General features: G+C 44.7%; 59 protein-coding genes and 1 pseudogene. 17 read left to right on the top strand and 43 right to left on the bottom strand.

Going from position 1 to position 57,671, the window contains the following annotated elements; all coding sequences use genetic code 11:
• Positions 1-75: 75 nt before the first annotated feature.
• The 4 genes from FC07_RS04125 to FC07_RS04110 all read right to left on the bottom strand — a co-directional run bounded on the left by FC07_RS04125 (position 76) and on the right by FC07_RS04110 (position 4,237).
• A complete protein-coding gene (locus tag FC07_RS04125; RefSeq protein ID WP_057903862.1) occupies positions 76-1,056 on the bottom strand; it encodes a ribose-phosphate diphosphokinase in 981 nt (326 codons plus the stop codon).
• A 74-nt stretch (positions 1,057-1,130) separates the two neighbouring features.
• Complete coding sequence (locus FC07_RS04120; protein WP_057903861.1) at positions 1,131-2,096, bottom strand: Gfo/Idh/MocA family protein; 966 nt, start codon at positions 2,094-2,096, stop codon at positions 1,131-1,133.
• A gap of 65 nt (positions 2,097-2,161) precedes the next feature.
• Positions 2,162-2,791, bottom strand: coding sequence for an LVIS_2131 family protein (locus tag FC07_RS04115; RefSeq protein WP_057903860.1), 630 nt, complete (start codon positions 2,789-2,791; stop codon positions 2,162-2,164).
• 66 nt (positions 2,792-2,857) lie between these two features.
• Positions 2,858-4,237 carry an FAD-dependent oxidoreductase gene (locus tag FC07_RS04110; RefSeq protein ID WP_057903859.1) on the bottom strand — a complete coding sequence of 460 codons (1,380 nt, stop codon included), beginning with the start codon at positions 4,235-4,237 and terminating at the stop codon, positions 2,858-2,860.
• Between the two features lie 211 nt (positions 4,238-4,448).
• Here FC07_RS04110 and FC07_RS04105 point away from each other — a divergent pair, with 211 nt between their 5' ends.
• The gene (locus FC07_RS04105; RefSeq protein WP_057903858.1) at positions 4,449-5,120 is read left to right on the top strand and encodes an EAL domain-containing protein; all 672 of its coding nucleotides are present in this window, start codon (positions 4,449-4,451) and stop codon (positions 5,118-5,120) included.
• 79 nt (positions 5,121-5,199) lie between these two features.
• Here FC07_RS04105 and FC07_RS04100 read toward each other — a convergent pair whose 3' ends face one another.
• From FC07_RS04100 to FC07_RS04065, 8 genes are all read right to left on the bottom strand, one after another.
• Positions 5,200-5,952, bottom strand: coding sequence for an ElyC/SanA/YdcF family protein (locus FC07_RS04100; RefSeq protein ID WP_162255863.1), 753 nt, complete (start codon positions 5,950-5,952; stop codon positions 5,200-5,202).
• A gap of 12 nt (positions 5,953-5,964) precedes the next feature.
• A complete protein-coding gene (gene gloA2 / locus FC07_RS04095) occupies positions 5,965-6,339 on the bottom strand; it encodes an SMU1112c/YaeR family gloxylase I-like metalloprotein (protein ID WP_057903856.1) in 375 nt (124 codons plus the stop codon).
• A gap of 40 nt (positions 6,340-6,379) precedes the next feature.
• The gene (locus FC07_RS04090) at positions 6,380-7,684 is read right to left on the bottom strand and encodes an ammonium transporter (protein WP_057903855.1); all 1,305 of its coding nucleotides are present in this window, start codon (positions 7,682-7,684) and stop codon (positions 6,380-6,382) included.
• A 191-nt stretch (positions 7,685-7,875) separates the two neighbouring features.
• Positions 7,876-9,084, bottom strand: coding sequence for an acetate/propionate family kinase (locus tag FC07_RS04085; RefSeq protein WP_057903854.1), 1,209 nt, complete (start codon positions 9,082-9,084; stop codon positions 7,876-7,878).
• A 199-nt stretch (positions 9,085-9,283) separates the two neighbouring features.
• A complete protein-coding gene (locus tag FC07_RS04080) occupies positions 9,284-10,705 on the bottom strand; it encodes a C69 family dipeptidase (protein ID WP_057903853.1) in 1,422 nt (473 codons plus the stop codon).
• A gap of 77 nt (positions 10,706-10,782) precedes the next feature.
• On the bottom strand, positions 10,783-13,554 hold the full coding sequence (locus tag FC07_RS04075; RefSeq protein WP_057903852.1) for a cation-translocating P-type ATPase: 2,772 nt from the start codon (positions 13,552-13,554) through the stop codon (positions 10,783-10,785).
• A 104-nt stretch (positions 13,555-13,658) separates the two neighbouring features.
• Positions 13,659-13,853: a hypothetical protein gene (locus FC07_RS04070; protein WP_057903851.1), complete on the bottom strand. Its 195-nt coding sequence runs from the start codon at positions 13,851-13,853 to the stop codon at positions 13,659-13,661.
• 427 nt (positions 13,854-14,280) lie between these two features.
• Entirely contained in the window at positions 14,281-15,711 is a 1,431-nt protein-coding gene (locus FC07_RS04065) for a C69 family dipeptidase (protein ID WP_057903850.1), read from the bottom strand.
• A 261-nt stretch (positions 15,712-15,972) separates the two neighbouring features.
• On the opposite strand from FC07_RS04065, the gene greA reads away from it, so the two are divergent.
• Positions 15,973-16,449: a transcription elongation factor GreA gene (gene greA / locus FC07_RS04060; RefSeq protein ID WP_057903849.1), complete on the top strand. Its 477-nt coding sequence runs from the start codon at positions 15,973-15,975 to the stop codon at positions 16,447-16,449.
• A gap of 403 nt (positions 16,450-16,852) precedes the next feature.
• On the top strand, positions 16,853-18,199 hold the full coding sequence (locus FC07_RS04055; protein WP_057903848.1) for an amino acid permease: 1,347 nt from the start codon (positions 16,853-16,855) through the stop codon (positions 18,197-18,199).
• A gap of 47 nt (positions 18,200-18,246) precedes the next feature.
• Here FC07_RS04055 and FC07_RS04050 read toward each other — a convergent pair whose 3' ends face one another.
• The 4 genes from FC07_RS04050 to FC07_RS04035 all read right to left on the bottom strand — a co-directional run bounded on the left by FC07_RS04050 (position 18,247) and on the right by FC07_RS04035 (position 21,040).
• A complete protein-coding gene (locus FC07_RS04050) occupies positions 18,247-19,008 on the bottom strand; it encodes an epoxyqueuosine reductase QueH (RefSeq protein WP_057903847.1) in 762 nt (253 codons plus the stop codon).
• Positions 18,995-19,939: an ADP-ribosylglycohydrolase family protein gene (locus tag FC07_RS04045; protein WP_057903846.1), complete on the bottom strand. Its 945-nt coding sequence runs from the start codon at positions 19,937-19,939 to the stop codon at positions 18,995-18,997. Before FC07_RS04045 ends, FC07_RS04050 begins: the two co-directional genes overlap by 14 nt.
• 57 nt (positions 19,940-19,996) lie before the next feature.
• Positions 19,997-20,326, bottom strand: coding sequence for a hypothetical protein (locus tag FC07_RS04040; protein WP_057903845.1), 330 nt, complete (start codon positions 20,324-20,326; stop codon positions 19,997-19,999).
• A 72-nt stretch (positions 20,327-20,398) separates the two neighbouring features.
• A complete protein-coding gene (locus FC07_RS04035; RefSeq protein WP_057903844.1) occupies positions 20,399-21,040 on the bottom strand; it encodes a carbonic anhydrase family protein in 642 nt (213 codons plus the stop codon).
• 222 nt (positions 21,041-21,262) lie between these two features.
• Between FC07_RS04035 and FC07_RS04030 the strand changes: the two genes are divergently transcribed.
• On the top strand, positions 21,263-22,573 hold the full coding sequence (locus FC07_RS04030; RefSeq protein ID WP_057903843.1) for an NCS2 family permease: 1,311 nt from the start codon (positions 21,263-21,265) through the stop codon (positions 22,571-22,573).
• Between the two features lie 52 nt (positions 22,574-22,625).
• On the opposite strand, the gene FC07_RS04025 is transcribed toward FC07_RS04030, so the two are convergent.
• Positions 22,626-22,994, bottom strand: a complete 369-nt coding sequence (locus FC07_RS04025; protein WP_057903842.1) for a DUF1827 family protein — start codon at positions 22,992-22,994, stop codon at positions 22,626-22,628.
• Between the two features lie 168 nt (positions 22,995-23,162).
• Between FC07_RS04025 and map the strand changes: the two genes are divergently transcribed.
• From map to FC07_RS04010, 3 genes are all read left to right on the top strand, one after another.
• Entirely contained in the window at positions 23,163-23,954 is a 792-nt protein-coding gene (gene map / locus FC07_RS04020; RefSeq protein ID WP_057903841.1) for a type I methionyl aminopeptidase, read from the top strand.
• Positions 23,955-24,292: 338 nt separating this feature from the next.
• Positions 24,293-24,544, top strand: coding sequence for a hypothetical protein (locus FC07_RS04015; RefSeq protein ID WP_057903840.1), 252 nt, complete (start codon positions 24,293-24,295; stop codon positions 24,542-24,544).
• A gap of 62 nt (positions 24,545-24,606) precedes the next feature.
• A complete protein-coding gene (locus FC07_RS04010; protein ID WP_057903839.1) occupies positions 24,607-25,815 on the top strand; it encodes a DUF2075 domain-containing protein in 1,209 nt (402 codons plus the stop codon).
• Positions 25,816-25,860: 45 nt separating this feature from the next.
• Here the strand turns inward: FC07_RS04010 and FC07_RS04005 are convergent, their stop codons facing one another.
• From FC07_RS04005 to FC07_RS03965, 9 genes are all read right to left on the bottom strand, one after another.
• The gene (locus FC07_RS04005; RefSeq protein WP_057903838.1) at positions 25,861-26,526 is read right to left on the bottom strand and encodes an HAD family hydrolase; all 666 of its coding nucleotides are present in this window, start codon (positions 26,524-26,526) and stop codon (positions 25,861-25,863) included.
• Positions 26,527-26,530: 4 nt separating this feature from the next.
• Positions 26,531-26,911 carry a PTS glucitol/sorbitol transporter subunit IIA gene (locus FC07_RS04000; protein ID WP_057903837.1) on the bottom strand — a complete coding sequence of 127 codons (381 nt, stop codon included), beginning with the start codon at positions 26,909-26,911 and terminating at the stop codon, positions 26,531-26,533.
• Positions 26,912-26,942: 31 nt separating this feature from the next.
• Positions 26,943-27,950, bottom strand: coding sequence for a PTS glucitol/sorbitol transporter subunit IIB (gene srlE, locus FC07_RS03995; RefSeq protein ID WP_057903836.1), 1,008 nt, complete (start codon positions 27,948-27,950; stop codon positions 26,943-26,945).
• 12 nt (positions 27,951-27,962) lie between these two features.
• Positions 27,963-28,526, bottom strand: a complete 564-nt coding sequence (gene srlA / locus FC07_RS03990; RefSeq protein ID WP_057903835.1) for a PTS glucitol/sorbitol transporter subunit IIC — start codon at positions 28,524-28,526, stop codon at positions 27,963-27,965.
• A 23-nt stretch (positions 28,527-28,549) separates the two neighbouring features.
• Positions 28,550-29,044: a transcriptional regulator GutM gene (locus FC07_RS03985; RefSeq protein WP_057903834.1), complete on the bottom strand. Its 495-nt coding sequence runs from the start codon at positions 29,042-29,044 to the stop codon at positions 28,550-28,552.
• Positions 29,045-30,892, bottom strand: a complete 1,848-nt coding sequence (locus FC07_RS03980) for a BglG family transcription antiterminator (protein WP_057903833.1) — start codon at positions 30,890-30,892, stop codon at positions 29,045-29,047.
• A gap of 18 nt (positions 30,893-30,910) precedes the next feature.
• Positions 30,911-31,714 carry an SDR family oxidoreductase gene (locus FC07_RS03975; protein ID WP_057903873.1) on the bottom strand — a complete coding sequence of 268 codons (804 nt, stop codon included), beginning with the start codon at positions 31,712-31,714 and terminating at the stop codon, positions 30,911-30,913.
• A 486-nt stretch (positions 31,715-32,200) separates the two neighbouring features.
• Positions 32,201-32,455: a hypothetical protein gene (locus FC07_RS03970; protein WP_155797817.1), complete on the bottom strand. Its 255-nt coding sequence runs from the start codon at positions 32,453-32,455 to the stop codon at positions 32,201-32,203.
• 152 nt (positions 32,456-32,607) lie between these two features.
• Positions 32,608-33,804 (bottom strand): acetate/propionate family kinase, encoded by a 1,197-nt coding sequence (locus FC07_RS03965; RefSeq protein ID WP_057903831.1) that lies wholly within the window; start codon positions 33,802-33,804, stop codon positions 32,608-32,610.
• A gap of 195 nt (positions 33,805-33,999) precedes the next feature.
• On the opposite strand from FC07_RS03965, the gene FC07_RS03960 reads away from it, so the two are divergent.
• Entirely contained in the window at positions 34,000-35,190 is a 1,191-nt protein-coding gene (locus tag FC07_RS03960; protein WP_057903830.1) for an aminotransferase class I/II-fold pyridoxal phosphate-dependent enzyme, read from the top strand.
• A 122-nt stretch (positions 35,191-35,312) separates the two neighbouring features.
• On the opposite strand, the gene FC07_RS03955 is transcribed toward FC07_RS03960, so the two are convergent.
• Complete coding sequence (locus FC07_RS03955; protein ID WP_057903829.1) at positions 35,313-35,492, bottom strand: hypothetical protein; 180 nt, start codon at positions 35,490-35,492, stop codon at positions 35,313-35,315.
• A 165-nt stretch (positions 35,493-35,657) separates the two neighbouring features.
• A pseudogene (locus tag FC07_RS03950) lies at positions 35,658-37,004 on the bottom strand (RNA-guided endonuclease InsQ/TnpB family protein).
• A 257-nt stretch (positions 37,005-37,261) separates the two neighbouring features.
• Between FC07_RS03950 and FC07_RS03945 the strand changes: the two are divergent.
• Together FC07_RS03945 and FC07_RS03940 are read left to right on the top strand one after the other, a co-directional pair.
• A complete protein-coding gene (locus tag FC07_RS03945) occupies positions 37,262-37,756 on the top strand; it encodes a hypothetical protein (RefSeq protein ID WP_057903828.1) in 495 nt (164 codons plus the stop codon).
• Between the two features lie 18 nt (positions 37,757-37,774).
• On the top strand, positions 37,775-38,287 hold the full coding sequence (locus FC07_RS03940) for a hypothetical protein (protein ID WP_057903827.1): 513 nt from the start codon (positions 37,775-37,777) through the stop codon (positions 38,285-38,287).
• A gap of 32 nt (positions 38,288-38,319) precedes the next feature.
• Here the strand turns inward: FC07_RS03940 and FC07_RS03935 are convergent, their stop codons facing one another.
• The 6 genes from FC07_RS03935 to FC07_RS03910 form a co-directional block, all read right to left on the bottom strand.
• Positions 38,320-40,302: an ABC transporter ATP-binding protein/permease gene (locus tag FC07_RS03935; protein ID WP_057903826.1), complete on the bottom strand. Its 1,983-nt coding sequence runs from the start codon at positions 40,300-40,302 to the stop codon at positions 38,320-38,322.
• A 201-nt stretch (positions 40,303-40,503) separates the two neighbouring features.
• Positions 40,504-41,649: a GGDEF domain-containing protein gene (locus FC07_RS03930; protein WP_057903825.1), complete on the bottom strand. Its 1,146-nt coding sequence runs from the start codon at positions 41,647-41,649 to the stop codon at positions 40,504-40,506.
• 238 nt (positions 41,650-41,887) lie between these two features.
• A complete protein-coding gene (locus FC07_RS03925) occupies positions 41,888-42,730 on the bottom strand; it encodes an undecaprenyl-diphosphate phosphatase (RefSeq protein ID WP_057903824.1) in 843 nt (280 codons plus the stop codon).
• 77 nt (positions 42,731-42,807) lie between these two features.
• Positions 42,808-43,977 carry a hypothetical protein gene (locus FC07_RS03920; protein WP_057903823.1) on the bottom strand — a complete coding sequence of 390 codons (1,170 nt, stop codon included), beginning with the start codon at positions 43,975-43,977 and terminating at the stop codon, positions 42,808-42,810.
• A gap of 45 nt (positions 43,978-44,022) precedes the next feature.
• Entirely contained in the window at positions 44,023-46,386 is a 2,364-nt protein-coding gene (locus tag FC07_RS03915; RefSeq protein ID WP_057903822.1) for an ATP-dependent DNA helicase, read from the bottom strand.
• Between the two features lie 75 nt (positions 46,387-46,461).
• Positions 46,462-46,926, bottom strand: coding sequence for a MerR family transcriptional regulator (locus FC07_RS03910; protein WP_057903821.1), 465 nt, complete (start codon positions 46,924-46,926; stop codon positions 46,462-46,464).
• 176 nt (positions 46,927-47,102) lie between these two features.
• Here FC07_RS03910 and FC07_RS03905 point away from each other — a divergent pair, with 176 nt between their 5' ends.
• From FC07_RS03905 to FC07_RS03885, 5 genes are all read left to right on the top strand, one after another.
• The gene (locus FC07_RS03905) at positions 47,103-48,575 is read left to right on the top strand and encodes an MDR family MFS transporter (protein ID WP_057903820.1); all 1,473 of its coding nucleotides are present in this window, start codon (positions 47,103-47,105) and stop codon (positions 48,573-48,575) included.
• On the top strand, positions 48,575-49,318 hold the full coding sequence (locus tag FC07_RS03900; protein ID WP_057903819.1) for a DUF4811 domain-containing protein: 744 nt from the start codon (positions 48,575-48,577) through the stop codon (positions 49,316-49,318). The genes FC07_RS03905 and FC07_RS03900 overlap by 1 nt, the downstream gene beginning before the upstream one ends.
• Positions 49,319-49,571: 253 nt before the next feature.
• Positions 49,572-49,766 (top strand): hypothetical protein, encoded by a 195-nt coding sequence (locus FC07_RS03895; protein ID WP_057903818.1) that lies wholly within the window; start codon positions 49,572-49,574, stop codon positions 49,764-49,766.
• Between the two features lie 480 nt (positions 49,767-50,246).
• Entirely contained in the window at positions 50,247-50,480 is a 234-nt protein-coding gene (locus FC07_RS03890) for a type II toxin-antitoxin system prevent-host-death family antitoxin (RefSeq protein ID WP_057903817.1), read from the top strand.
• A complete protein-coding gene (locus tag FC07_RS03885; RefSeq protein WP_057903816.1) occupies positions 50,477-50,809 on the top strand; it encodes a type II toxin-antitoxin system RelE/ParE family toxin in 333 nt (110 codons plus the stop codon). The genes FC07_RS03890 and FC07_RS03885 overlap by 4 nt, the downstream gene beginning before the upstream one ends.
• 38 nt (positions 50,810-50,847) lie before the next feature.
• Here FC07_RS03885 and FC07_RS03880 read toward each other — a convergent pair whose 3' ends face one another.
• The 9 genes from FC07_RS03880 to FC07_RS03840 form a co-directional block, all read right to left on the bottom strand.
• On the bottom strand, positions 50,848-51,720 hold the full coding sequence (locus FC07_RS03880; RefSeq protein ID WP_057903815.1) for a PTS system mannose/fructose/sorbose family transporter subunit IID: 873 nt from the start codon (positions 51,718-51,720) through the stop codon (positions 50,848-50,850).
• A complete protein-coding gene (locus tag FC07_RS03875) occupies positions 51,717-52,481 on the bottom strand; it encodes a PTS mannose/fructose/sorbose/N-acetylgalactosamine transporter subunit IIC (RefSeq protein WP_057903814.1) in 765 nt (254 codons plus the stop codon). Before FC07_RS03875 ends, FC07_RS03880 begins: the two co-directional genes overlap by 4 nt.
• An 18-nt stretch (positions 52,482-52,499) precedes the next feature.
• Entirely contained in the window at positions 52,500-52,976 is a 477-nt protein-coding gene (locus FC07_RS03870; RefSeq protein WP_057903813.1) for a PTS sugar transporter subunit IIB, read from the bottom strand.
• Between the two features lie 16 nt (positions 52,977-52,992).
• Complete coding sequence (locus tag FC07_RS03865) at positions 52,993-53,406, bottom strand: PTS sugar transporter subunit IIA (protein WP_057903812.1); 414 nt, start codon at positions 53,404-53,406, stop codon at positions 52,993-52,995.
• 10 nt (positions 53,407-53,416) lie between these two features.
• Complete coding sequence (locus FC07_RS03860; protein WP_057903811.1) at positions 53,417-54,493, bottom strand: alcohol dehydrogenase catalytic domain-containing protein; 1,077 nt, start codon at positions 54,491-54,493, stop codon at positions 53,417-53,419.
• Between the two features lie 96 nt (positions 54,494-54,589).
• Complete coding sequence (locus tag FC07_RS03855) at positions 54,590-55,063, bottom strand: PTS sugar transporter subunit IIB (RefSeq protein ID WP_057903810.1); 474 nt, start codon at positions 55,061-55,063, stop codon at positions 54,590-54,592.
• 15 nt (positions 55,064-55,078) lie between these two features.
• Positions 55,079-55,597: a helix-turn-helix domain-containing protein gene (locus FC07_RS03850; protein ID WP_235807450.1), complete on the bottom strand. Its 519-nt coding sequence runs from the start codon at positions 55,595-55,597 to the stop codon at positions 55,079-55,081.
• Positions 55,587-56,141 carry a hypothetical protein gene (locus tag FC07_RS03845; protein ID WP_057903808.1) on the bottom strand — a complete coding sequence of 185 codons (555 nt, stop codon included), beginning with the start codon at positions 56,139-56,141 and terminating at the stop codon, positions 55,587-55,589. The genes FC07_RS03850 and FC07_RS03845 overlap by 11 nt, the downstream gene beginning before the upstream one ends.
• A gap of 14 nt (positions 56,142-56,155) precedes the next feature.
• A complete protein-coding gene (locus FC07_RS03840; RefSeq protein ID WP_057903807.1) occupies positions 56,156-56,572 on the bottom strand; it encodes a PTS sugar transporter subunit IIA in 417 nt (138 codons plus the stop codon).
• 306 nt (positions 56,573-56,878) lie between these two features.
• Between FC07_RS03840 and FC07_RS03835 the strand changes: the two genes are divergently transcribed.
• Both FC07_RS03835 and FC07_RS03830 read left to right on the top strand, forming a co-directional pair.
• Positions 56,879-57,340, top strand: coding sequence for a hypothetical protein (locus tag FC07_RS03835; protein WP_057903806.1), 462 nt, complete (start codon positions 56,879-56,881; stop codon positions 57,338-57,340).
• 131 nt (positions 57,341-57,471) lie between these two features.
• Positions 57,472-57,671, top strand: a 200-nt coding sequence (locus FC07_RS03830; protein ID WP_162255862.1) for an FAD-dependent oxidoreductase, incomplete at its 3' end; no start/stop codon positions are given.

Here is a 57,671-nt window from a genome sequence, read left to right as displayed (position 1 = left end):
TTTTTTAACATCATTTTATAATCACTAGCGTAACAAAAAAAGAGGCACAACGGAACCTCTTTTCAGAAATAAACTTTAATCGGTACTTTTATCAGCGTGGGTTTTAAATAAAACATCAACTGGTTGGTTGTTATGGATCAACTGAATGGCTTGCCCAATCAAATCGCCAACTGATAAGACAGTTAACTTATCGAAACGTTTGTCAGCAGGAATTTGAATGGAATCTGTGACGATCACACCTTTTAAATCAGACGCTTGTAAATGTTCTGTGGCATGATCTGAGAAAACAGCGTGGGTCGCAGCGGCGTAGACATCACCTGCACCCGCCCGTTTCAAAGCAGCAACCGATGTGGTGACCCGATGCCCGGTGTCGATCATATCATCGACAACAATGGCCGTTTTGCCCTTCACGTCCCCAATGATATTCAGGTGCTCTGCTTTTTCTGTTTCCGAATAACGCCGGTCAATGATCGCAATTGGCGCGCCATTTAACAACGTGCCCATGGTCCGTGCCCGCGCAACACTACTGTGATCTGGCGATACAATGACAATATCCTTGATCTGATTTTCTAAGAAATAGTCTGCTAAAAGTGGTGCTGCCCGTAAATGATCCACCGGAATATCAAAGAATCCTTGGATCTGTGCCGCATGTAGGTCTAATGCGATCACACGGGTTGCGCCTGCCATTTCCAACATATCTGCAACCAATTTCGCTGTGATCGGTTCCCGAGCCCGCGCTTTTCGATCTGCTCGTGAATACCCGTAATAAGGAATCACAACATTGATGATTTTGGCACTTGCACGCCGCAAGGCATCGATCATGATCATTAATTCCATTAAGTTTTTGTTAATGGGATCCGAAACAGATTGAATGATGAAAACTTCATCGCCACGTAAACTTTCTTCAACGCTGATCTGAATTTCACCATCACTAAACTGGTTCACGACAACTTGACTCAATGGTACCCCAACCGCTTCCGAAATCTTATCCGCCAAGGGTTGGTTCGCACTCAAGGTGATCAGTCTTAATTTTGGGTCTAAATTATGTTCTGTCATTTGTTCCTCCGCCTATTTGACTTTATCAATGATCCTACCAAAATAGTAAGCATTTTTAGCTGCAAAAGCAAGCGCTATCGAGTGTTTTCCCCCATTTCACGCTGATAAAATTCGGCGATGATTTGTGTTGCTGCTAAGGTACGCTGCGGGGTCATCACAGGACTGGTTAACCGACCTGCTGCAATACACGCTGCGGCATGTTCGATTTCATAAGTAAATTCACTTTGCATTGGAAAAGTTAAATATTGCACTGAACCATCATTTAAATGAACTTCACCGATACCACTTTTCCAAAAATCGGGCAACCATAAATAACCTTTCGTCCCATACAAAACCAGCTCGCTTGGTAAGGTTATTTGGCAAGTGATCAAAATCTGGATCAACGCCGTTGGACTTTTAAGAAGTGCTGCTGCGCTGTGGTCACTTTGACCAGGTGCGGCCTGGTGTTGGGTACTCACCAACTGAACCGATTGATCCAATAACGTTTGGATCACTTCAATGGGATACGCCGCACTACCGCGAAAGGCCCCACCGCCAACTGTCACATCATCAAACCACGGAATTCGTTGGGCGCCATCGTGACCGATTTGGCTGCGAATCGACTGTATCTCACCTAAAATGCCTTGTTGGATCAGTTGTTGGGCTTTTTGGATCACCGGTAAGAAAACGGCCTTTTGTGCTTCCATTAAAAAGCAGTGGTGTTGCTGGGCTAAAGCAAATAATGATTCAGCCGCTGCCACCGTTAACGTAAACGGTTTTTCCAGCAAGACGTGCTTGCCGTTTTCCAAAGCCAGTTTAGCCCCTGCAAAATGTTCCCGATTGCGTAGCGGGATATAAATCAGATCGACCTCAGGTGCTGCCACCAATGTTTGATAATCTGGATAAACGTGGGCAATCTGGTGCGCCGCAGCAAAAGCTTGCGCGCGTTGCACATCTCGTGCAGCAACACCGACCACTTCAATGGCTTGCTGACTGGCACGGACGCCTGCCACAAACCGCGGGGCAATACTCGCCACCCCCATGATGCCAATTCGTAACATGATCAAAGCCTCTTTCCTATAAAATAAGCGGCTGTTCAAGCGCGCTTGAACAGCCGCTAAAAGCCTTATTTAGCAGGTGTTATATAGATAACAGATGAATTCTGGACTCGGATAATTGAAAATGATGTTGCTTGACGACCGGCACGTAAGCCTAAGCCATTCATGATAGTTGATTTGTAAGTGGCCTTCATGGTCGCCACATAAGATTGCTCTGTTTTCTGATCATATTGTGCTAGCTTTTGACGTTGCCAAGGGTACTTCGCAGCGTCTAAATTAATTGCATGTGGGCCAGCCGAAACAGTGGCATGGCGACTGTTATTTTGATAACGCGCTCCTTTGACCCAGTAAGTATAGTATTGGATCGGTTCTTTCCCATTCCCATTGACCACTTTCACATCATAAAATTTGCCTTTGATCGACGACATGACCAGCGGTTCATATTGATACGACACACGTACTTCATTCTTGTTGTGCATCGAGACATTACGGAAAAACGTCGCATACGCTGCAAACCATAAGCCTAATACCGTGATGACCACGAAACAACCTGACAGTAAAAAGCTGGCCCCGTTAAAGCCTTTTTGACCGGCGATGATCCGTTTTAACCGCCGTACACGGATATTATGAAATGTGAAAAGCATAAAGCCTAGGACAATGATCCAAAGTCCAATGCCTAAAAAGTTAATTGCTGCCAAAATGTTCCCCCCATTTGTCCAGAACGACTATTGTCATGATGTATCTCAATTCTACAACAATCACACTCAATTGCCACCCTTTTTCCAAGGGGTAGTGCCGGCTTGTTTTTCTTGTTGTTGGGCCAATTGTGCCACCTGGTTCAGATAATTAAATGGTTCATCAAAATTTGGTTGAAAGAGCATATCCACAAACGCTAGCTCATCAATGGTATTCTGATTTTGAATACAAACAGACAAGGTATTTGCCGATTGCGCCACTTCATGTTTACTAAAGAATTGGGCGCCTAAAATCTGGCGATTGCTCCGATCATAGACCAATACAATGGTTAAGGGTGCTGTGCTGGGCATGTAAGCCGGTCGATAATCCCCTTGCCAAGTCACCGTGCCGGCCTGAAAGCCAAACGCCTTTGCTTGCGCATACGTCAGCCCCGTACTAGCCAGCGTGTGGTCAAAGATCATCATTGCTGTGGTCCCTTGAGTACCCATGTTCTTTTGCTTGGGACCAAATAAATTAGTTGCAGCTAACCGGCCTTGCCGTACGGCCGCTGAAGCAACCGGAAGATAAACATTGCGGTGTGCAGGATTCAAATAGCTGGCGCAAGCATCCCCGGCAGCAAAGATATGCGAATCCGACGTTTGCATGTAATCATTGACGAGCAAAGCGCCTTGCGGATTCATCTTCACCTGACCGTATAACAGATCGGTATTCGGCACAAAGCCTGTGCAGACGATCACCAAATCGGTTGGGTACGTTTTCGCCCCTACTTCTACCAGCAGTGCATTTGTGGTGTCATCACGGGAAAAGCCAGTCACCCGTTCATTTAAATGCACTTGGACCCCATGAGCCGCTAATTGCTGGGCCACCTGTGCCGCTAAAGGTGCATCGACATAGGTATCCAATATTTGCGCGGGACTTTGGATCAGGCAAACGTCATGCTGGGTGCGGGCATAACTTTCAGCCAATTCCACACCGACATAACCCCCGCCAACAATGGTGATCCGGTGATGGTTTTGAGCCGTTTGATAGATTTTTTTGGCTTGTAAATAGTTTTTACACAACAAGACTTGCTCATCTTCGATCCCAAATAATGGTGGCACCACCACGTAAGAGCCGGTTGCCATGATCAGCCGGTCATAAGTATCGTGCAAAACAGCCCCTGTTTCAAGATTTTGACACAGTAACGTCTGATTCTTGTGATCCACTTTTAAAACGTCATGCCGTAAACGAACTGTTGCCCCTAATTTTTCCAAATCGGCTGCTTTAGCGTAAAACATATCTTCTAAATGCTGCACATCACCGTTTAAATACAATGAAATGCCACATGATAAAAACGAAATATTATCATTGCGTTCGTAAACGGTCACCTCAGTGTCTGGATGCGCCGTCAACAATTGTTGTACGGCTGCTGTCCCAGCATGCGTACAACCAATAACGACCACTTTCATTTAAAAATCCCCTAAATTTCAACATTTTAGTATTTGACTGGTAACGAACCAGGCAAACACACGATTGCTTTCATTATACCTGAGATTGGAAAATACTTCTGACTCTTTCGGCAAATTTACTTGCGCTAGCCTACCTAAAATAGGTAAAGTAGACATAGCATATCGATTATTTAAAAGACGCAGTTTCGATGGCGGACGGGGGCCCATAATCATGTATCGCTTTTTTATTCAACCACAACTCAATAAAGTCAAAGGCAGTCTCATTGGCTATGAACTGTTGTTGAAACAGAAAACAGCAACTGGCTGGCGACCACCACACCACTTTACGGCAATCACCCCAGCTGAACTCAGTACGTTGTTGCTTAAAACCACACAAGTTCTTTCTTTAAAGATTCCATCTTTAGCCATTAATCTCAACCGTAAACAGCTGATCGACCCGGCCATCAATCAAGCTCTGATCAAAGTACAAGCGTCATTACGGCCGATTAAGCTAAACGTTGAACTAACAGAACAGGCAACTGAACCACCTATCACGAACCGTGAGATTTTGCCGTTTATTACCGACTTTACAGACATGGGGATGAAGTTCGTACTAGATGACGTTGGTTCCGGTTTAAATCAATACGAATCCGTACAACCCTTATTACCTTATGTTTCGGAGGTAAAATTTGCATTACAAAATTTCCGGCACGCACAACGCGAAGCAGAAATTGCCCCGCAATTGCAGTTTTGGCAACGGCTTGCCCAAAACACCCACAAACGTCTGATCATTGAAGGCATTGAATCGGCAGCCGATGACCAAATGGCAGACAACTTAGGAATCGCACTACGCCAAGGCTATTTTTACGGGAAGCCGCGACTGCTAAAAATCGCTGGCGACTAAACTAAAAAGCGCCAGCCTAACATTTCTCAAAATGCTGGCTGGTGCTATGCTGAAGAACCCGATCGCAGAGTTCTTTTTGTTAGCGTTGAATTTGTGCGGCTAACTGATAGTGCTGTTGTAGCGCCGCCGCTGCTTGTAAAACAGGAACCGGCACCTTAACGTGAGGGATAAAGCCAGCACCGTTTGGCCCATAGCCTTGAGGTGTGTCCTGCAGCCGCTGGATCTCGCCGACTGCCAAAGCCAGCAAATAAGGCTGTGACCACCACTGCGCCGCACTTGCTGGTACGGTTTTAAGTGCCGGTGTTAGGGTTCGAAATTGCGGCAGCTCAGGATTAACGCTATAAAACTGTGTCGTCAGCGGCCAATTTTCAACAAATGTCAGCCAGGTTCGGCGCTGTAAAAACGGATCTTGCAGTAATGCCACGCGCTTAGCTGACAGCTGATAACGTTGGACGACTTGCCAAGCAAAACGGGCATTTTCCCCCGTGTTGCGGGATAACCGTTCATAATAGATCGGTTGTTGCAAGCCTTGTCGAGCCAACACCATGCCGTTCAGGCCTGCCTCGCTTACGCCGCGGGTGCTTTGTGCCAATGGCAATAAATCAGCGTGTTGCAGCTGATCTACTAAATGTTGGGTTGCATGACCGTGACCACCGACTAACAACAATGGACAGTGTTGCTTTTGCGCCACCTCACCAGCTAATAAGGTTAAGCTTGGTAAACTGTTACCCGCTAAAATCACCAGGTCTGGTTGAAAAGTAGCTAACGTGGTGGTTTCAGAATGCGCCAAATAAGCGAGTAATTGATTCAGGGCAACTGCTGGATTCATCATCATCAGCGCCACCTATTCATGAAATTCCAACGGCAACCCACCTGGCGCCTGACAAAACGTCATAGCTTCACCGGTGAACGCGTCGTGTCGAATCGGCTCACAGTCAACGCCAACAGCAGCTAATGTTGCAACAACTGCCGCAACATCAGGAACTTGAAATGCCAAATGACGCAGGCCTTGCGCTTCCGGATAACTTAGCCGTTGTGGGGCATCTGGCTTCACAAATATTTCCAGTGTGACAGTTCCTGAGCGTAAATTCAGCAGCCGATCCGTGGCCCGCTGGTGATCTGCAACAACCTGAAATCCTAGCTTTTCAACGTAAAATGTATAGGCAGCCTGATAATCTGGTACAATCAGCGCAATGTGGTGACAAGTGGTTAACTTCATTTCATTCACCTTCTCAACTTAATAACGCTATTTTAGCACATTAAGGTTGACGGTTTTTCTGACGTAATGCGGCCATCTGTCCTTTAAACTCATCTTCATAACGCTGAAAATCAGGATTTAGCTTCACGGTATCATCCACTGCCTCCCCATGCTCTCCTAAGTCCAGACCGACCCGCTCTTCTCGTGCATCGACACGCATCTTAACCACCCGTCGTAACAGCAAAACAATGATGCTTCCCCCAATCGCGACAAACAGTATCGTGGCAAAGGTGCCCAACAACTGGACCCCGAACAAATGCCAACCACCACCATAAAATAAACCGTTGGTGGTAACCGCTGAATTCACTGACTTGGTGGCGAAAAGGCCGGTGGCGATACTGCCAACGATTCCACTGACGCCGTGACAGCCAAAGGCATCTAACGGATCGTCCACCCCTAGCTTCGGCTTGAGATAATTCACAAATAAATAACTGACCAGCGTCCCTAAAATACCGATCCAAAAGGCACCGGCCGGGGTCACAAAGCCGGCTGCTGGGGTGATGGCCACCAACCCGCACAATGCGCCAGTACAAACTCCTACCAGCGTTGGCTTACCTTCAACATGCATGTCTAACGTCATCCAAGTAATCATGGCGCTAGCCGTGGCAACGGTAGTGGTTAGGGCCGCTTGGACTGCAATTTCATCGGCTGCCAACGCACTGCCGGCATTAAACCCATACCAGCCGATCCACAAAATTGCGGTGCCTAACAGCACCCAAGGCAAATTGTAGTGTTCTGTTTTATGGCCATAGTTCACCCGTTTGCCTAAGAAAATCGATAAGATCAATGCGGTAATGCCGGCATTAATGTGGACCACCGTCCCGCCTGCAAAATCCAACGTCCCGATTTTAGCCAGTAACCCATTGGGACTCCAAACCAAATGAACCATGGGATAATAAATGAAAATTGACCATAAAATAATGAACCACAATAAGAATTTAAAACGTAACCGACCTACGATTGCACCAATGAAAAGTGCCGGTGTAATAATGGCAAACATCATTTGGAAAATCAAATAAAGGCCCGTCGGAATTTTCGTTGCAGTAAGCTTGGTTAAATCAATCCCATTTAGGAGCACATGATGCACCGTACCGATCACACCGCCAAGATCCCCGTTAAAGCACAATTCATAACCAAAGATCACCCATAGTAAAATCGCGATCCCTGTAATGAAAAAGACAGATAGCATGGTGTTGACCACATTGCGCCGTGAGACCAAACCGCCATAAAAAAATGCTAAACCTGGTGTCATAAATAGCACTAACACTGTTGCAAAGATCATAAAACCTGTATTGGCTGCACTCATTTGACTTCCCCCATTCTTTGATGTCATAAATTATAACATCAAAATTTGGAAATAGTTAAAAAAGGCAGCTCGATTACAAAATAATTCATTTTTTGTAACGTTTCATGTGAGCTTAGCCGTTTCAAAAGAAAGCGTTTTTGCGTACTAAAAAAATCCGAGTCAGTATCGACTCGGATTTTTGGAGCGTTGAATTAAGCTTGTAACGCTGGATCCCGATGACCTAAACGCATAATATCACGGACGATCATTAATTCTTCATTGGTTGGTACAACTAATGACGTGACAGCAGCATTTGCTGGGCTGATAATTTGTTCTTTACCACGAACATGATTTAATTCAGGATCGACTTGCACCCCGAAATAAGCCAATTGGTCCGCAATATTTTGCCGCAAGTCGATGCCATTTTCACCACTACCAGCAGTGAAGACTAACGCATCTAAACCGTTCATCGTCGCGACGTAAGAACCCACATATTTAACGACCCGGTTTACAAAAATATCAAGGGCTTGTTTGGCTAACGGATTCGTCGGTGCTGCCTTTTCTAGATCACGTTGATCAGGTGATAATTCTGACAAGCCTAATAAACCAGATTTATGGTTTAAAATATCGACCATTTCAGCCATTGTGGCACCTTTCTTTTCAGCCAAGAAGGCCACTAATGACGCATCAATATCGCCAGAACGGGTGCCCATGGTGATCCCTGCTAATGGGGTAAAGCCCATTGATGTATCAACGGCCTGACCATGATTAAAGGCGGTGATCGAAGCACCACTGCCTAAATGTAAGGTAATCAATTTCAAATCTGCCAATGGCCGGTTTAAAATTTCAGCAGCCCGTGCTGACACGTAACGGTGGCTGGTACCGTGCGCACCATATTTCCGAGCGCCATACTTTTCGTAGTATTCATAAGGAATACTGTACAAGAAGTTTTCTTTCGGCATTGCTGCGAATAAAGAGGTGTCGAAAACGGCAACTTGTAAGACCCGTGGCAATAAACGTTGGAAGACCCGAATGTAGTACGCTTGGGTTGGGTTATGTAATGGTGCATATTGTGCCAAATCTTCAATTTGACTGAGGGTTTCTTCTGTAATGATCACAGAATCTTTAAACTGTTCCCCACCGGCAACGACCCGATGGCCGATCCCAACAATATCTTCAAAATGATCAATGATTCCAAGATCTTTTAATTGTTCTAATAACAAAGTGGCTGCCAAGTCATGGGTTTTAATGTCCCGCGTTAACTTGAAGACTTGACCATCACCATATTTAGCCGTAAAGACAGAATCTGCTAAGCCTAAACGGTCGATCATCCCGTGAGCAATAACCTGCTCAGCGGGCATTTCAAATAATTTCCATTTTAATGTTGAACTACCGGCATTGATCGCCAAAACTTTTACCATGAGTATCCCTCAATTCATCAGGTTCTAAGAACCCCAAAATTAACAATTATAAATCCATTTTAACGAAGTTAAGCGTTTTTTTCAAACGCTTTCATATGTTCTCATTAAAACATTAGTTTTTCCTTCGTCAACCGCCGCCATAAAGGCGATTTTGCAAAAAAAAAAACCGTCCCATTGAGACGGTTGTCGTTGCGATCAATTAAAGATTAATGTCCATATTAAAGGTTAATTCGGATAAGTTAATGCCTTGCATGATCAAGTCGCCGATCAAGGCTTCTGTGCGTTGGCGCATCTCTGCTACCATGGCGTAGTTTTGTTGGGTCAAGAATTCAGTTAACGCAGCGCCACTCAGTGTTTTTGCTTTTTCATCCGTTGCCGCGATCAACCGCCGTTGTGCTTCTTGAGCCGCTTTTAAGTAATCCAAGTCGGCCTGAGCAAATTGATTGTAGTGGCTTTCCACTAACATGGACAAGGTCCGATACTGCCAATAAGCACTTTCCCGGTCCCATTTAACAGGGGTCGTCCGGTAACTTGGATCGGTATCCGTGGCGTTGGCGAAGAATGGCACGTATGGCGTAAAGCTTGGGTAACCGATGGCCAGCCACATGATCGCTGCTTGTGCTGCTGGTACATCGTTGCGGAATTGCAACACGTGGGAGTTTTGAGTCCGATTTAAACCAATTGGCCGGTAACGGCGTTTATCGGCTTCGCTGCCATTGCCCAATGGATCAAATGGCGTTTCATTGTAATGTGAGCCTAAAATATATTCAATGTCTTCCACACTGATCTTGTGGTTGGTCCGACAAATAAAAGGCAATTCGCTGCTTTCTGGATCCTGTTCAATTTCTGGATTGAAGTAACGTTGGCCAAACCAAACCCGTGGGGTGTTATAATGGCGGTCTTTTTCGTTACTGGTTCCGAAAATATGCCGGAAATTCCAACCTTGTTGGTCAGGGTTTAAATGATGTGCCGTGACGTAATCTTGAATCCCATCCGCCCACATAAAGTTAGCCGTATCCGTAAAGTCGACTTGTTGGATAGCCACTTGGTTGGCGGTGATCACGTAAGCATCATCTGGGATCCGTTGGGCCACCCATAAATGACCGGTGACAATTTCCATGTACCAAACATCATCTGCATCGCTGAACAGCACGCTGTTACCTGCTGGCGAACCGTATTGCTTGATCAATTGGCCTAAACGCGTTACCCCTTCACGGGCAGAATGAATGTAAGGTAAGACCATTTGAACGATACAATCTTCATCTAAGCCATCAACGACCAATGGGTCATAAGCCAATGATTTTTCATTACCATAGGTGCTTTCAGTGGCACTCATCGCAACGTTACTTTCATTAAAGCCACTTTCGTCATAGACGCCTTCTTTTTCAAGTTCCACATTTGGCACTGCTTGAAAACGTTGGGCACCTGCTGGTGTCGTCGCCTTAAAACCATTTAAATAAGAAGTCACCGTTTGGGGCGCTGTTACGGCGGGCCGCATTAAAAAGCGCTGTGGTGTTAGTGGTAAAAACGTATCGTCATTACGTGCAATCATGGTTGAGCCGTCTAAACTCGCTTTTTTCCCAACCAAAATTGAAGTACAGGCCTTTTCGACCTTTGACATAGTATAACTCCCTTTCCTAAGGTACCTTAATCAATAACGTCTAGTGTACTGCTTTTTACCACTGGCGTAAACGCAGACTACCACCATTCAATTCGAAAAATTTCTTTTAAACCTGACAGTAAAAAGGTCGGCAACGCCGGTAACAGAAAGACCGCCAGATAAAGCCCACTTGACAGTGGTCGCGTGCCCATTAGCGTGTTGCAAAACGGCACTAAGGTCACTGTTACGGAGGCGATGCCTGCAAATAAGACCATTGCCACTAAATAACGATTTTGAAACGGGTTACGGCGGAAAAGACTGCGCTGACTACGCGCATCAAAAACATGCCATAACTGACCAAACACCAGCGTGAGAAAGGCGACTGTTTGCGCCTCAGCCGTGCTTAACCCGGCCTGCGCAGCCCAGAGAAAGGCGCCAAATACCATGCCACCCATCACACCGCCACGAATCAGCACCCGACTTAACAAATGATCCGCCAAAATCGACTGTTGTACATTACGCGGCGGCACCTGCATTAACGCCTGTTCAGGTTGATCATAACCTAACGCCAATGATGGCAGCGAATCGCTGATCATATTGACCCACAGTACCATAATTGTGGTTAACGTCGGTGTCATCGCAGACACATGCCCGATTGGCTGGGTAATCAAGAAAGTGGTCAACAGCAAGGCCAGTACTTCGGCCACATTGGTGGTTAATTCTTGCCGCATGAAGTTTTTAATATTGGCAAAGATCCGCCGACCAGCTGCCACTGAATGTTCAATGGTGGTAAATTGATCATCTAATAAAATCAAATCGGCGGCGTCCTTGGTGACTTCAGTCCCGTTGATGCCCATGGCAATTCCAATGTCTGCACTGCGCAAAGCTGGTGCATCATTGACGCCATCCCCGGTCATCGCCACCACTTCTTGTTGGGCCTGCATGGCCTGCACGATCCGTTGTTTATGCTGCGGCGTGACCCGCGCATAAACACAAGTTTCCTGTACCAATGACGTTAATTCAGCGTCTGTGGCCGCTTCTAATGCTGGGCCGGTGATCACCGGTGCCGTTGGTGTGTCAATAATGCCTAATTGATAAGCAATTGCCTGGGCAGTGGTGGCATGGTCGCCGGTGATCATCACAACTTTGACGCCAGCTTGTTTTAAGATGGCCACCGAAGCTTTCACTTCTGGGCGCGGTGGATCGATAATGCCTAAAATCCCCAGCAACGTGAGCTGCTGTTCTAAGTCAGCTGGGTCCCCATTAAGGGCCGCTTCAGCGGTTAACGGTCGTTGCGCCACGGCCAAGGTACGTAAGGCTTGTTGCCCATAATTGGCAATTTGCTGGGTCAAGGTTGCTTTAACGGCCGCCATTGGTTTTTGTTGATCAGGCTGCCATTGCACGTGATCTGCGCGCTCTAACAACACATCGGGGGCGCCTTTGGTGAGCAGCCAATATTGCTGGTGATGACGCACCACGGTACTCATCATTTTACGGGTACTATCAAATGGCAACACCCGACAAATTTCAAAATCCTGCTGCAACGCTGCTTGATTGTAACCGGCTTTTTCCCCTAGTACCATTAACGCAATATCAGTGGGGTTGCCAAATGGCTGCCAACGTTGCGCTGTATCTTGTTGCAAACTAGCACCATTATTCAACACAGCGCTTTGCATTAAGGCTTGATAAGCCGCCGGATCAGTTACGCCAGTCGTCGCTTCAAGCTCACCAACTGGGTCATAGCCATTGCCTTCAACGGTATACGTTTGCCCATTTGCCCAAAAATGGGTCACCGTCATTTCATTTTTCGTCAGCGTACCCGTTTTATCGGAGGCCACAATTGTTGTAGCGCCTAAGGTCTCAACACTATTTAAAGCCTTGATCAACCCTTTTTGTTGCGCTAATAGGCGCGCCCCAATGGTCAACACAATGGAGAGCACCACTGGTAGCGCATCAGGAATTGCCGCCACAGCTAAAGCAATGGCGCCTGAAATATTCGCCATTAACCCCGTTAGCGTCAGCTGCCCTGTGGTCAACCATTCTTTACCAAGGTCGTAGCTTAAGGACAACACCACGACACCTAAGGCGACCAGCATCAGTTGGCGGGTCAGCCGCGCCACTGTTTGTTCGATTGGCGTTGGCTTCGGTTGCGCAGCTTGTAGCATCTGCGCAATTTGGCCTAACTCAGTAGCCATCCCAGTTGCCGTTACTACCCCTAGCCCACTGCCGTTGGTAACACTGGAACCTGCAAAGCCCATATTGGTGCGCTCTGCCAACGTTGTCTCATCAGCTAACGCCGCCACTGTTTTGGCAACTGGTTCACTTTCCCCTGTTAAATGCGATTCGTTGAGCTGTAGCTCATGCACCGCCAACCAACGTAGATCGCCTTCAATAAAGTCGCCTAACTTCACTTCCACAATATCACCAGGCACTAACGCCTCGGCCGCAATTTTTTGCCAATTGCCGTCCCGTAATACACTGACTTGGTGTGCGGCTAAGCTTTGTAACGCCGCCAGCGACCGCCGCGCTTTGGCACCTTGCCAATACGTTAAGCCCGCATTGATCATAATCACTGCGAAAATCACACCAGCTTCGGCTAAGCCGCCAAAACCGTGTTTTGTATCTTGTAAAACCCATAAATCATAGCTTGCACTAAGCAGTGCCAGTCCCACAGCGATCCATAAAATAATCACCAACGGTTCCTTTAAACTCTTTACAAAAATCAGCCAAGCCGACTGCGTTTGATCCACGTTTAACTGATTCGGGCCTTTTTCGCGTAACCGCGCTTCCGCGGTCTGTTTGGTCAGGCCATCATGACGGGATGTGGCCAGCTCGGTTAAAACAGCTTGCTCCGTTTGATCGTAAAACATAGCGGTCACCTCTTTCTCGCAAATCACAAAGTCCATTCACTTTATTATTTCAAAGAGGTCGCAAAACGGTCAATCAATATACAAGTCAAAAACGTCAATGCCGCCTATTGGACCAGCGCCGTTTTTGATTGACGAAAATGATCATAAAATTCAAGGGCAAAGCTACTGATCACACTGATTCCCAGTAAGACAAACAGTAAAGTTGAAAAAGCAGCTGGCCGGTAAAGCAATAGGCCTAATAGTAATAAGACGAGGTATTCCATAACGGTTTCACCCCAGAAAAGACATTTTTGTAACATCCTAATCACCTGCTTTGAGATTGATTTGGTACCTAAACGATAAAAGTTAGTTTACTACTGTCGAAACTAACTATCAATACTTTTTTCAAAAAATCGGTCGTAGGTCGTAAAATGAGTGGGCCATAATGCGGTTAGCCTTCGAGTATTAGCCAAAAATAGAGTAGAACTCTGAATTTTGAGTTCTACTCTATTTTGTAGCTAAAGGTCGCAGGCTGCATTATGGCGCACGTTAGAGGCCGATTTTATTCCTTTTTCAGATGCCATGTTTCTGGCGTGATGGTTTTCGTCCGCCAGAATGGCCATCCTCCGAAATAAAATTTTGCGTTAGCAAAATCTAACTCTAGAGATTTTAGGAGGTAATTCAAAATCGGCCGGGTGCGGTGCGCAAACCAAAATAAGTAATTATGGCCCGGCCTCGCAAACGAACTTATAAATTAGGATCCATTTTAAAGGTTAACTGGGACAATTCTGTACTGGCCGTTAGTAATTGGAAAACCAATGCCTGCGTCCGTTTTAAATAGTGTTGGGCAATCTCATGATTTTGCGTCGTTAGATAATCTGTTAACGCAGTCCCACTTAACGTGGCGGCTTTTTGATCAACAGCCGCAATTTTACGCCGGGCCCATTCGCTTAATTCTTTTTGATAATCCAAATCATCTTGAATAAAGTCTGCGTAATGGGCTTCGACTGTGGCGGCCAACGCTTCGTACAACCAATAAGCACTGTCAAACGTCATGGTTTCAGGCAATTCACGGTAACTCACGTCCGTATCATTGGCATTGGTGAAAAATGGCACGTGGGGGCAGAAGCTTGGCACACCAAAGCCCAGCCACTGAACAGCGGCACCGCCACCTTTTGTGGCGGGACGCATTTGTAAAATATGGGAATTGGCTGTGCGGGATAACGAAATTGCCCGGTAAATTTTTTTGTCGTGTTCAGTCCCACGGCCTAATGGATCGTATTTTGTTTCATTATAATGAGACTTTAAAATGTATTGAATATCTTCCACACTAATTTTACGGTTGGCCTTGCGAATAAAAGGCAATTCGGCAGACTCCGGATCCTGTTCAATTTCCGGATTCAAATAGCGTTGCGCAAACCAAACTCGTGGCGTATTGTAATGGTGATCTTTTTCAGTATCCGTGCCAAAAATATGGCGGAAATTCCAGCCGTCAGGATCAGGGTTTAAATCATGTGCCGCAACGAATTCTTGAATCCCGTCTGCCCACATAAAGTGCTCTGGGTCGTTAAAATCGATCTCCTGAATCGCAATTTGGTTGGCCGCAACGGCGTAGCAATCATCTGGGATCCGTACTGCAACCCACTGATGCCCAGTGACAATTTCCATGTACCACACTTCGTTTTGATCATTAAATTGAACGCCATTTCCTTCAGCGGAACCATACTGTTTCACCAATTCGCCTAAATAACGAACCCCGTCTCGTGCTGAATCAATAAATGGCAAGACTAAGGTGGTCATCGAATCTTCGGCTAACCCATTTTCAACTAACGGATCATACGCCAGCACCCGTTCATTAGCGTAAACACTTTCAGTGGCACTTTCACCCACGTTTTTTTCATTGAAACCATCTTCTTCATTAGGGCCCGCACTTTGATCGCCATTTGGGGTTGATGTGTAGCGGTAGCCGTTGGCAGGCAGCGGTACGGTTAACCCGTTATAAGGGGATTTGTAAGTTTCTTGGCGCCCTGAAACAGCTGGTTGGACCAGAAACCGTTTGGGATGGATCGCCAATAAACGATCTTCATTACGTGAAATATAAGTCGCACCGTCTAAAGAAGCGGTTTTTCCGACCATCATAGATGTACAAGCTGAAAGCTCAATGCGGTCTGTTGTCATGTTGTCAGCCTCCGTTATCATTTTTAAGATTACGTCTATTTTACCGAGTTCCAGTCAAGAAAACCAGTGATACCGCTAGCATCCACGGTTGTGATCAGCTGATACAGCATGGCGCACTAATGCCAAGGCCCTAAAAAGTAGTTGCGCTACACTTCAAATAAGATTTTAATGAGAGCGTTTTAATAGCCTTGCATTTTGTAAGCCAGATTGGCAAAATAGAACCAAATTTCAATCCAGCAAATTTTAACAGAGGGTGTTATGATGGAACCTTACTTCAATCAAATGACGGCTGCCGGTCAACAAGCAATCGTAGCGGAGATCGAGGCGTTAAAAGCAGAACGACCGCGGCGCATTAAAATTTTACAGGCGGCGCGCGCTTTAGGCGATCTTTCGGAAAATGCAGATTATAGTGCTGCTAAACGTGACCTCCGTCATTTAGAAAGCCGGCTGCGCTTCTTGAATAAACAATTGCAATTCGCCGAAGTCGTGACGCCAACTGCCAGTGATCAAGCCGAAATTGGCAATTATGTCTTGCTCGAATTTTTAGATGATCACGAACAAGTGACGTATCAACTGGTGGGCAAACAGGAAGCCGACATCGGCCAACAAAAACTATCCTTTGCGTCCCCCCTAGGGCAGGCCTTATTAAAACAAATTCCAGGAACAATCGTTCAAGTCACCGCCCCGAATGGTGCTTATCAAGTTAAATTGTTAAACGTCAGTTTAACCCCGCTTTAAGCGTTTTAAGCGCGCTTGAAACGGCGCTTGATCGTACCGGAAAACGTAACTAACCGTCATCATTAACTGGCTTTTGATTAAATTTGTTCGTGAATTACATCTTGACAAGTAAAACAGACTTTTATACACTGGATGTCAATTACAACAGATCAGAGACGTTGATCTTGGCTGAAAGTCAACGCTGTTGCTATGGCAGATTTTAAATCGGTTCGCCGCGTTATTGGCGTTAGAGGAAAATGAAGGCTAGCCTCATTTTCGAATCTTGGGTGGAACAGCGTTGAAAACCAACGCCCCTAGTACAACATTAGTTTGTACTGGGGGCGTTTTTTAGTGTTCTGGACGCAGAAGACGCGCTGTAATTGGTTTTGGTTACGTCGTTAAATGAAAAGGAGTCGAAATTGACATGAAGGACCCACAGGAACTTTCCCGTTCTTTAAAGAGTCGCCATATTCAAATGATCGCCATCGGTGGTGCCATCGGAACTGGCCTATTTTTAGGTTCAGGTTCTGCAATTCGAGCCGCCGGGCCATCAATTATTTTATCGTATTTGATCGTCGGTATTTTCTGTTATTTCTTAATGCGCGCCATTGGTGAACTGCTCTTATCAGATACCAACAAAAACTCGTTTATTGATTTCGTCAAACAGTATTTAGGCAACCGCATGGAATTTATCACTGGCTGGACTTACTGGTTCTGTTGGATCAGTTTGGCCATGGCCGACTTAACCGCCACTGGGATCTATGTGAAGTATTGGTTCCCTGATTTTCCACAGTGGATCACCCCGCTAGTGATCATCGTGCTGCTACTGATCACGAATTTAGTCAATGTGGGCCTTTTCGGGGAAATGGAGTCTTGGTTCTCGATGATCAAAGTCGTGGCCATTATTGCACTGGTGATCGTCGGCGTGGTATTAGCGTTGATCCACTTCCCTGTTGCCGGTGGACACGCTAGCTTTACCCATTTAGTCAGTCACGGCGGCTTTTTCCCAACCGGTGTGGTGGGCTTCTTCATGTCCTTCCAAATGGTGGTCTTCGCCTTTGTCGGCATTGAAATGGTCGGTTTAACTGCTGGTGAAACCACGAACCCGGAACAAAATTTACCTAAGGCCATTAACAGCTTACCGATTCGGATCGGTTTGTTTTACATTGGCTCCATGATCGCCATTATGAGTGTGTACCCTTGGAACAAAATTGCGACCAATGTTAGTCCTTTCGTCCAAGTGTTCTCTGGTGTGGGCATTGCCGGTGCCGCTGGCATTTTGAATTTCGTGGTATTAACCGCTGCGATGTCCGCCACCAACAGTGCGATTTTCAGTACCAGTCGCACCTTGCACGCATTGGCTCGCGGTGGCAATGCGCCGATCCAGTTTAAACGCTTAGGTCGGAATAACGTGCCGAGCCTGGCGTTACATTTCTCATCAATGATTTTATTTATCATCGTGATTTTAAACTACTTTATGCCAGCCAGTATTTTCACCCTGATCTCCGGCGTCTCAACGATCAACTTCGTTTTTGTTTGGATCATTTTACTCTGGTGCCACATTAAATACCGGCAGAAGCACCCCAAGGGGCAGCCAAACTTTACCATGCCTGGCTATCCCGTAACGGACTATCTCAGCTTGATTTTCTTTATTGCCGTGCTGATTTTCTTATTCTTTGTGCCAAGCACCCGTATTTCACTGGTGGTTTCCATTATCTGGTTTGTAATTTTATTTGTCATTTATCAAGTGGTCAGTAAAGTGAAAGCTTAAAAAAAGGCCTCATCATTGAGGTCTTTTTTAGCGTCCGTTTAAAAATTTTACGACACCGTGGTGAAATGAAACGCGATCTTATCAAAGTTTTCATGGGCATGGTCCTGCATAAAGGCCTTGGCCTCACGATTGATCTGCTTCAGATCTAAGTCTTGTTGCCGGGCAGCAAATAGGCACCCGCAATAACACTGACGGTAAATATCGTATTCATTGCACATATCAACTGACCGGCGATAACCGCCACGTTTTTTAAAATCACTGGGCAAGTAAGCCACATCGTAAAGATGCTGCACTTCAAAGCCCAGTTCGTTGATCACCTGCGAATTCTTATGCGGGCTAATGGTCAAGGCACTGCCAAAATAATCAAAACCGAGTTCCTGAGCCTTTTCCGCCACTTGCTCTAAACGATAATCGTAACAAACACGACAACGCGCACCGCCTTCAGGCTCCTTTTCTAAGTCTTTCATGGTAGCAATCCACTGGCTCGGCTGATAAGGCGCACTGATAAAGTGCACATTTTGCTGCGCTTGTTCATTGAAGTCCGTAATAAATTTTTGTTGGTAATATTTCCGTCGTTCATATTCAGCTTGCGGATGAATATTGGAATTGGCGTAATACACGGTAACGTCCGCAAACTGCGTTAAATATTCTAACGTATAAGTACTACAAGGGGCACAACAACTATGCAATAAAATCTGCGGCCGTTTACTGTCAGCTTGCCATTTTTTAACCAATTTTTGCAAGATCACATCAAAATTGATCTTCTGATTTTTTTCAAATTGTTGCGCCACTTCATCATATTCTAACATGCCATTCACCTGCTTCTAATTTCTGGATCAAACCTGCAAAAGTGGTTTGTAATAAGGTTTGATTTTGTAAAGCCGCTTGCCAGGCGGTTGGTAACGGTTGCTCAGGTTGCCGACAGGCCTTGATGGTTGCCGCCACGCTGGCCACCGTATCGGTGTCACTGCCAAGATTAACGGCCCGTAAAACAGTGGTCTCAAAATCACCGGGCCGTAAATTCACCCACAGCGCCGCAGCCAAGGTGGCTACCACATAAGCACTACTGGGTACTTTTTCACGTGGTGCCTGGGCCAAATCAGCCTCAAATAACGGCCGATAAGTGGCGATCTCTGGTGCAAACTGTGGTTGCTGTTGCAGCGCTTGCCATGTTTGGGTCATGGCAGTTGGCAGTGACTGGCCTTGTAACAGGTGCCGTAAAATCTCCAAATACAAACTGCTGCCAAAAACCGCCCGTAAATGCCCGTGGGTCAACACGGTATAAGCCTGATAAATCGCCAAACGCCGGTTTAAATCCGGTTCTGATAATAAAGCCAGTGCCAGTGGCGCCACCCGCATTAAGGCGCCATTGCCATTAGCGGTTTCCGCCGTCGGCCCACATTGTAAGGCCGGTACTTGTTGTTGGTAACGTTCAATGGCGGTACGACACGTACGGCCTACGCCAAAAACAACCCCATTTGGCGTCCATTGGCCGGTGGTCAAGTACGCCACTGCATTGGTCATGAGCCCATCAACCCCTGTTTGCTGGGTTAAACTCGCCACCAAACATAACGTCAACGACGTGTCATCGGACCAACTGCCAGCTGGTTGCCGCCAGGTCCCTGCTGGTTGCATACCTGTCACTTGAAACGTATCACGTCTTCGCATTTCAACCGGCACGCCTAGTGCATCTCCGATCACACCGGCCCATAAAATATGTTGATAAGCTGCCTGATTCATGCTTCATGCCCCCAATCAAAAAGGCCGGAGCAATCACTCCAGTCTTTCCTTGCCGTTTTAGTGGCTATATTCATCATAAACCAACTCGACCAATTGCTTTTGTGGCGCGACATTAATGGTCACAATGGGCTGATCTAAGATCTTCGTGTACTCCGATAAGACATCTACTGGTAATGGGGTCACGGCCTGGAGATTTTCAATGAGTTCATCACTGGTATAAATAAGGTCCATTTCAACAAACATCCGTGTTTTGGTCACCACATCCGTTAAAAGATCCGTTAAGATACTATTCGGCTTGCCTTCTGGATCAGTCATCACAACTTGATGCGTATCCAGTGGCTGATGGTTGACCTGAATCATTTTTAAGGCATCAAACACAGTTAACATCCGTTTTCCCATCCCTTCATTGAACTGCTTTAAATGTATTATAGGCGTTAGCGCAGGACTTCTCAACTTTGTTTATAGGACACTTTTAAATAACCGCCGTTGGTTTAAGTCTTGTAACTGCCGGTTGTTATCCTGTGGGAAAAATTCACGGTATTGTTGCAGTTGTTCAACTGATACGGTGAGCGGTGTGGCTGCCAAGTACCAATGCACCCCTTCGGTTAACGGTGGTGTGGTCAGCGAGCCTAAATAGCGCACCACGCCGCCTGCCTGAGGCAGCCAACTATTCACCGGCAGCGCTTGTGGCAACGTGGCGGTTTGCCGGGATTGAAAATGGGTCAATAATTGTTCAAACAGTGGATTCGCCGCCCCTAATTCTGCAAAACACGCCACCACTGATAATTGACCTAATGCATCTTGAAAGACAAAATGCCATTCCATTGCCGCTTGGTGGCCATCAATTTGATGTTCTGCTGGTGCATGGAAATGCAACTGCTGAAAGGTGACAGGTTGTTGCAATAACCGTGCGTTGCCTGTGCCGGTGGCTTCGAAATTCGTTTCGCGGTCGATCACAGTGGTTACCGCTAAAGGTGACGACCATTCAAAAAGTGACGTGGTCAATTGTTCTGGTTGTGCTGTGGCCGATAAAAACCCAATTGGTGATTGTTGGTGACCAAAACCATTCGACCATTCTTGCTGTTTCCGATAATCAAGCATCGAATCATCCCTTTTTCATTATTAGTTTTAGTATAGTGGGGTCTGCCACGATTTGCCAGCAAAATCAACAAAATAACGTGCTAAATCCGAACAATGTTCAATTTTCACTTGCATTTTAATCGTAATATAGTATCTTATTATTGTGGTTCAATTAAAACACGAACAAATTTAAGTTTCTAGCAATCGATTCTTCGTTTAATCATTTATAAAAGGAGTATTCTCATGCAGCAAATTGCCAGCTTTTTTAATTTCAAAGCCTTAAAGACCAATTATCGTCGTGAAACCTTGGCTGGTTTTACCACTTTTATCTCAATGGCCTATATTTTGTTTGTCAATCCCAGCGTTTTAGGCGCGACTGGCATGGATAAAGGCGCCGTTTTCACGGCCACCGCTTTGGCCAGTGCCTTAGGGTGCTTGCTCATGGGCCTGGTCGCCAAATATCCCATTGCCATTGCCCCCAGCCTTGGGGTCAACGCCTTCTTTGCTTACTCCGTTTGTATCGGCATGAAGATTCCTTGGCAAACCGCCTTGGCCGGCGTCTTCGTAGCCGCCGTTTTATTCATGATCATCACCGCCTTAAAGTTACGGGAAGCCATTATCAATGCGATCCCGCGCGATTTAAAAATGGCCATTGCCGCTGGGATCGGGTTGTTCATTGCCTTTCTCGGTTTAAATGATGGTGGTTTGATTGTTGCTAACAAATCAACGGTGGTCGGCTTAGGTTCCTTAAGTGTCGGAACCACTTGGTTGACGATTTTCGGCTTAGTGATCACCGCCATTTTAATGACCCGTCGTGTCCCAGGCGCCATTTTTATCGGCATGGTTTGCTCAACCCTTTTAGGCCTGGTCACTGGTTTGATTCCATTACCACACACGATTATTTCAACAGCCCCTAGCTTGCAACCGACTTTCTTAGTGGCTTTGAAGAATATCGGGCACATTAACTCATTGCAGCTGGTCGTGGTGGTGTTGACCTTCTTATTGGTCACTTTCTTTGATACTGCAGGCACTTTAGTGGGCTTGGCTGAACAAGCAGGCTTTATGAAAGACAATAAAATGCCACGTGTTGGGCAAGCTTTGTTCGCTGATTCTACATCGATGTTAGTCGGGTCCTTATTAGGGACATCGCCAACTGGTGCCTACGTTGAATCCTCTGCCGGGATCGCAGTTGGCGGTCGTTCCGGCTTTACCGTGATCGTCACTGGTGTCCTCTTTATTGTCAGCCTGATTTTCTCCCCACTGTTGGCCATTGTCACCAGTCAAGTGACCGCGCCAGCTTTGATCATTGTCGGTGTGTTAATGGCCCAATCCTTACGCAATATTGACTGGGATAAATTAGAAATTGCCATTCCCGCTTTCTTGATCGTTTTAGGAATGCCGTTAACTTACAGTATCTCAGACGGGATCGCACTGGGCTTTGTCATGTACCCCATCACCATGGTTGCCGCAAAACGTGGCAAAGAGGTTCATCCTTTAATGTACGTCTTATTCTTCGTTTTCTTAGGCTTCTTGTGGATCATGAACGCCCAATAGTGCCATTTAAAAAATGCAGGTTCACCATCAACAAGATGGGACCTGCATTTTTTTATGCATCAAGATTCGTGGTTGGCACTGGTTTTGATTCAATGATGATAATATCCTTCATTTTACGGATCTTATGGTGCCGCGCGCTTTCGATTCGCTCTTTGCTTAATCGAATCGGATCTTCGTCAGGGGTATGCGGCAGTAATTTGTCGGTGACAAACGCCACTTCATCTTCCCGAATGCGGCGCGTGGTGTTGGTCAGGATTAGGTCGATCCGGTTGAAATTATCCACATAGTAAACATCGGTATTGCCTAAGGTATATTTTCTAAAATAGCGAATCGCAGTATGTCCATACAGATAGGCAATCGTGTTCGGAATCATTTTGCGTAAGCTAACATTAACTTTAATTGGAACTTCAATGAGTTTCACAGCGGGACCCTCTTTCTATAATTTATTTTTTCCAACTCTATTTTACCGGAAAACCGCCTCACTTGGCGACTAATATGCTTATCAATTTAAGCGCTCTGGCTGTCTTTTTAAATGAAAAAGATTAGAATAGAAACGATATGAATAAGGATTTTTGAAGGAGTATTGACAATGATTACATTAAAATCACCACGTGAAATTGAAGGGATGCGCCGGTCGGGTGCGATTTTAGCAGGGGTCCATTTAGGCTTACGCGATTTGATCAAGCCAGGGATCTCAACCTGGGAAATTGAAACCTTTGCCCGCCACTACATTGAAAGTCACGGCGCCATTGCCTCGCAGATCGGCTTTACAGGCTACAAATACGCGACTTGTGTTAGCGTCAATGACGAAGTCGCCCATGGCATTCCCCGCCCGCATTTGGCCTTAAAAAAAGGCGATATTGTCAAAGTGGATCTGTGCGTGGCGCTGGATGGCTATCAAAGTGATTCTTGCTGGAGCTATGCCGTTGGCGCAGTGAAACCTGAGATTCAACATTTAATGGACGTCACCCAGAAAGCCTTGTACTTAGGGATCGATCAAGCCGTGATCGGCAACCGGATCGGTGATATTGGCCATGCCATTCAACACTATACAGAAGTGGAACAAGGCCTGGGTGACGTGCGCAATCTGATTGGTCACGGTATTCAGCCAACCATTCACGAAGAACCGGCAGTCCCACATTATGGCGAAGCCGGCAAAGGGTTGCGCCTGCGTGAAGGGATGACCATTACCATTGAACCCATGATCACCTTAGGCACTTGGGAAGTCACCACCAAGCTGTTTAAAGCCGACAATTGGCAATATTACGTCACCGCTGATGGCTCAGCCTCAGCACAGTATGAGCATACCTTGGCGATTACCAAAGCTGGCCCTAAAATTTTGACCTCACAAGATCCTGAATTTGACGCGCCATACCTTTAGCAACACGCTTTAGTCAAAATGTATAATTATTTTTAATTATAAACGAAATTACCGGACATAAAAAATTTTTAAAGCGGTTCAGCCCTTGGCGGCGTATGCTTCACGCTGAAAACGGCTTTAAATTCCCTTTGACGCCTTATCGCTTTGCACGTAGAATAGGACAGGTCGACAGTTCGAACCACTGAACGCGGCAATTGAATCAAAAAATATTTTTTAAAGAGGCTATTCGTTGATTTACGTTGTTTTCAACGCTTTTTCAAAAAATCGCCCCTTGACAAACGAGAACGTATGTTTGTATGATGAGATTACCAATTCTAAACAAAGGAAGTTTGATTGCCATGATAAAGCCGCGTGTCGCCGAAAATTCAATCTATCTTACTGCAGATACTTATATTGTTGTGCATCCTGAGGCCGATTTTGATCTAGAAGTGCGGAAACAGCCAACTGATCAAGCCGCCTACACGATGGGCAAAATGAATTATAAATATCACCATGATGCGTTTGCTTCCTTTATTTTCAAAATTTTCCCTAAAATCAATTTACTTGAGATCCACGACTTACAAAAAGCCTTGAATCACTTTATTCCATAAAAAAACAAAACGTCATGACAGCTGATTGTCATGGCGCTTTTTAGAACGAAAGAAGTTTTAAAATGGTACGTGCTCACAATCAAGCCACTGCGAAATTAGCCCCTGATCAAGCCCTTTCAACGGCACAAACCGCCTTAGTGCAACACATATTGACTTTTTGCCAACAGCATTGGCGCCAACCCCAAACTGCCGTTTTTGTGATCCACGGCGCTGCTGGCACCGGTAAAAGTGTGGTTCTCAGTCATTTACTGGCAGTCCTGCAACAAGCCCGTCAGCAGCCTGATAGCCCCTTTTACCAAGGTGATAACCATCTATTGATCAACCACCCTGAAATGGTCAAAACCTACAAACAAATTGCGGGACAGCGTGCTGGATTGCGCAAAAAAGATGTTGAAAAGCCCACCCCGTTTATCAACCGCTATGCCAAGCTGCAGCAACGCGCTGACGTGGTCTTAGTGGATGAAGCCCATTTACTGTTAACCCAGTCTGACCGGTACAATCGCTTTGATCAGACCAACCAACTCACTGAGATCTTAAAAGAAAGTCACATTATCATTTTAGTGTTTGATGCCACGCAAATGTTGAAGTTTAAAAGCTACTGGCCGCAACAGTTACTCACACAAGTGTTAGCCCCTTACCCCACTGAAACAACACGGCTCACCCAACAATTTCGGGTGCAAGCAGGCCCCGCCATCCAACACTGGCTCACCGCTTTCGGGACTGCTGGCCAATTGTTGCCGCAACCACAGCCTGATTCCACATTTGACTTGCGCATTTATACCGATGCGAATCAACTTTATGCCCACCTTCGCCAACAAAATCAACGTTATGGGCTATCGCGGCTAGTGGCAACCGCTGATTTTCCTTACACACTAGACGGCAAAACATATTACGTTGAAACCGAAAATTTCAAACAACCTTGGGACAAAAATATGGACCCCAATGTAGCGTGGGCCGAACGACCTAAAACCATTGATGAAGTGGGCTCGATTTATACCGTGCAAGGCTTTGACCTCAACTATGTCGGCGTGATTTTAGGCCCCTCAGTGGGGTATGACGCCCAACATGATTGCCTCGCCATTCGGCCTGAACGTTATGAAGATCAGGAAGCCTTTAAACAGCGTCGCGACGTGACTGATCCAGCCGTGATGGCCGAAATGCAACGCCAAATCATTTTAAACTCCATTAATGTTTTGATCACCCGCGGTCGTCAAGGATTATATTTATACGCCAGTGATCCGGTGCTACGTCGTCGGCTGGCACAACTGTAAGCGAAAAGCGCAACCTTGCCACGTCAGCAAAGTTGCGCTTTTGCATTAATCCGTTATTGAGATACCAGTTGCAGTTGGCACCACTTGCTTAAAGGACGTGACGCCGATCACGCCAGGTGCCGTTCGTTGCGGGTGATAGCGTGGATCATCAAAGGCGATGGCTTGGATGCCTGCCGCTTGTGCGGCCCGAATACCATTATCAGAATCTTCCACCACCACACACTGGTTGGGTTGCAAGCCCAGTTTGGCCCGGGCCATGTTAAAAATATCTGGCGCTGGTTTGGGATGTGCCAGTTCATAACCGGATAAAACCACTTCAAACCGATCCAATACCCCGAAAGCGGTCAACGTGCGCTGAATGTCAGCCAATGGTGATGACGACGCAAGTGCCAAACGATAACCTTGTGCCGCCAGCCCATTGATCAACGCTAAGCTGCCAGGAATTGGCTGTTGGCCATTGGCGTCGATCAACTGCTGGTACGCTTTAAAATAACGCTTTAACAATTCTTCGGTCGAAACTGGTAAGTTAAGCTCAGTGCGCATATTGTCCCAAATCGCTTGAAAACTCATTCCCATGAACTTAAAGTGATAACTTTCAGGTTGATGCACGCCAAAGGCTGCCAACACTTGCTGCTTGGCCTCAATAATCGGTGGCTCTGAATCAACGATCACACCATCCATGTCGAAAATAACGGCTTTTACTGGTAGCATCGCACTACCCTGCCACAATCTTGATGTTAGAATCAACATCGATCACAGGATAATCACGATCTGCAACATATAGTGTTCCTGGTAATTCAGCTTTTGTTGCCCCCGTAAAACTAATGGCAATGTGGCCTAAATTCGACAAGTTTGTTTGGACCTCATTTCCAACAGCCGTAATTGGATAAGTTTGGTTATCAATCACAAGCGTCATCCCAGGTTTGATGTCAGTTGCCACTGGTGTCACATGAATTAAATAGCAAGAGGGACGTAATGCGTCTGGCGCTTCATTCCCAAATAAAATAGCCATTTTAATTTCTTTAAAGTCACGGGCATCTTGGCCGACTTCTACAACTTGCGTTTCAAAAACTGTCTTTTCGATATTTTCAATCATCTCAATCATCCCCACACAATTCTAATTCTATTTATTTACCGGCGTACAATCCGAAGCTGGCGAGCCAAGCAACGAATACCCGCGGTACCCCGTTGATAAATCGTGAATAAAGTACCGACGGCACCCCGACTTCAACGGTTTTTGATTCTGCTTCTTCTAAGCCTAAACCGACTGGAATAAAGTCACAAGCATTTTGTGTATTAATGGCAAATAATGCTGGCAAAGCGTACTGAGGTGGAATATGACCCTTGCCAATTTCTACCCCGATCAAAGTCCCGATGATCTGACCAATAACGGCCCCAGGGCCTAATAGTGGTGATAAGAATGGTAATGAACAGATAAAGCCCATGATCATTAAGCCCCAAACATTACCAGCCAATGGTGTCATGATCTTTGCAAAAACTTTCCCAATCCCAGAACCTTGAATAATCCCAATAAGTAAGGCAACAAATGCCATAAATGGAATAATCGTATTGAGGACCGTTTGAACGGATTCTTTTGCAGCTTGGTTAAAGGTGGCAACGACTTTCCCTGCCCCAATCCCAATTTTTGCAATAATCCCTTGATGTTCCATTTGTTGCGTAATCGTCTTTTGGTTATCGTACTTACTGTCTTCTTGATCATCACTGACTGCAGTTGGTGCGACATTTTCAGCAGCAGTTGCTTCATCAACTGCAGAAATTTGGTTCACATCAACTGCTGAAACATAAAGTTCTGGCGTAATGTATTTTGCTAAAGGACCACTCTTGCCAGTTGGTAAAACATTTGCTGTTAGAATCCCTTTCTTAGGGTAGATACCACAACGTAATGTCCCACCACAATCAACAATTGCTAGCGCCACTTCGTTATCTGGAATTGACGTTTTAAACCCATCAATCGCTTTCATACCAGTTAATTGTTCAATCTTATCGACAATTTTCGGACGGTTCCCACCAGTGACGTAAATGAATTTATGTTTTTCTTCTGTTGGCGTCACAATAATGGGGCCACCCCAGCCGCCTGAACCTTTTACAATTTTAATGCTATTCCAAGTCGTCATGTTGTTTTCCCCCTATTCGGCTGTACCAGCAGTTAATTTAACTTCTTTGGACAAAGTAACACCACTTGTCCGGCAAACATAGGCTGTGGTGAAATCAGTTACCCAACCCCCGATAAAGTTCATCAACATCCCGACTAATAGGTAGCGAATCGCTAAATCCATGGTGTTTAAGCCTAACTTCTGAACCCCTTGTGCGATCCCCATCCAAATGAATAATTCACCGGGGTTAATATGTGGGAACACCCCGTTACTGGTATGACAAAACTGTGCTTGAGAAGCGTAGTAACTTGGTTTGTAATACTCAGGTAAAAAGCGTGCCATGGTGAAAGCCATTGGGTTCCCTAACATAAATGCAGACAAGAATGGCAAGATCAGATAACGTGTCACCACGTTTTTAGAAGAAGCACGCGCTAACTTGTTCATTCGTTCTTCACCTAAAAAGGCAATAATCGTATTCATTAAAACTAATAATAGCAAGACAACTGGTACAATCGAGGTCATCCAACTAATCAGTGTTTTACCACCCGTTTGGAACAACCCCATGAATCCTGAGGCAAAATCAGTAATATACTTCATATCATCATCTCCAATTTTTATTTTTAAATATCATTGCGTCTTTGTTTGAGCGAAGCCATCGTTGTTAAACCAATTGATCTGATTTTCTCAAATAGCGGCATCGTGAAAACGTTCGTGCTGGTATCATAATCGCTGGCATTTAATTTACCTGCTTTAAAATCAACATAATTGCGATAAGCGTTTAAAATACACTGTTGGGTTAACCGATCATATTGTTGTAACGTATCATGATCAGCAGCAACGATTGCTAAATACTCGCCTGTTAAATCTGGTAGCGCTTTAAATTTAACGAAAATCGTCACCCCTTTCATGATCCGTGCAGCTTTAATTTTGCCAGCTTCATCGATCGACATTAAAATCAAACTGCCAGAACGAAAGCGTTTCGGATTTTTACCGATCAACACGCGTCCCATCAGACGCAAGTCACGATAGTTTTTCGTAAAGTTCTTAATTTGAATCAAGCCCAAGGCCCCTTGTAATAAGAAGGCGCCAACTAGAAATAGCCCGATAATTAGCATTTAAATCCCCTCCGTTATTTGCGTCAATGGTTGCGTGTCGTCATAATCCAACAGATTTGCGGCCAAACTCGGTTGCCGCGAAATCATAAAGATCAAGTCATATAATTGCGATAAAGTCCGGTTTAAATTCTGATCTAATTTTTGTGGAATCCCAATCAAGAAAATAAACCGTACTGGCCGATTTTGATACTTAACCGGCTGTTTAAAGATACCAATTCTCAATAAAATGCTAGTCGCAGCAGGTGAATCATCAATCACATGCGGAATCGCAATCCCATTTTCAAAAACGTTATTCGTTTCCTTTTCGCGACGTTGCCAAGCCTTCAAAAAATTCTGATTCAATCGTCCCTGGTCAATTTCCGTTTCGATCAACCGTTCAGTTCCGGCATAATAACCCAAAGCTGTATCCAATGTTGTGACTTGAAAATCACACCAATTATGGGCAATGGCCTCTTCTACTTGTGCCACCTGAATTTTACAAAGCATTTCATCCGTTCGGAAAACACTGTTGATCCGCACAACTGGTGTGGTTTGATTCCAAACTTGAATCGGACGATTTGAGAAAATAATCAAGTAACGTTCATTCGATTGAATGAGTTCACGCTCCGTTGCAAAACTCACAACTTCAATCGAATCTTGAAACAGATCGTTTAACTGTCGAATGATAAACCGTTTAATACTGCGACTGACCTGGCCAACAATTGCCGCTTTTTGCTGTAGTCGTTGTGAGTTTTGTTCCTCAATTTCCATTTCAAAATAAATCACCAGGTAATTCACCTCGGCTTCAGGGATCTCAACCTGGACCTGTTTGCCCAATCCCTGTGCCGTTGCAGTTGCCAACTCAAGTGCAATTGGGTATTTTCCAACTGCCTCATTACTTAATAAGTTGTCAGTTTGGACATGGAAAATCACCCGATTTAGCATGAACAGTAAATGATATTTAATTTGCTCAAAAACATGATCAAATTCTAAACGACTATCAATTTCACTTTTAACTTTGATCTCCACATTATCAAATAACTGTTTCAACCAAACCAGACGATTTTCCGTTAAGCGTTCCTTTGTCGCCCGATTGATTTTTAAATTAAACGGATAACATAAAAATTGAATCTCGGTTTCCGTTAACTGAACTCCTAATCGAGTTGCCGCTGCTTGAATTAAACTTTGAAATTGGACACGATCCGTAATTTCTTGATAAAACATAATGGGTTCTTCCAAGCGATGTTGTGACTGAACTAATACTTGTAAAATCGCTAAATTATTTTCAATTAACACAAGTGTATGCTCCGACAATAAATCGGCTGGTAATGTTTGCTTAAGTGTCGCTTTTGTCAGCAATTCGTCAAAGGCATAATAATTGCTGACAAATTTCAGTAATAACGCGTAATTAAAATCATGTTTGACCTGCAATTTAATGCCCTTACTTGGTACTGAAATCACTTGTGCTTGATAACTGTGTAAGAGCTGCTTTAAATCTGCTAAATCGCGATTCAACGTCCCTTTACTAATCATCAATTCATCAGCTAAATCATCTAATACAATAAAATCCTGTGCCTTGATCAAGGTTAAAATCACATAAGCTTGTCGCTTTAATGGATCATTTAGATCCAATGACTGTTTCAAAAACCCAGTTTGTAAACTCGTCAAACGCTTGAAATCAATGACTTTCAAGTAATACCGCTGTCGATTTTCTTTGATTTCAGCAATACCTTTTAATTCTAAGTTTAAGCTTTGGATATATTTCAACATTGTCCGTTTAGAAACTTGAAACTGGGTCGTCAATTCCATCAACGTCAGTGAATCATTGGTAATAAAATACTTTAATAGACTGTAATTTTGTATATCCATGCTCATATCCCCAATAAGTTAACCGCGGGATTTACCTCCGGCAACGTTTGTCGTTACCCCAGTAATGTAGCTGGCACGGTTCGATAAGAAGTAAGTTACTAAATCAGCAACTTCTGATAAGTGGCCGCTACGCCCAAGTGGTGTGGTTGTCGTACTCTTGTAACCAGCGCGAATTTGATCAACGGTTTTATGACGGGTATAAGCAAGTGCTTCTTCATAAGCAGGCGTCCGTAAGCCGGTTGCTTCCATAATGCCTGGTGCAACCCCAACGACCCGAATATTATGCTCCCCTAATTCTTTAGCCCATGAGCGTGTTAAACCATTAATTGCGCCTTTTGTAGCAGAATAAATACTTTGTCCCTGTGAACCTTCTAAACCAGCTTCAGAAGACATATTGACGATTACACCGTACTTTTGTTTTGCCATTTGATGGGCAACTGCTTGGGAGACTAAGAAAACACTTTTAACATTGACTGCAAACATCTTGTCAAAATTGGTTTCAGTAAATTCATACTGGCTCCCAGGCTGTTGTGCATCGACTAATAAACGGGGTAAATTGATACCAGCGTTATTGACCAAACCGTCAATCGCAGCATGTTCTTCCAAAACCTTAGCAACCAACGTATCAATTGCTGTTTTTGATGTCACATTCGTTTCCACAAAAGTTAACTTTTCAGCCGTTTCTTGACTAGGTTGTAAATCAGCATCATAAACAAATGCATCTTGGTCTAATAAGCTTTTAACAATTGCGGCACCAATACCTGATGAACCTCCTGTTACGATAAATACCTTGTCCTTTAAATCAATCCAACTTTCCGTCATCATGAACAACTCCTTATTTATAATGAAGCGTTTAGCGTATTGACACTGTGCGCTCTTAATTGCAAATTCATCATAACGTGAACGCTTACATCGTTTAATACACACAATTTCATTCACTTGTGCAAAGAATTGTATCAAGCTATTAAAAAACCAATTCAGCCTCCTATTTCATAGTAGTTTGTGTAACAATACTCATTGCAATGACGCAATCTATACCAATTCACAAAAAGGTGCATTATAAAAGATAATTTATCATTTTATAATAATTTAATGCTTATTAACAGTATAAGCATTATATAAAACAGCACTTGGCATTTGCAATAAAAAACGTCTTAAATGCAAAGTCGAGCAAAGCACCAATCGATGAGAAGGTTGATGGAACACAGTTAAATTTTTCTCATAAAACAACAAAAAACGACTTGCCAAGGGAAATATTGGCAAATCGTTAAATTAAAAAAGCCGCCTGATTTCTCAAGACGGTTGACCTTACATAATTAAATAGTCATTGATCATTTTACGGTATTGACGTCGATTGCGTGCCACCCCAGTGGCCAGCAACATCGTGATTTGATTAACGCCTGCTTGACGTAATTTTAAAAATACTTGGCGGGCTTCCGCCAATAATGCTGCATCGCTGGCGGTTTGCGGCCGTTCGTAATGCAAACGCGCAATTGTTCCTTGTTGCGTGCGGCAAATTAAAATCACCCGACAATTCACGCGATAATTTGTAAAACGTGACACCACCAAGTCCCCCCAGATTCTCTCATGTCAATTTTGCTATTGGAGGTAAACTCGCCCCCTAAACGCGCTAATGTTTATTTCGCAATGACAAAATAAACTTTCACATTATAGAATACCAGCCTTGGCGGTTAAAGTCTAAGATTCTTTTGGGACTATGATTCCTTTAATTCACCGGAACGTTGTAAGAGTTGTAGCATCGCCAATTCCTCGTTAGTCGGCAACCGTAACACTTTAATGGCGGAAGTTGGCGTACTGATGATTCCTGTGTGCTGATGACGATTACGTGCCGGATCAAGCGCGATGCCAAATACAGATAGTTGTCGACAAATTTGTGCGCGTACTGCGGCATCATTTTCACCAATGCCGCCAGAAAACACGATGGCATCGATACCTTGCATTTCTGCAAAGTAACTGCCTACGTATTTCACCACACGATTGACAAAAATATCGATTGCCAATTGTGCGCGAGGCTGCGTTGCGGCTTGCGCCGTTAAATCGCGCATATCGGTTGAAATTCCAGAAATCCCGCGTAACCCTGACTGGGTGTTTAACAGCGTCAGGACGGCTTCTGGTGTTGCCAGGTCTAGCTTTTTCATCAAATAAGGCACAATGGCCGGATCAATGTCGCCGGCACGGGTCCCCATGGTTAAACCCGTTAAAGGCGTCAGCCCCATCGATGTGTCAAAAGCCTGGCCGTCTTTAATGGCTGTTGCTGAAGCGCCACTACCTAAATGGAGTGTCACCAATTTTAAGGCTGCCAAAGGCTGGTGCAGCACTTGTGCGGCCTGTTGAGCGAGGTAACCATGACTGATGCCATGCTCCCCATACCGCCTAATTTGAAGTTGTTGGGTCAACTCATAAGGTAATCTGTAGATGGCATTTAATTCAGGTAATGTCGTAAAAAATTGACTGTCAAAGACAGCGTATTGGGGCACCTTTGGAACAACCTGACGCATGGTATCAATGAATCGCAGTGCCGGTGGATTATGTAACGGCGCCAAATCGCTAAGCGTTGCTAATTCGGCCAAAACAGTCGCTGACAGTCGGACGGGCTGCTTAAAGCGTTCCCCGCCAGCAACCACGCGATGTCCAATCGCTGCTAAATCAGACCATTGTTGTATCAGCCCCAGCGCTGGCAATTTTTCGACTAACAACGTTGCGACTTGCTTAAGGGTCAGCTGATCCTGTTGAATTTGCGTCACCTGACCTTGAAACTTGATTTTAAAAATCGATTGGGCCGCGTTTAACCGTTCGGCTAAGCCTGTCGCAATGGCTTGTTGCGTCGCCAAATCAAATAACTGCCATTTTAAGGATGAGCTTCCCACATTGATCATCAGTGCTTGTTGCATGCGCATCACCTCTTCAAATTTTATCTACTACTATCAGCGTACCGAAAGTCACTTTGAAAAGCTTTTGAAGCGGCTGATAGATGAATTTAATTCAACTTAGTTTGATAAAGTTTAGTTTTATTTTATTCAAAAAATAGCGTACAGTAACATTAATCAATCAGTTACGTTTTGTAGAAAGATTTGGAGGTCGAAAATATGTTCCGTGATGATACGAATCAAATCCTAAAAGGCTTAAAACAATCCCCACTACGCCAATTCGATCAAGAAGTCGGCCAGATTCCTGGCATCGTCAAATTAACGCTAGGTGAACCAAACTTTTCAACGCCAGCGCATATTAAAATGGCGGCAATTTCGGCCATTGCCGCAAATGAATCTCACTACACACCAATTGCCGGTTTGCCAGAACTTCGTGAAGCAGCCGCCAATTACTACAATCAAAAATTCAATTTAAACTACACTGCTGAAAACACATTGGTAACCGTTGGCGCAACCGAAGGCGTCTCTGCCAGTTTTCAAGCTTTATTACAGCCTGGTGATTCAGTGATCGTCCCGACACCAATTTATCCACTGTACTTACCATTGATCAAATTACAACACGCCACACCCATTCTAGTAGATACCAGCGCTGATGATTTCGTGTTGACTCCAGAACGGTTACAAACGGTTTTAGACCAACACCGTCAGGACCACGTTAAAGCCATCGTTTTAAATGCCCCTAGCAATCCAACTGGCATTGCCTACACGCGGTCTGAAATGCAAGCCTTAGCTGCCATTTTGAAACAGGAACAACTGTGGGTCTTAAGCGATGAGATCTATGCCGAATTAACTTACGGTCAAAAACATACGTCAATGGGTGAATTACTACCTGAACAGACGATTGTAATCAATGGCCTTTCAAAGTCACATGCCATGACAGGGTGGCGGCTAGGGTTTGCCTTTGCGCCAAAAGACTTAATGGCTGAAATGTTGAAAGCTCACCAATACATGGTCACCATGCCCACCACTTTTGTGCAGTATGCGGCCATTGAAGCCATGAAGCACGGTCAAAATGATTGCGCCCCAATGGTTAAAATTTACCAACGCCGCCGAGATTACGTGCGGGAACACTTGCAGCAACTCGGCTTTGAAGTCGCCCGACCAAATGGCGCCTTTTACGTATTTGCTAAAATACCAGCCAGCTTTAAAGGTGATAGTTGGGAATTTGCACGACAATTAGCCTATGATCAAAAAGTGGCTGTGATTGCCGGGGCTGCCTTTGGCCCTGGTGGCGAACGCTACATTCGCATTAGCTATGCAGCAAGTGATGAGGCATTAGCCCAAGCTTGTCGCGGTATCGCAAAATTAATGCAGCACACCCAACAACAACCATTAACAGAAGCTCTATAAATTTATCAGTCCAGCGCATGCTGGACTTTTTTAATGTGGTCGATAATGGGTCGGTGTGAATCACCGCAATTGCAATCGTGCAAATGTGGCCATCTTGCGTTTGTAAATAGACCTGTCCGGCTTCAAAGCCCACCATGAACCCCTTGAATTTCGGCAACGTACTGGCCATATGCTAGGACATCAGGTTGAATGGTCACGGCCTGGCTTTGTTTCCAAGCGCGTTGCAATAATGCTTCTAGGGCGCTGAATCGCATCCCTGGTTGAACCGGCTGCGGCTTGGCTGCCACTTGCTGCTGTTCCAAATCAACTACTCGGCTCTAAAGAACCGAGTTTGTAAGTACATTAGCCCTTCACGCCTCTAATGCAATTACAACTTATTTAGGTCATTCGAACTTAGCGACTTGTACCGAAATACTTGTCGCCATTGGTTCGACAGTTGACTAAATTAACGAGGTGATTAAGTCTTTTCAGACAGTTGCCATACCCCGGATGATCTTACAGCCAGAAGCTGTCAGTTCAATGTTTGGTTTTTTCTTCGTTTTAGGTTTTGATTGCTTTACTGTTGGTCCGTTCGCAAGACCTTTAGCCTTAATGTTCAAAGCAGCGTTATGATCTCGAATATGGAAACTGTGACAATGCGGACAGGTCCATTGACGCATGTCAAGCGTTAACTTATGCGTTCCATGTGTGCCCATTCTAAAGCCACAATCGTGACAGATCTGTGTGGTAAATCTTGGGTTAACCGTTCTGAATTCTTTACCATACAATTCAGCTTTATACTCTAATTGTGCTAGAAAAGTCCGCCAACCAACATCTGAAATGCGATTTGCTAAAGCGTGATTTTTTAAAAGATTCTGACTACGTAATTCCTCAGTAATGACGAGATCTTGGTTTTCGATGATTGCCTTACTGGTTTGATGTAGCAAGTTTTGACGTTGTTGTCTAACACGTCGGTGTAAAAACGCAACTTTTTGACGTTGTTTTTGATAATTTTTAGCGTCTTTTAACTGACGATTTTCCTTTTTAGCACGACGTTTACGACGAGATAAGACACGTTGCGCTTTTGCAAGTTTAGCCTCTGATTTTTGAAAGAAATGTGGATTATCAACAATATTGTTGTCTGAATCAGTTAAAAAGTTTTCCAAATTGAGATCAATACCAACGCTATGATTTGTTTTAGGGAGTTTTGTTTTGAAAGGGTTATTTGAAGCAAGTTGAAAGGAAATATAATAGCGACCACAAGCATCCATTTTAAGACTAACTGTACTGAGCTTAATATCGTCACGTTTCATCAACTAATTTGGCAGTTGTTTGATGCGAATACGACCGATCTTAGGCAGTTTGACGTGTGTCCGATCTAAAAGCTCAATGTTGTGCTTAAGATAAGCGGTTTGATACCGTAGATCATATGATTTTTTGTGAAATTTCGGTATACCGGCGTGATGAACTTTACGAAACATATTCCAAGCAGCTTGATAGGCTGATTTTGCTTTGAAAAACATCAATGAATCTAGATTCTTGTTTTTACATAACCACTTGTATTGATTCTTAATGCTCGTGACATTATAGATCTGTTGCCTAAGCAGTGGTATTTCAGTTTCTAAAACTGAAATTTGGTTTAAAAACCAATCATTATGTGAATGTTCGTATTGTTTACGGCATTTTTCAATCAATTTCTGATAACTCCAAATGTCTCGCGTTGTCGCAACTAATCGGTTGTAAATGAAGCGGAATGCATCAGAATTTTGTTTAATGATTTGTTTCTGTGCTGAACTTGGAAACATCACACGTTTGACACCAAAATGATAATCCATATCTGAAACCGTCAGTGTCACCGTCCGCTTTTTACGACCATTTTTTAACGTTTTAGCCACGTTTATATTCACCTCCATTCTTATCACCCGCTCCATTTGTTAGAACGTTTGTTCTTATATTCAGCATAGCATGTTTCGGATACGAACACAAGTTCCTTTCGGCTAATTAATTTGCGGCCATTTAACGGATATGCGAAAATTTTGCAGGTGATCATTTTTTTGTTAAACTTTAATTCAAACTGTAAGGAAGTGTTTCCATGACTGCAACTGCGATTACGGCATTTTATCAACAAATTTGTCAATTCATTCAATCTGATAAGCTGTTGTACCAGTACAACTTATCCGGCGGCTTTTATCCGACAACTTTTCAGGTGACAACGGGCATCACCACACAACAGGCCCAACAGCTGGCCGAACAACATTATCCAGCCGATCTGATCACATTGCTTAAGCTTAGCAATGGGCTAAGGCTGATGTGTTGGCCTGATGACCCAACACTTTACGCAGCGGAATTACTGAGCTTTGACCAGCTACAACAATTAAATGCGCCTCACCCATTGATCAAGTCATCAGAATTGGCTTTTCTATACTTACAAGATCTCGGCCCGGTGGCATGTGACTGGCAGCGTTCTGATGCCGAAACGCTGGCCTTGATCTGTCCCAGCGGCTTAGAACTACGCGCAAGCCTAACAGATTTTCTCAACCATTTTTTAAATTATGGCGGCTATATTCCTGGCGGCGATATCGAATAACATTTAGGGGGCATTGACGTGACACAACAGCAAATGCAGCAACTTTATCAGCAATTAGCTGATTTTCAGCAATCAAATGAAACGTTTTATGTTTGGCAGCAGACGCAAACGCTATTGCCAACTACGTTTCGGATCTATGCTGGCATCACGGTCCAACAGGCCGCGGCGTTGGCAGCGTTAAACGTGCCAGCAGATCTGATCACATTATTAAAATGCAGTAATGGCATTGATTTTTTTAGCTCAAAAACCAAGCCACAGCACGCTTTAGGTCGCTTATTGTCCTACCAAGAACTCATCAAATTACACCAAACTAAATTGCAAAACCCACTGTTCGCTAAGCTTAGCAATTTTACCTTTTTCAAATTCAATCAACGCGATTTTGTCACCTTGGATCTAACCCAATCAGCAGCGGAACGTTTGACCTTTAAAGTCAGCAATGGTCGGCAATTTCAAGATACGTTATATCAATTTTTTGCGGCTTTTTTAGTCAGTCCTGGTCACGTTACCGCTTGGCGGTGGTTTACGGACTAAAAAACACCTTCGCAAAGGTGTTTTTTGATCCCTTAATCGGCCGATAACGCGTCGATCGGGTTGAGTTTTGATGCGCGGCGAGCTGGCAATAGGGCCGCAATAAAGGAGATAATAATCGCTGCCGCAAAGGCAAAGATGATATTACCACCGCTAATTTGGACGATATTCGCCTTCACCATATGGTACAACGCATGATTTAATGCTGCGCTGGCGCCATAAGCCAATACTAAGGCTAAAACAGCGGAGAATAAACCGATGAAAATCGATTCAGAGGTAAACAACCGCCGAATGTCTTTTTTCCGTTCGCCTAATGCGCGGAGAATTCCGATTTCTTTGGTCCGTTCGGAAACCGACATATACATAGTCACAATGATCATTAACGCCGAAACGATCAGTGAAATACCGGCAATCGCGCCTAAAACAGTTGATGCTAAACTGACATAACGGTTAACCGTCTTTAAAATATCGCCCACTGTGATGGCCCCAAAAACGTATTTCCCATGATCTTTGTAATTTTGAATGCGTTTGGCCGTTTGGGTCACTTGTTTCAAGTTATTGACGTTCACTGACACAAAATTAGCGTCAGTGGCCGCCTTGGCCTTACTTAACAAGTTGCGCATGGTTTGATAATTGGTGCTTGTGATGGCCCCAGTTTGGCCGCCATTGGTAAACCCAACGACTTTCAGTTGCCCGGTAACTTGCACGGGGTGGTTTTGCGCATCCACCGTTGGCAAGGTGACTTTGACAGTTTTACCTAACAAGGCTTTGTAATTTTGATTGTTATTGAGCTGTAACGCTTGTTTTTTATCCAAGACAATTTCATTGGCGCCTGGTTTGTGCCCCGATTTAATGGTATCGGACGCATAGGCTTTGGTCCAAGTTTGGAACCCGCTAGCGTTCACATTTTGTTTGTTATAACTTAACGTATAAGTGTTAAATTGGTAGCCTGGTTCAACTTTGCTGACCCCTTTGATCTGCTTTAAATGCTGAACTTGATGGTCTGCAATGGCTAACTTTGCAGGGTCATTGGCATATTCTTGCATCGAGGCCTGAATTTTTTCAACACTCATTTTCTTGCCTGAAGGATTCTTTACCAATGTGACTGAATGTGGGTTCACCATGGCATTGATCTGATCCTGAATGTAACCATTGACCCCATTGCCCAAGCCACTAAACAGTAATACGGCAAAAATCCCGATTCCTGTGCCTAACATGATCAATGAGTTGCGCCAAAAATTGTAGGTTAAATGCTTGAATGCCGTACGGTAACTGGCCAATGCTGACAATTTTCGTGGTGGAATCTTGTCAACATTTTCAGGTTGCGGATAGGCGGGTTTCAAGCGGGTATCGCCATCGATCTTCCCCTCTGCTAAATGAACGATTCGTGTGCCATGGTTTGCCACTTCCTGAGAATGCGTGACGGCGATCACCAACTTGCCATCTTTAGCGATTTGTTCTAATAACCCTAATACTTCTTGTGTGTTTTTGGCATCCAAGGCGCCGGTGGGTTCGTCAGCGATGATGACTTGCGGATCACTGGCTAACGCCCGCGCAATGGCCACCCGTTGCTTTTGACCACCAGAAAGTTGGTTGGGATGTTTCTTCATTTGGTCACTTAAACCGACTTGTTCAAGTAGCGATTCTGCTCGGGCTTTACGTTGTGCCCCATTTAAAGCCGTCATGTCTAAAGAAACGAGCACATTTTCCAACACATTTAAATGACTGATCAAGTTATAGGACTGGTAAATATAGCCGATGGTCCCCCGACGATAATCGTCGAGCTGCTTTTCTTTGGTGTGATCTAGCTTCTGACCATTGATGGTCACTGAACCTTCAAATTGCCGATCCAAGCCGCCGATAATATTCATTAACGTTGATTTACCGCCGCCAGATTCCCCCAGAATTGAGACAAATTCGCCTAATTCAAAATCCAAGTCGATCCCGTTTAAAACCGGAAATGCTTCCTTGCCTAAGTAATAGGCTTTCTGAATGTCGCGTAATTCTAAAAAGGCCATTTTATGAAGCCCCCCATTCGCTTTTTTTATATGTATGCTGTGCATCTTCACAACGTTTTCATTATCCATTTTCATACCGAAAAACATATCCGCCTTAGGTTGGATTTTTAACCCCCGATTTAGCCCCTTGTTTGCTAAAAAAATTAAAATCGCCATCAACATACACGATTGCGCACGTTGATGGCGATTATTTTGGAAAAATTAAAGCAAGGCCCCTTGTACAGTGATCAGATCCCGCCCGCTATGTTTCGAATCATATAACGATTGATCCGCACGTTTATAAACTTCTAAATAGTTGAGATCCGTGGCGAACACTTCCGACTCCCCTAACGATAAGGTAATGATCAAGTCAGCGCTAAAAGAAAAAGTCAGTTGCCGTGTGGCTGTTTGGATCGTCTGCAAAACTTGTTTAAAGTCCGGCTGACTCGCCAAACAATCCGCAATGATCACAAACTCCTCGCCACCTGTCCGATACAATGTCATGGTATGTGCGGTTTGCTGCATGGCCACAGCCAGCGCCTTCGCAACCTGTTGCAAGACTTCATTACCTGCCACATGCCCATAGGTATCATTCACCCGTTTAAAGCGATCAATATCTAATGCGTACAATGCATAAGCCTGTTGTGTCGCTTGATACTGCTGGAACTTAGCCTGCAACGCATGATTAAACGTTCCAAAATTAAGCACGCCAGTTAACGCATCTTGTTCTGCCGACAACTTGGTTAACTGCGCCCGTTTCACTTGGCGGCGCAATAGTTCTAGATAAAGATCCGTGATTGTCCGTAAGATGATCAATGCCAGCCATTGCCGCACCCAGGCCCCAATCGTTTGATCCCCATGGCTTAAATGGGTCATGGTAAACGTCACTGCCGCCATCCCATAAAATAGCGGCCAACGGAACCAAATATGCTGGCAGATCGGGCGCCGACAATACCACATGGCCACTTCTAAAACCAATAACAGTCCCATTAAACCTAAGGAAAGCCGATTAAAATGCACAAACACCACTTTAAACCAACCCAGCGATAGCAACATGGTACTCAGCAATTGCCATTTTGACGCGACCATTAAAAGCAAGTCAAACGCCACCAAGAGTTCGACATTAAAGAAAGTCCAATGCAGCCCCACTAAATTTTGCGACACATTGGTATTTGACCAAGCCTCCAAATGGATCAGCAACACAAAAGCAGTGCCTACCACCACTAAAATCGCATGACGGTAATGCTGGATCCAAGGATTATGTGCCGTCCGTTTTAGCCAAACAAAAATAGTTTCAGCGCCTAATAAAACGGTGATATTCATGATCAACGATGATAAAAATGAAATTAAAATCAATTTCAAACCCATGGGTACCAAGCTTTCTACAAAATATCTAATCCAATCACGCGAATGGTTCAAAAGTTCGCCAAGCATGCACAACTGCTGTACTTTCAGGTAACTGACAAGACACATCATTTAAATTTTAACACTAATGAACAGCTTACCATGGTTCCAACGCTGGTACAAACATGAATCGCACCCTACCGACTTGACCCTATTACCAACTTAAAAAAGCACACCAGCTTTTGCCAGCATGCTTTAACAATTAATGTAATAATCCGAAATACAAGACCACGATCACCCCGACAATAATGCGGTACCAGCCAAAGGCCTTGAAGTCATTGCGTTTAATATAATTCAGCAGGAACTTGATTGACACATACGCCACCACAAAGGACACAATGACGCCGACTAGTAAAACAACCGTTTGGCTGCCAGTGAAGGTGTTGCCATGGGCAAAATATTTCAAAACTTTCAATAAAGATGCCCCAAACATGGTTGGAATCGCCAAGAAGAATGAAAATTCAGTGGCCACATAACGGGAACAACCAATTAAAATGGCCCCTAAGATCGTTGCGCCTGAACGTGAGGTCCCTGGAATCAAGGATAACACTTGAAATACCCCAATAAACAAGGCTGTATTCATTGGCAAAGCGTTGAGATCCGTAATTTGGTGACTATGCCGGTTTTGGGATTGTTGGCGGTTATGATTTTCAATCACAATGAACAAGATCCCGTAAATGATCAAGGTTGTGGCAATGACTTGCCAACTGGTTAAATGCGCATCCATCCAATCATTTAACGGCAACCCGATAATGACAGACGGCAACACAGCTAAAATAACTTTTAACCACAGGACCCAAGTTTGATGCTTTTCCACACTACTTTTACGCGGTGACAGTGGGTTCAATTTATGGAAGTAAAGCACCACAACTGACATGATTGCCCCAAGCTGGATGACCACCATAAACATGTTAATGAAGGCAGTCGATTCACTTAATTTGACAAATTCATCGGCTAAATACAAATGTCCAGTCGAACTGATCGGTAGAAATTCAGTGATCCCTTCGACGATCCCTAGAATGACGGCTTTAATAATATTAAACAATGACTTGCTCCTTTTATTTTCTTAATCAGATATTGCGCCTATTATAGCAAATAAAAGTTAAGTTTTCAGAAAAATTCTTAAAGCTCCCCGCTGGCCTTTAGTTCCTGGGTCAACAAATACAGGTCTAAATAATCAAAGGCAATCTCGACTAATTCGGTAAAGGCAATGCTCATTTGATCGGGATCGTCTTCTGATTCACTTTCAAAAATCCGAAACGTCAGCGTCTCGTCGTCCACTGCAAGCGGCAGCACCACCATGGCGCCTTCCCAAGCGCTGGTCCGGATCCGAATCAACCGGCGGAAGGTCAACGCCTGCTGAACCAAGGTTCGAAACAGATCCACGCTGGGATCAAATAACCGCTCATCGTTGAGAATCGGCTGTTTGGTCAGTCCGCGTTGCTGATTGCGCCGGACAAAGGCGGTCATGGTGTGCAAATAGTCAGATTGATTGGTGACACTATTTAACTCAGACAACTGCATCAGCACATAACCGCCAAATTGGCCGTTCATATCAATCAAATTTAAGACCACACTGTCGGTGTTCACCGTATTCACAAAACCGACGAAAAACATGTCGTTATCGTTAGCATCCCCTAAAGCCACTAACCGACCGTCCTGTTCAGCCCCTTTTAACATGGTCTGGATCGCAGTTGGCGTGGTGGCCCGTTGGGGCAACACGTGCGTTGGCAATGGCTGTTGGCGCAACAAATACGTTTCTAGCGATAGCTCTTTGCCTTGAAATTCCACCAATTGAATCTGAGTTTGTGGCAACATTAATAGCGCTTGATTGGTGTAATCAAACTTATCAAAAAGCTGTAATACCACGGTATCCTCAGTGACATCGTGCACCCGACCTTCTAAGTAACGCTCATCATTGGCCAACACAAACATTAACATAGTTTGACGGACTTGCGCCTGTTGCAACAACTGTGGCAATAACGGCTGGGCTGCCACAAATTGAAAAGCAAACTGAAAGGACGTGATAAAATGCTCATCTTGCGCCAACTGCATGCGAAATTGCATACTGGTCAAATCGTCACTGTCCACTTCGATCTCGTCAATAATCGGTAGCCGCAAATAAACCATGCCGTCTTGTAACCCAGCATCGTCATAAGTTTGTAGCACCACACCGCTTTCATTTAAAAACAACACGTAGCCGGTGTACACCACGTCATGAGCGGCCTGATAAATGTTGATCAGTTGATGGTCGCGTTGGGCCGCTTGAAGTTCCGCCAAAATTGATTGCATGTGCTCGGCCCCTTTCCGTTAATTTGCTTACATTGTAGCAGAATTTCACTGCTTACGGGCTGTTTCCGCCCAGAATTGCTGAATTTGTGCTGATAGTTGTTGTGGTTGGGTCAGTCGTTGATAAAATTGCCAGTGCGCTGGAAAAAACTGCGTGTAACGTGGCGTGCCAAAACGCTGATCCAACAACAAAATAATGCCGCGATCGGCGGTATCTCGAATCAAGCGCCCAGCTGCCTGCAACACATGATTCAACCCTGGCAACTGATACGCGTATTGAAAGCCCGCGTGTTGGGTTTGCTGGAAATAATCCCGCACTAAGTTCCGTTCCACCGACAAGCCCGGCAAGCCCACGCTGACCACTGCTACTCCGATCAAACGCTCCCCCTTTAAATCAATGCCTTCAGCGAAACTGCCACCTAATACCGCAAAGCCCAGCAAGGTAGCGGTTGGTTCAGGCTGAAATTGCGCTAAAAAGGCCGTGCGTTCCGCCGCTGTCATGGTTGGGGTCTGCGCACAAGTCTCAATGGCTGGATAGGCCTGCTCAAAAGCCGTTTGGACTGTGGTTAAATACTGATAAGACGGTAAAAAGCATAGGTAATTACCAACTTTACCTTGTACTAATGCGCCTAAACTGGCCACGATTTTCGGTAAGTTCGCCGCCCGTTGCTGGTAAGTGGTTTGCACATACTGGGCGATCAATAAGGCCTGATGTGCCGGTGGAAATGGTGACGGCACTTGAAATTGAAAACTAGCCTCGGTACCCCCTAGTACCTGCTGATAATATGACAACGGTGTTAACGTAGCTGAAAATAAAATGGCACTGCCACCTTTGGCCAAGCACTGTTTTAAAAATGGCGCTGAATCCAAACACAATTGTTTGATCGTGGTTTGACGCTGTGTCGGGTCGTATTGGATCAACGTTTGATAATTGTCGCCATATAAATCGCTGATCTTCAAATAAGTCAGCGCCTGAAAATAAACGGTTAACACCGGCGTCACCAGTGGTGCATCGGGCTCCTGCGCCCCTAACCAATCGTGGACCTTGCCCTGCCATTTAAACAGCGCCGCCTGAAACGTTTCAGCTGGCGCCGCCTGAACTTGTTGGGTCGTTTCAGCGTCACGCAATGGCTTGCTTAAAGCTGTAAACGCTGCCCGCAACGTTTTAGTCGCCTTTTGTAACTTTGGTTCTGGCTTCAATTGTTTCACCAAATCTGCCACCGGCTGACTGGCTAAGGCGGCGGAATACATGCTGCGAGAACGATCCACCAAATTATGCGCTTCATCAATTAGAAAAACTTGATTCGGATCCGTATCGGCGAAAAAGCGTTGTAAATAAACGATTGGATCGAACAAGTAATTATAGTCACAGATCACCACATCCGCTAATAACGCCGCATCTAAGGAAAATTCAAACGGGTCTACTTGATGCTTACGGGCATATGTTTCAATGACTGCCCGGGTCCACTGATCTTCATGGGCCATGAGATCTCGTAATGCTGGTTTTAACCGATCATAATACCCGAGAAAATACGGATTTTGTTCAGGTGGCACGTCCACTTCTTCCGGAAACGTGATCTGATCCTTCGCTGTTAAGGTCACACTTTTCAGCCGTAATTGCTTGGTGGCCAATAACGCCAGCGTTTCCTCGGCCACCTGGCGGGTACTTTGCTTCGCCGTTAAATAAAACAAACGCTGACACTGACCGGCGCCTAGCGCTTTAATCGCCGGAAACAACGTCGAGATCGTCTTACCAGTACCCGTTGGGGCCTCGACAAACAGTTCCTTTTGGCGGGCAATGGTTTTATAAACAGCCACCGCTAATTGGCGCTGATTCGGACGATAATCACCAAATGGAAATTGTAATTGTTGCGCTGACTGGTCACGTGTTTGGTGCCATTCCGCCTGCATTTGCAACCAGTCGCTGTATTCCTGCACCATCTCTTCAAAGAAATCGGCCAGTTCAGCGCGCTTGAAGCGGCGCTGAACCCGCGTCACTGCGTCATTATCAGTTTGATAGTACACCAACTCTAAATTGATTGCGGGCAAGTCAAAATCATGACACAAAAAATGTCCGTAAACTTGTGCCTGCCCCCAATACAAGGTCAATTGATTGTCTGGTAACGTCTCAAAAGGGACATCTGAGGTTTTGATTTCTTCAACGGTATAGTCACCAGCCGTTGACCAGACACCATCGGCCCGACCATCGATGACATAATCCTGCCCGGCTAAGGTTACCGTCTGCTTTAAATAAACCTCTTTTTGATAATCAGCTTCTCGGTGTGCTTGCTGTAATGCACGATGTAACTTAGCCCCTTGCCAAGCTGTGTTTTGACTATTTAAACGTGCATTTAAGTCCCCTTGACGCAACACAAATTCAACTAACGTGCGCACCCCGATCTGTGTTGCCATGCAGCTACCCCCTTCAAACTAAAAAAACGCCCAAAACTGGACGTTAACGTCAACGCCCATTATACCATGTAGCGTCTACTCTGCTGGATTTTCCGGTACAACTGGCGCTTGATCCGCCGGTAAAACTTGATAGTACACTTTGTCACTATCTAAAATACCGTATAAGCGCTGTGTTTGTTCAAGGTCAAAGAAACCTAGATCAACGGCATTGTGGCCATCAATTTTAACCACCCCATGATAAGAGCGCCGAATAAACTGATGCAGTTTATGGATCTGTTGATCGTAAACCGTCATCTTCTTCACAGCGGCTTGTAAGGTATACCCTTCATCTAAAAAATGCTTGATCCCTAAAATCGTCACCACTGTTTTGGCTTTATATTGCCGCGTTTCACCGTCTTTTTTCGCCAACGGTTGAATATACCCGCGCTTTTCCCAATAGCGCAATTGCCGCGGCGACACGCCAGTCATTTCGCTGATCTGACCAATTCCTAAAATAAACCGATCGCCCATCATCAGCGACCCTAATGGCTGAACACCCATTTCTATCACCTGCTTAATTTTTTCCAAACCACCGTCATCTATCTTAACAGTATTATAGTTTGTTTGTCCATCTTGTCAAATCATCTGAAACTATTGTTAATTTACTTGACAAGATTTCAGAAAGCGCCTATAGTAGCTCTCAGAATCTTTTAAAAGAAAGAAGGCTTTTTGCAAGTATGGCAAAAGAACAAACACTTGACGCAAATGGCAAGCCTTATAACCGGGGCCTCTTATTAGCAACGGTTATTGTTGGGACATTTGCGACAGTTTTAACACAGACCATTTTGGCCACAGCTTTCCCGACATTGATGAAGGCATTTGATATTTCCACATCAACCGTCCAGTGGTTAACAACTGGTTTCCTATTAGTCAACGGGATCATGATTCCCATTTCAGCTTGGCTGATCAATCGATTTAGTTCAAAGTACCTTTATATCGGTGCCATGACGATTTTCCTAATTGGGACGGTCATCTGTTGGCAAGCCCCTAACTTTGCGACTTTATTAATTGGTCGTTTAATTGAGGCTGTTGGGGTGGGCTTATCCATGCCACTGATGCAGACCATTGCCTTGGCAATTTTCCCACCTGAACGACGGGGCGCTGCCATGGGGGCTGCCGGTTTAGCCATTGGCTTGGCTCCTGCGATCGGCCCAACATTATCTGGCTGGGTCATTGATAACTATAACTGGCGGATGCTTTTCGGCATGATCTTACCAATCGCCATTATCGTCATTGTGGCGTCCTTCTTCACATTACGTAAAGTTTTGGACACACGTCGCGAAAAACTAGATATTTTGTCAGTTGTCCTATCTACCATTGGCTTTGGCTCCCTGCTTTACGGCTTCTCAGAAGTCGGTGATAAAGGCTGGGGCGACATGATTGTCATTGGCGGCTTAGTGATCGGGGTTGTTTTCATCGCCTTATTCGCTTGGCGCCAATTAACCATGGAGAAGCCATTCTTGGAACTCCGCGTTTTCAAAACACCTGCCTTTACGGTTGCAACTGTTTTATCTTCAGTTGTGATGATGGCCATGGTGGGTGCTGAAATGGTTTTACCTTTATACATTCAAAACGTACGTGGCGAATCTGCCTTTCATTCTGGCCTGATTCTGTTACCAGGGGCTTTAATGATGGGGGTTATGAGCCCGATCACGGGTCAATTATTTGACCGGTTAGGCGCACGTCGCTTGGCCATTACTGGGATGTTGCTCTTAACCATTGGGACCATTCCATTTATTGGTTTAACGAAGTCAACCCCATTAGCAACGATTATTGTGCTTTACGCCGTTCGGATGTTTGGGATTGCCATGGTCATGATGCCGGTTACCACAGCCGGGATGAACGCTTTATCCTTAGACTTGATCAGCCACGGGACCGCAGTAAACAACACCATTCGTCAAGTTGCCAGCTCCGTTGGGACTGCCATCTTGATCTCAGTTTTATCAAATGCTACAAAAGCACAAATGCCAAGTAAGCATGTTTTACACACCTTGCCATTACACTACAAGACAGGTGCCATCAATGCCGTCTTATCTGGTTATCATGCGGCCTTCATCGTCGCTTCGATTTTCTGTATCATCGGTGTGATCGTCACCTTCTTTGTTAAGAAAACAACGCAAGGCCCAAAAGTTGCAGGAGGTGACCAATAATGGCGATTTTCTTAATTATTTTAGGCGCGTTACTATTTGCTATTTTTGCCATTGGTGGTCATACCTGGTGGCAACAATACATTATGATCCCACTTAGCTTGATCATCTTGATCGTACCGATCGGGTTGATGATTGCAAACGAACAACAGCATTTTGGGATGAAAACTGAAAAAGTCACCAAAACGCACGCCATCTACCCATCCACTGCCATGAAAGGTAGCAACATCAAACTTCTGTTGTTCCAACCTTTAGGCAATGGTGACGAAACGGTTTATGTTTACAAAAAAGATCCAACTCAAAAAAAGGTCACAACAACGAAAGCCGACGAAAAAACAACCAATACGTTTGAAAAATCAGCCAACACAAAAACGGCTCATGTGGTTACCACCACAACCCGTTATACGTACAAAAACAAGTTCTATGAAACATTCTTTGCTGGCTTAAACAACAACCATCAATACAAGTCACAAACCAACACGTTTAAAGTCAACAAAAACTGGTACGTGTTAAGCACCAAGCAAGCCAAGGCCTTATCCAAACAAAGTAAGGCCGCTAAGAAAACCATGGCTGCGCAAGCGAAAAAGGTGATTGCAGCCCAAATGAAAGCTGCTTTAACCAAAGACCCAACCATGTCTAAGACCCAACAAAAGCAACTTCAAACACAGATCCAACAAAAGATCACACAACAAGCTGCTGCGAAAACAGCGCAAACATTGCAAAAGTACGAAGATCAAAACAAGTAACAAGTGCTTCATTCAAAATACAAGTGCTGCCACGACGCTAACCAGTAGGGTGTACGGGTTAACGTCAAGCGCATCATTGAGAGCATCTAGACCTTAACCGTTCTAGATGCTCTTTTTGCATTGTCCTTCGCCTGATATTGACATCCGTTCCGAATTTCCCTACACTGTGCGAATAGTACTTTATCGTATAGACAAGCATTCACACCACCGCAAAGACCTTTAAACACAAAATAAACAATAAGGAATGATCTTAATGGCCCTTAGCCAAAGCCCCAAAGACCCTAACATGACCGAAAAAGCAATTGATAAACGCTTCACCCAAATGGTTGAGGCCCTACACCTTACGGATCCCACCGATGACCAGCTAGACTTACTGTTCCGTATTGCTTCCACTGACCCACAGGACGCAGCGACCTTTATCAGTTTGTTTGCGGATCAAGCGGAATGATTACCATCGCGATTGATGATATGATAAACAACAATCGTCTATGGGCTAATATCTGACGTCCCTTTATAGCGTTCAAATATTTTGCACCTATTGTGCGATTCATAAAGTTATGGCACTATGGTGGACACTATATGGCAATATCAATGAGTTGCACAAAATATTGTAAAATACTATTATAGCAGTACAAAATAAAGTTTATCAGGATACATCTAGCTACTAACTTGGCCTAAGTTAGTAGCTTTTTTCGTTTATCAAAAAATAACCACTAGTAATGCGCAAAAGAACGCGATTTATTTTAGGCGAACAAACGTTTAAGAAAAGCCAAAATCCATTGTCAGTAACCGCTTTCGTTGCTATGCTGTAGCTATCACTTAGCAATCATCACGAACTTGCGCCTTAATCGTAAAAACCATTTGCTGTAAATTAAGCACTAAATTAGGTACAATATTTTTAACAAAACTTTGAAAGTTGGTGCAATTTATGCTTAACATTAAACCTGTCTCAGAACTCCGTAACTACAAGAAATTACTGGCCGAAGTCACTAAGGAACAACCTGTGATCTTAACAAAAAATGGCTATGGCAAATACGCTATTGTTGACCTAGAAGAATACGATCGTTTACAACTCGGATTAAAAATTTTAAATGATCTAAAAAAATCTGAAGCTGGCCCTTCTCAACCATTTTCAGAATTTGAAAAGGAGCTTTTCAAATGACAAAACTCACTCTGATAATCAATGATGCTGCACAGAAAGATCTCTTACACATTAAAGATTACCTGAGCCAAACCTTTGGCACTGAAATCACCAATAGAATTATGCGAGAACTTGCTAATCGACTAAAATCACTTGCTGATTTTCCAAACTTAGGTCGTTCTGCCACAGAGATTGGGCCTTATTTAACAGGCTATGATTATTATCACACAGATAAAATCACTGTTATTTATAAAAAGTCGGAAACCGACCTTACAATTTTAAAAATCTATGACAATCGCTCCGATATTGGGACTCAAATCGAACGCTTCTTTAAGATGGACCCAAACTAAAAACCACCAACGACAGCGTCATCAGTGGTTAAACGATTTTAAATAATATAGAAAATACCGCCGACGAGGCCTACGATCACTAAGATCAACAATACGGTCGTTGGTTTGAACTTGCGTTTCAACAAATAGTAGGCTAATAACGTGATCAGCAATGGCAGTAGCCCTAAGACTAACTTATCTAAAATGCCCGATTGGACTTTCATCATGGATTTCCCTAAATGGAATTTTAATGGGCTGGATACCTTAACAAAGGTCGCTGAAAGTGCGCCGATCACAATTGGTCCCATGGACTGGGCAAAGGTCATAACGGTTGGCAACAGGGACCCTTGCAGGACCTTTGCGATACCTTCTTTCCCTAAATTGTAACCTTGCATCCAGCTCCAGTAACCAATCCCCCAAATAATGGCTAAATGAAGTACGGCAAACAGAACCGGGCCCATTAAAATGTTCCCTTTGGACGCAAAACCAATGGTAAAGGAGAGTAAAATGGGAATCAATGTCCCTTGCCACAGTGTATCCCCGATTCCGGCTAACGGGCCCATGAGCCCGGTTTTTAAACCGTTGATCGTTTCACTGGTAATCGGGGCACCATTGGCCTTTTCTTCTTCCATGGCAATGGTCATCCCTAAAATCGCCCCACCAAAATGGGGTTCTGTATTAAAGAATTGCATGTGCCGCTGTAAAGCTTCCTTCATCTGTGCTTCATCATTGCCATATAAATGCTTAAAAACTGGTGATAGCGCATGGATCACCCCAGTTGCCTGCAGCCGTTCATAGTTGTAGTTGGCATGGGAGAAAAACGTCCAGCGCCAGAATGACCGCACAACTTCGCGCTTGGTTAACCGCACCGCATCCTTCTTATTCTCAGAAGGCAGTTCCTGCTTTTCAACGTCCGTTACTTTTTCGCTCATGCGTTTTCACTCCCATTCTTTAAGAACAATGTGGTGTAGATGTAAGCGACGATCACTGCAAAAACGGCAATTGGTAAAATTGGTAATTTTGAGTAAACGGCAATCATAAAGCCGAGCAAGAAGAACACCAAAGTACCTTTGCCATTCATAGCGCGTAAGTTCATGGCAATCCCTAAAGCGGGTAAAATCCCACCAATGACAGTTAACACGTGTAACGGTGTCCCATTTAAACTGCCGATCACTGCCTTCACCGGCCCGGCCCCAAAGTAAGAGGCTAACATCGCGGGCACGACGGAGAAAATAAACATGGTAATTTGTGGTGGCCACACGTGTAAGAAGTTAATACGACTTAAATTACCTTTTTCAGCGGCTGCATCGGCCATGTGTACAAAGGTAATATCCACCGTCATGTGGAGCACCCAGATCATCGTCCCAATCAAACTGATCGGCACCGCTAACGTAATGGCAACCGAAGGTGAGACGTTAGACGCCATCCCAAGGGCTGTGCCTAAAGTCCCTGCTAACGCAGTATCCATTGGGACTGACCCACCGGCCCCGATCCAAGCTAAGAATGGTAATTGGATTGCTGCCCCATAAATCGTCCCTTTGACTGGATCACCCATGATCAAACCAACCAATGCCCCATTGACCAACGGTCGCATAATGGTATGCGTCCCTGCTAAGGAAACCCAAGGCGATCCCATTTGTCCTAAGTAGTAAACGACCCCAATTAAAAACGCTTGCCAAAGATGTATCGTCATGGCCTTGTTCCCTCCTTTTTACTTTAGTAACCCTTCAACATCAGTTGCGTTATCACTTGGTACAATGCGTACTTTCATTGTGGTGCCGTGGTCAATGATCTTTTGGAAAGTTTCCCGTTCACTAGGGGATGCCGAAATATTCTTATAGAACTTTTTACGCTGACCGTTGGCACCCATCCCACCAACGATGATCTCATCCAGCTTGACACCGGCTTCAATTAAGTCTAAGTAGACTTCTGGTGTTTTGGCTAAAATAATAATATTATCTTGGCCATGCTCAGCCTGTAAAAATTGAGCACCATCTGTTTCATTGAAAATATCCAACTTAACCCCTTGAGGAACCGACATTTTCATGACGGTCTGCAGAAAACTATCTTGTGCAGTACCGTTGTCTACGATCACAATATGATTGCCATCGGTATACTGAAGCCAAGCGGTCATCACTTGACCATGAATCAAGCGATCATCGATGCGGGCTAAAACAATTTTTGACATTTGAAACCCTCACTTTCTATTGTTTGGCAAGCTCTATGAAAAAGTCTTTAATCCCTGTTTGACCTGCTGTTAAAACAGCTTGCTTCATGGTGATCAAGTCATTGCCGAGCAAACGTTCATTAAATGCCGTTAACAGCATTGGTAAATTAACCCCTGTCAGCAGCGCATAAGGAATCCCAGTTAAGGCCGTCCGAGCTGTTGCAGCCTGGTTATTCGGACTCGCCCCAAATAAATCGGTGAGTACTAATACACCATCGCCAGTGCTAACAGATTTGGCAGCGCGCACCAGCGCTTGTCCAAATGCGGCCACATCGTCCCCATGATGTAAGCCTAACGTGGCGACCTGCGCCTGCTCACCCATAATCAACTCAGCGGCATCTAACAAACCTGCCGCCAATTGGCCATGTGTTGCGATCACAATCCCAACCATTTTGCGTCACCTACCATTCAAATTTCAAGATGGCTTTATGCCAATCTTTACTAGCAACAATCTGATCAAACGCCACTTTTAAATCTGCTGCACTGGAAATCGTCGTGGCCTGTTCTGGCAATAACTTGCTTAACGCCTGACGGTAATCAGCGTTGGCACTCATCGCTTGGATAATCGCCTGAAAATCTGGTGGCGTTGAACGACTGGTACCATATAAAGTCAGGCCTTTTTCCAGTACATCACGGGTATCGATCGGCACCAGTTCTTCCGTTACCCCCATTAACACAAATTTTCCTGTGCGTTTGATGACTTGAATCCCTTCATTGATCGCACTAGAACTAAAATGCCCACCTGTGGCTTCAAAGATCACATCAAATTGTTCAGGCGCCTGTTCAAAGTCATATTCTGTCACATTTTCGCGCTGTGCAAAGTCAAATTTGGCCAGCCGCTCAGGTACCGCCCCAAATACGGTTAAATTTTCAGACGCAATCCCACGCACATAATGCAATACCGCTGCTGCCATATAACCTACAGGTCCATCGCCAAACAGTGCGACTTTTACCCCAGGTTGACTGAGATAATTGGCCACATGGCTGGACGCATGGTAGCCAATGGTACTGACTTCCGCAAAAACCGCAATCTCATCAGGGACATTATCGGGAATTGGAATCAAGCCTGACGCCGGCTGGACCACGTCACTTTGGGAGATCCCATCGTACCCACTACTCATAAAAACGGCGTCCGTGCTGTAATTATCCGGTACTGGATCTGTTTTCGCTTCTCCGCGCAACACATAGCCAGGAATATTCGGGGCAATCACCACCCGTTGGCCAGCTTGAAACTGATTGCTCATGCTTTCTTTCACCACGCCTAAACCTTCATGTAATAGCGCCATCGGTAACTTTTTTGCCAAGGCTTCTGGCCGCCGCTGCCCGGCAAAATAGCGGTCGTCCGCGTGACACACACTGGCCATCCGCGGTTGGACGTCCACCCAACCTGGTTTTAGCGTGCGTGTGATGTTTTGCGTTTCAAAATTTTCTGGTTTTATTAAACGATACGTTTTCGATACAATGTTTTTCGTTGTCATCCTCAAATTCCCCCTCTAAATTTTCAGGTTTACTGCCTGGCCAGCACGTCAAATGGCCGCAAAAAATAAGCCCACTGGTTTTGATTTATTTTTGAACTATATTTTTGCTAAGTTGATTTTTTTATTAGCCGGTGCCACTTGGATGTAAACATTCACTTGGCGCTGAATTAATTCTCGAAAGGCAGCCCGTTCTGTCTCATCTAGTGCAATATTGCGATAAAGTTGCGTGCGTTGTCCGGTCTGACCCATGCCACCTAAATCAATACTGTTTAGCGCAATGCCCTGATCAAGTAAGTCTAAATAAGCTTGTGGTCCCTTGGCCAGCAGCAAATGATTAACTGGCTGATCCGCCTGTTGTTTTAAATAGGCCGCCGTAGCCACTGGTGATAACACCATTGCCTTGAGGTTTTCCGGTACCGCTGATGTGATAATATCGGCTAAAAACGGGTCTTGCGCCACCTTTTCATCCATCACGATCACTTCATTTGCATTGGTAAACTGGATCCAAGCTGTCATCACTTGCCCGTGGATCAATCGATCATCAATGCGTGCCAATACAATTTTCCCCATGAAGCAAGCGCCTCCTTACAACGTTTTCTTCAACAAGTCACAAAACAGGAAAAACATAAACTTCCCGACCATACTGCCACGAATATCCAACTTTAGTGTTTGCTCATAGTCCTGTAATTTGTACAACAATGTATTGCGATGAAAATAAAGCTGATCCGCTGCTTGTTTTAGATTAAAGTTCGTTCGGTATAATGCGTCGGCCACTGCCACCATTTCTTCTGTATCCATGTTCACCACTTGCTCGTAAAAGTAATCAAACAAATTATCCATTTCAGAAATTTGCAGTTTGTCACAAAAGTAACCCGCTAAATGATCCGTGAAAAAACACGGTTGGTCTTTGATCATGGTTTCATGTTTGACTAACCACTGACAGCTTTGATAGCTATCGGCGTAGAGTCGCATTTGACACTGTAAGGTGCCAATGGCGTAGTAACAATTTTTTAGGCCCCAATCCACGAGCTCTTGGACAAAAGTAGTTAAAACGGTGTGCACAGCAACTGGCTTACGTGCCGTTGGAAGTGCTTTAAAAATCACCAAGGTTTGGGCCCCCTAAGCGTGCGTAAAAAGTGTTGGGGTCATTCAGCTTATACTTTAAATTCGTGATCATTTCTGATTCAAACGCATCCATCCCTAACAAGTAAACGGCAATTCGAGGCATGCTAGGATCCAGGTCTAATTTGGCCATTAGGTCTTGCACATAACTGGCATCCGCTGCTTCTTTGACAATCAATTCATTGATCAGTAAGCCTTCTAACGATAAACTTGCCAACGCACTTTCCTTATCTAATTCGTGTGCGATCCGTGTTTTCAATGACTGATAGAATAAGGTACTCACCATATTCAAACTGGCATCTGGTTGATGGACATGGACCCACAAATAACCTAACAACGACTCACCAACTTGTAGCACAAATATTTGATTGCGAGCCGGCTCAATTTCTGCTGGAATCACCTCACCACACACGTTCTCATCACTTGCCGCAATCACCTGATGATTCATATCCAACAATCCAATTAAATAATTCGGATTCTCCTGTACCACATGGATAAATGAATTGAAAATATCCACCAACTGCATGACATTGCTCCATTCTATGATTTGTTCCGCTGATATTTGGCCGTTGTTTCCACGACAGACCGCTGGCCCGCCTGCAAGCAAGTTTGGACAACCTCTGCTAAAGAAGTATCTGGTTGACGACTGACTTGCAAGTAGCTCTCTAATAACATCGGTAAATTTAAGCCGGCAACGACCCGCATTGGAAATTGACGGGTTAAAAAGGTCATGGCATTGGCCGGCGTGCCACCGTTTAGATCGACTAACCCACAAACCGGACCCGTTAAAGTTGTCAACAAGGCCTGCGCATGGGCCACAAAGGTGTCAAAATTATCCTCAGACCGCAAAGATAACTGATAAACCGCCTGCATGGGTCCAATCAGTATTTCCGCTGAGCGCATCAACTCAATGCCAAACTGACCATGCGTCGCAATCACTAATTTGACCGGTTCCATAGGCCGCCTCCACAAGTTTAATCATAAAATAAAGCGTTTTCAAAAAGCTAGCATTTCGCCTTAAGTTTATTCTGACAGGTTAACCGTCAAAATAATATAGGCCGACTATCACAAAATACCCGGTTTAAATTGTGCAGCCTACCTGTGAAGAAATGTGCATTTTTGTTTTTAAAAAAGTGGTTTTTGATTATGGTGCTCTTTAAACCAACTTGATGCCTGGCACCCAATAAATTCACAACAATTCAATTCCCTTCACACCCTAAAACCGCTATAATTAATTTACTTTATTGAGAAAGTAGGTCAATCATGCGTTATCAAGTTGATTTCAAAACAGTTGCCACCACTGGCTTAGAATCCTCACCAGTAGCCCCTGCTTTAGCAGGACTACGTGCCAACGAAGCCCGATATTTCTGGAATAAATACAAAGTTCATTTTGTCACTGAGCCTGCAGCGCAGCGGCCGGACCTGATCGATTATGTCAATCAGATTTTAGCCGAACGTGACCTGCACTTTGCCGCAAAGCCACTAGAAGTCAGCCAGCTTGAAGTGGCTGGTGTGCGCTGGACCCATGTCTTTTATGAAGACGGCTTGGGGATCAACATCCTTTACACCTTAGCAGAAGACGGTAAACGGGCGGTTGGCCTGAAACTTTCCGATGGCATGGCCGTGCCAGCCGAATTAGAGGGTAAATTCAAGTTTGCCCATCAAAAATCAAAGCTTGCTGGGATCATTCGCGGCAGTTATTTTAAAATCAAAGGTACCTATTAAAAAGTACGCACGTCAACAGCGTACTTTTTTGCTACCGCTCGGCACAACAAGATAGTTGCATCACAACCGATTTCCCGCTACAATTACAGTCACCTAAGCAAGCGCTTACTAAACATGAAATGGGGATGCTTATGAAAATTGTTGTTATTGGCGGCGTCGCAGCCGGGCCCTCTTTTGCCACGCGCTTACGCCGTTTAGATGAAACAATCGACATCACTTTATTTGAACGTGGCGAGCACATTTCCTACGCCAGTTGTGCCTTACCTTATTATTTAGGCGGTGTGTACAAGGCCCGGGAACGTATTCACCGCGGCGTGCTGATCCGCGATTA

This window comes from Loigolactobacillus bifermentans DSM 20003 (assembly GCF_001434575.1).
In the GTDB taxonomy this organism is placed as follows: Bacteria; Bacillota; Bacilli; order Lactobacillales; family Lactobacillaceae; genus Loigolactobacillus; species Loigolactobacillus bifermentans.
The sequence above is the reverse complement of the archived record's forward strand: the minus strand, read 5'-3'. Positions and strand labels throughout refer to the sequence as shown.

Coding starts and splice junctions, on each gene's coding strand:
- FC07_RS04125 (WP_057903862.1), bottom strand. CDS start 1,056: ATGACAGAACATAATTTAGACCCAAAATTAAGACTGATCACCTTGAGT.
- FC07_RS04120 (WP_057903861.1), bottom strand. CDS start 2,096: ATGTTACGAATTGGCATCATGGGGGTGGCGAGTATTGCCCCGCGGTTT.
- FC07_RS04110 (WP_057903859.1), bottom strand. CDS start 4,237: ATGAAAGTGGTCGTTATTGGTTGTACGCATGCTGGGACAGCAGCCGTA.
- FC07_RS04105 (WP_057903858.1), top strand. CDS start 4,449: ATGTATCGCTTTTTTATTCAACCACAACTCAATAAAGTCAAAGGCAGT.
- FC07_RS04100 (WP_162255863.1), bottom strand. CDS start 5,952: ATGATGAATCCAGCAGTTGCCCTGAATCAATTACTCGCTTATTTGGCG.
- gloA2 (WP_057903856.1), bottom strand. CDS start 6,339: ATGAAGTTAACCACTTGTCACCACATTGCGCTGATTGTACCAGATTAT.
- FC07_RS04090 (WP_057903855.1), bottom strand. CDS start 7,684: ATGAGTGCAGCCAATACAGGTTTTATGATCTTTGCAACAGTGTTAGTG.
- FC07_RS04085 (WP_057903854.1), bottom strand. CDS start 9,084: ATGGTAAAAGTTTTGGCGATCAATGCCGGTAGTTCAACATTAAAATGG.
- FC07_RS04080 (WP_057903853.1), bottom strand. CDS start 10,705: ATGTCAAAGGTCGAAAAGGCCTGTACTTCAATTTTGGTTGGGAAAAAA.
- FC07_RS04075 (WP_057903852.1), bottom strand. CDS start 13,554: ATGTTTTACGATCAAACGGAGCAAGCTGTTTTAACCGAGCTGGCCACA.
- FC07_RS04070 (WP_057903851.1), bottom strand. CDS start 13,853: ATGTTACAAAAATGTCTTTTCTGGGGTGAAACCGTTATGGAATACCTC.
- FC07_RS04065 (WP_057903850.1), bottom strand. CDS start 15,711: ATGACAACAGACCGCATTGAGCTTTCAGCTTGTACATCTATGATGGTC.
- greA (WP_057903849.1), top strand. CDS start 15,973: ATGGAACCTTACTTCAATCAAATGACGGCTGCCGGTCAACAAGCAATC.
- FC07_RS04055 (WP_057903848.1), top strand. CDS start 16,853: ATGAAGGACCCACAGGAACTTTCCCGTTCTTTAAAGAGTCGCCATATT.
- FC07_RS04050 (WP_057903847.1), bottom strand. CDS start 19,008: ATGTTAGAATATGATGAAGTGGCGCAACAATTTGAAAAAAATCAGAAG.
- FC07_RS04045 (WP_057903846.1), bottom strand. CDS start 19,939: ATGAATCAGGCAGCTTATCAACATATTTTATGGGCCGGTGTGATCGGA.
- FC07_RS04040 (WP_057903845.1), bottom strand. CDS start 20,326: ATGTTAACTGTGTTTGATGCCTTAAAAATGATTCAGGTCAACCATCAG.
- FC07_RS04035 (WP_057903844.1), bottom strand. CDS start 21,040: ATGCTTGATTATCGGAAACAGCAAGAATGGTCGAATGGTTTTGGTCAC.
- FC07_RS04030 (WP_057903843.1), top strand. CDS start 21,263: ATGCAGCAAATTGCCAGCTTTTTTAATTTCAAAGCCTTAAAGACCAAT.
- map (WP_057903841.1), top strand. CDS start 23,163: ATGATTACATTAAAATCACCACGTGAAATTGAAGGGATGCGCCGGTCG.
- FC07_RS04015 (WP_057903840.1), top strand. CDS start 24,293: ATGATAAAGCCGCGTGTCGCCGAAAATTCAATCTATCTTACTGCAGAT.
- FC07_RS04010 (WP_057903839.1), top strand. CDS start 24,607: ATGGTACGTGCTCACAATCAAGCCACTGCGAAATTAGCCCCTGATCAA.
- FC07_RS04005 (WP_057903838.1), bottom strand. CDS start 26,526: ATGCTACCAGTAAAAGCCGTTATTTTCGACATGGATGGTGTGATCGTT.
- FC07_RS04000 (WP_057903837.1), bottom strand. CDS start 26,911: ATGATTGAAAATATCGAAAAGACAGTTTTTGAAACGCAAGTTGTAGAA.
- srlE (WP_057903836.1), bottom strand. CDS start 27,950: ATGACGACTTGGAATAGCATTAAAATTGTAAAAGGTTCAGGCGGCTGG.
- srlA (WP_057903835.1), bottom strand. CDS start 28,526: ATGAAGTATATTACTGATTTTGCCTCAGGATTCATGGGGTTGTTCCAA.
- FC07_RS03985 (WP_057903834.1), bottom strand. CDS start 29,044: ATGCTAATTATCGGGCTATTTCTAGTTGGCGCCTTCTTATTACAAGGG.
- FC07_RS03980 (WP_057903833.1), bottom strand. CDS start 30,892: ATGGATATACAAAATTACAGTCTATTAAAGTATTTTATTACCAATGAT.
- FC07_RS03975 (WP_057903873.1), bottom strand. CDS start 31,714: ATGACGGAAAGTTGGATTGATTTAAAGGACAAGGTATTTATCGTAACA.
- FC07_RS03965 (WP_057903831.1), bottom strand. CDS start 33,804: ATGCAACAAGCACTGATGATCAATGTGGGAAGCTCATCCTTAAAATGG.
- FC07_RS03960 (WP_057903830.1), top strand. CDS start 34,000: ATGTTCCGTGATGATACGAATCAAATCCTAAAAGGCTTAAAACAATCC.
- FC07_RS03945 (WP_057903828.1), top strand. CDS start 37,262: ATGACTGCAACTGCGATTACGGCATTTTATCAACAAATTTGTCAATTC.
- FC07_RS03935 (WP_057903826.1), bottom strand. CDS start 40,302: ATGGCCTTTTTAGAATTACGCGACATTCAGAAAGCCTATTACTTAGGC.
- FC07_RS03930 (WP_057903825.1), bottom strand. CDS start 41,649: ATGGGTTTGAAATTGATTTTAATTTCATTTTTATCATCGTTGATCATG.
- FC07_RS03920 (WP_057903823.1), bottom strand. CDS start 43,977: ATGCAATCAATTTTGGCGGAACTTCAAGCGGCCCAACGCGACCATCAA.
- FC07_RS03915 (WP_057903822.1), bottom strand. CDS start 46,386: ATGGCAACACAGATCGGGGTGCGCACGTTAGTTGAATTTGTGTTGCGT.
- FC07_RS03910 (WP_057903821.1), bottom strand. CDS start 46,926: ATGGGTGTTCAGCCATTAGGGTCGCTGATGATGGGCGATCGGTTTATT.
- FC07_RS03905 (WP_057903820.1), top strand. CDS start 47,103: ATGGCAAAAGAACAAACACTTGACGCAAATGGCAAGCCTTATAACCGG.
- FC07_RS03900 (WP_057903819.1), top strand. CDS start 48,575: ATGGCGATTTTCTTAATTATTTTAGGCGCGTTACTATTTGCTATTTTT.
- FC07_RS03895 (WP_057903818.1), top strand. CDS start 49,572: ATGGCCCTTAGCCAAAGCCCCAAAGACCCTAACATGACCGAAAAAGCA.
- FC07_RS03890 (WP_057903817.1), top strand. CDS start 50,247: ATGCTTAACATTAAACCTGTCTCAGAACTCCGTAACTACAAGAAATTA.
- FC07_RS03885 (WP_057903816.1), top strand. CDS start 50,477: ATGACAAAACTCACTCTGATAATCAATGATGCTGCACAGAAAGATCTC.
- FC07_RS03880 (WP_057903815.1), bottom strand. CDS start 51,720: ATGAGCGAAAAAGTAACGGACGTTGAAAAGCAGGAACTGCCTTCTGAG.
- FC07_RS03875 (WP_057903814.1), bottom strand. CDS start 52,481: ATGACGATACATCTTTGGCAAGCGTTTTTAATTGGGGTCGTTTACTAC.
- FC07_RS03870 (WP_057903813.1), bottom strand. CDS start 52,976: ATGTCAAAAATTGTTTTAGCCCGCATCGATGATCGCTTGATTCATGGT.
- FC07_RS03865 (WP_057903812.1), bottom strand. CDS start 53,406: ATGGTTGGGATTGTGATCGCAACACATGGCCAATTGGCGGCAGGTTTG.
- FC07_RS03860 (WP_057903811.1), bottom strand. CDS start 54,493: ATGACAACGAAAAACATTGTATCGAAAACGTATCGTTTAATAAAACCA.
- FC07_RS03855 (WP_057903810.1), bottom strand. CDS start 55,063: ATGGGGAAAATTGTATTGGCACGCATTGATGATCGATTGATCCACGGG.
- FC07_RS03845 (WP_057903808.1), bottom strand. CDS start 56,141: ATGCAGTTGGTGGATATTTTCAATTCATTTATCCATGTGGTACAGGAG.
- FC07_RS03840 (WP_057903807.1), bottom strand. CDS start 56,572: ATGGAACCGGTCAAATTAGTGATTGCGACGCATGGTCAGTTTGGCATT.
- FC07_RS03835 (WP_057903806.1), top strand. CDS start 56,879: ATGCGTTATCAAGTTGATTTCAAAACAGTTGCCACCACTGGCTTAGAA.